Source organism: Pontibacter mucosus (genome assembly GCF_003054055.1).
Lineage (GTDB): Bacteria > Bacteroidota > Bacteroidia > Cytophagales > Hymenobacteraceae > Pontibacter > Pontibacter mucosus.
In genome coordinates this window covers 1-57671 of record NZ_QBKI01000013.1, presented here as the reverse complement: position 1 = coordinate 57671, position 57671 = coordinate 1, and the positions used below count along the sequence as shown (strand labels likewise).

Here is a 57671-nt window from a genome sequence, read left to right as displayed (position 1 = left end):
TGGATTTAAATCACTGAAACCCGTAAGTATTACTAAAGTCGTGGATCCACAATGAGAAATTTGTTGATGCCCGACTGATTAGATTGACTGCTTTAAAAACTCATAGGGAGTCCATGATTTTAAATGGTCTTCCGGCAAGTATGAGCCGCTTAAGGCCTGTTTTCCGTGAAGAAGATGATAAAGGTCATAGCATTTGATGCTGTATGTCATTTATTTGGAGATATGACTAACATAGTTTTACAATAGGGATTTATATATGCTACCATCTGCTTACAGGTTGGCGTGAGTAATGGTACTTTGTGAACCATCTATCAGAACAGTATATCAACATGAATTTATGATAGAGAATCTTGTTTCCTGGTCTATTCGCAACCGCTTCTTTGTATGGCTCGGCATAATACTAGTGGCGGTGGGCGGGTTTTATTCCATCAAAGAGACCCCGGTAGACGCCTTGCCCGACCTTTCCGAGAACCAGGTGATTATCTACACGGAGTACATGGGGCGGAACCCTAAGATCATGGAAGACCAGATCACCTACCCGTTGGTCTCCAACCTGCAGGGAATCCCCAAGATCAAGTCCATTCGTGCCGCTTCCATGTTCGGCATGAGTTTCATTTTTGTGGTATTTCTAGATGAGGTGGACGTGTACTGGGCCCGTACCCGCGTGCTGGAGCGCCTCAACTATGCCCAGCGCTTCCTGCCGCAGGGAGTCACCCCGACCCTGGGACCGGACGGGACAGGCCTGGGGCATGTGTTCTGGTACACGCTGGAGGGCGACGGTTATAACCTGGGAGAGTTGCGGGCCCTGCAGGACTGGTACGTGAAGTTTGCGTTGCAAAATGTGGAGGGCGTGAGCGAGGTCGCTTCGTTTGGAGGCTTTCAGAAACAGTACCAGGTAACCATTGATCCGCACAAGCTGGTGTATTACGACGTGCCTTTGATGGACGTTACCCGGGCGGTTGCTGCCAACAACCGCGATGTAGGGGGCAGTCTATTTGAAATGAACGCCACCAGCTACCTGGTCAGGGGGCTGGGTTACATCTCCAGCCTGGAAGATATACAGGAGATATCCATTGGCACCTATAAGTCTATCCCTGTACGCCTGAACGACGTGGCTGATGTGCAGATGAGCACTGATCTGCGCTTGGGCATCACGGAAGAGAACGGGGAAGGCGAAGTAGTTGGGGGCATTGTGGTGATGCGCTTCGGAGAGAACGCCCGGGATGTGATTGAACGGGCCAAGCTGAAGATGAAGGAAGTGGAGAAAGGGCTGCCGGCAGGGGTGAAGTTCAAGACAGCCTACGACCGCAGCGACCTTATCCTGGCCTCCATCAATACCCTGACGGAAGCGCTTTGGCAAATGATCCTGATCGTGTGCATTGTCGTGATCCTGTTCCTGTTCAGCTTTCGAAGCGGCATGGTGGCTATTATTTGTATCCTGCTCTCGGTGCTTATCGGCTTTATCCTGATGAGGCTGTTCGGGGTTACCTCCAACATCATGTCGCTGGGAGGCATTGCGCTGGCTATCGGGGATGTGGTGGATCCGGGGATTGTCATGGCAGAGAACGCCTACCGGTCTCTCACCAAACGGGTTCTGGGCACCGAAACAGGCAGTTAGTATGGCAGCATCCGAAGAAAAACGAGTGAAAGAGCGTATCGGCCACACAAACGAGATCCCGGAAGAGGAGCGCGTGTCCATTATCGAAAACTCTTCCCGTACCCTGGGGCGGTCCGTCTTCTTTTCGGTCCTGATCATGATTATCTCCTTTGCGCCCATTCTGTTCCTGACGGGCCAGGAAAGGAAGCTGTTTACGCCCCTGGTGCTTACCAAAACATTCTCGCTCATTGGTGCTGCCATGCTTGCCATCACGGTAGCCCCCATGCTCACGCGCACCCTGATGAAGTGTAAGCTCATACCGGAAAGCCGCAACCCTGTCTCCAATTTCTTTGTCAGGTTATACAGGCCTGTTGCCCGCTTTTGCCTGGAGTGGCGCAAAAGTGTGCTGGCTGCCTGCGTTGTCCTGTTGATGGGCAGTGTCCCCTTTGTGATCAACCTCGGCACGGAGTTCATGCCCCCGCTGGACGAAGGCTCCCTGTTGCTGATGCCCGTTACGTTGCCGGATGTTTCCAATTCGGAAGCCAAGCGCATCATGCAACTGCAAGACAAGATTATTAAAGGCTTTCCTGAGGTGGAAAACGTGCTGGGCAAGGCCGGGCGTGCCTACACGGCTACCGACAACGCACCCATCAGCATGATCGAGACCATTATCGTGCTGAAGCCAAAGAACCAGTGGCGGGATGGCCTTACCAAGGACATGCTCATCCGGGAGATGAACGAGAAGATCCAGATACCCGGGGTGGTGGTGGGGTGGACACAGCCCATCATCAACCGGGTAAACATGCTGTCTACCGGCATCCGCACCGATGTGGGCATCAAAATATATGGCAGCAACCTGGACAGTATTTATGCCATTTCCCGGCAGGTGGAGAGCACCATCAAAGGCATAGAAGGCCTGGAAGACCTGTACGTGGAGCAGCTTACCGGCGGGAAGTACCTAGACATACAGATCCGGCGCCCTGACATAGCCCGCTATGGGCTGAATGTGGATGACGTGAACATGGTAATCGAAAGTGCGCTGGGCGGCATGGTGCTCACCACTACCGTGGAAGGGAGGGAGCGTTTCAGCGTAAACCTGCGGCTGGCGCAGGAGTACCGCAACGACCTTGACGAGATCAGAAGGATTCCGGTGCAAACGATGGCCTATGGGGTAGTGCCGCTCTCCGCCGTCGCCGACGTTAAGGTTTCCGAGGGGCCGCCCATGATCAACTCCGAGAATGCCATGCTCAGGGGAACGGTGCTCTTCAACGTGCGGGGCAGGGATATGGGCAGCGTGGTGCATGAGGCGAAGAAAAAGATAGACGAAGCCTTTAAGAAAATGCCCCAGGGGTACTTTGTGGAGTGGAGCGGCCAATACGAGAACCAGGTGCGGGCACAGCAGCGCCTCAGCATCATTATTCCCATCGTGCTGCTGATCATTGCGTTTATACTTTACATCACCTTCCACTCCTTTAAATGGGTGCTGGTGGTGCTCATCAGCGTGCCGGTAGCGCTTGTCGGCGGGGTATACTCGCTATACTTCTACAATGTAAACTTCTCTGTGGCGGTGGCGGTGGGCTTTATCGCCCTGTTTGGCGTGGCTGTAGAGACAGGTGTGCTGATGATCGCCTACCTGAACGACACCATCCGGAAACTCGTGGCAGAAAGAGGCAATGGCCGGCAAAACATCAGCTTCCCCATACTTAAAGAAGCTGTTCTGTTTGGCGCCACCCAACGGGTACGGCCGCTGCTGATGACCGTGCTGGCGAACATTCTCGGACTGATACCGGTGCTAGCCTCCACCGGTACGGGCAGCGATGTCATGAAGCCCATTGCCATCCCTTTCGTGTTTGGGTTGATGTCCGCCACGCTCTTTGTCCTGATCCTGCTGCCGGTCATCTATAATCTGCTGATGGAGTGGGAACTGAAGAAGCGGGGGGCCTTGTCCGTGCTGGATATGGAGGAATAGCAAAAGATACGGGTATGAAAAGGATAAGCTTGTTGTTAATTGGCCTTTTGGTTGCCGTCGCCTCCCTTAGGGCGCAGGACACGGTGCGTCTTTCCTTGCCACAGGTCTTTGAACATATTGATGAAACGTACCCACAGTTGCGCCTCTACCAGAACAGGGTAAGAAGCGTCAGGGCCCTGGCCGAGGGGGCAAAAAGCTGGATGCCGCCCACTGTTTCGCTGGCCCTGGACCAGTTCCCGTACCGAAAGGAGATGGTGGAGACTATGCCGGTTAACCTAGCGGGCTATATGGTGTCAGTGCAGCAGATGATCCCCAACCCGGCTAAGCTCAATGCCCGGAAAAGCTATATCCTCTCGCAGGAGAATGTCTTGCGGCAAGAAGAGAAATGGGCAAAGAATGTGCTGCACTATACGGCACGTGTTTACTATTATCGCCGTTACACAGCCGAAAAAAAGTTAGTGGTAGTAAGCGAATACAGCGACCTGCTGAGGATGCTTATCAAAACAGCAAAGGACAGGTACGTCTATAATCAGGCTGACCTGCCCACGGTGTTCAAGGCAGAAGCACTGTTGAGCGAACTGAACAATATGGAGACTATGCTACGGTCGCAGGTGGCGGAGAGCAGTATTGGCCTTAACACGTTGATGAGCCGGGATGTGAACACTCCTTTTACAATCGATTCGGCCTTGCAGCCAACCAACTACCAAAGCGATTTTGCGTTATTGGCAGACTCCTCCTTCCTGAAGCGGAGCGATATTCTGGCCGTTGAGAACCGTATCCAGTCCATGCGCAGCAACCAGCGTTTGATGGCTACCGGCGCCAGGCCCGACTTTGGTATTCAGCTCAGTCACAGCCAGATGAAGGAAATGCCGAACTCGTTTTCTATTATGGGCATGGTAACAATACCAATTGCCCCCTGGTCATCGCGGATGTACAAGTCTGAAGTACGCTCTATGGAGTTTGAGATACAGGCCATGGAGAATGAAAAAGCCACCATGCAGCTGATGGCCAATCAAATGATCCGTGAGCGGATCACCATGCTCGCCTACGAAACCCGCCAGTTGCAGAATTACGAGACCGCCATTATACCGGCGTACCGCAGCAACCTGGAAAGCAACCTGCTGGCTTACAGGCAGAACACCGGTAATTTTTTTGTGCTGCTGGACGCCTGGAACATGCTGCTGATGAAAGAACTGGAACGCATCGATAAGCTGGGGCAGGTATTTAACCTGCAGGCTGAGTATGAATACCAACGGGAAATCAACTAGGGCCATGAGAAAAAGTACACAGCCTGAAACGAAACGACGCTTAGCGGCAATCTTCATGGCTTTCCTGTGGCTGGCAACGGCATCCTGTGATTCAGGGTCTGCTAATGAATCCCGACAAGGATATCCGGGGGACGCATCTCAGGATGGAGCCGGTATGGCGATGCCGCAGGAAGCGGGCCATGAAGACCATGGGCAGATGAGCAGGCAGGTGCCGGGCAAGCGGCAGCCGGCAGACAGCACGGATGAAACTTTCTGGAGTACCTTGCCTGCCAATCAAACGGTTATCTCCAGGCAGGCGGTGGTGCAGGCAGGCGACAGCAGCATGCGGTACAGCTTTTCCGGTAACGGCTATGTTGACTTTGACCAGCGGCGCAACCGGAAGTTTGCGGTACGTGTCGGGGGGCGCATCGAGAGGCTATATATAAAGTATAACTACCAGTATGTGCGCAAAGGCGAGAAACTGATGGAACTCTACAGCCCGGAACTGAACACGTTTGTAGAGGAATTTTTATTCGTCAGCCGCCAAAGCAAAGACCCGGTGCTGCGCGATATGGCAAGGCAAAAATTAAGGCTCCTGGGATTGACGGAGGCTCAGATAGATCAGTTTGCCCGCAATGGCCGGGCGCCTTATACTATTTCCGTTTTCAGCCCCTACGAAGGATACGTGTTGTTCAGCCCCTCCGGCTCCGGGGGCGGCATGGGCACCGGAGCAAGTACAGGAAGCGGGGGCATGGAGGGGATGGCAGCAGGCCGCTCCACCGGTGCACCCGGCACCGTCCTGCCCGATAACAGCATAAGAGAGGGCATGTACGTGAGCAAAGACCAGACGGTATTCTGGGTAAACGATTTTCTGGAAGCCTGGGGAATCGTCGCATTCCCCAGCGAAGCAGGGGCCGTTCTTGAACCGGGGCGGGAGACAGTGGTTACAAGCGAGCTGTTCCCGGATAAGCCTATTCGTGCGGTTATCGGCATGGTGGAGCCGGTGTACTCCAGCGGACAAAAATTCACGCAGGTGCGCCTGTACCTGCCCAACCCCAACCGGCAACTGAAGCAGAACTCTTTGCTCACGGCAACAGCCTTTGTTCACAGGAAGTCGCCTGTCGTGCCGGTCACCAGTGTTTATTACGTGGGCCGAACAGCCATCGTATGGGTACGGACAGGAGTAACAGGCAATGGCAGCAATATTTTTCAGGCAAGGGCTGTTCGTACCGGGCACCGCGGTAAGGAGGTGGTAGAGATAACAGAAGGCCTGAGGGCAGAAGACTGGATAGCCCGGGATGCCGCTTACCTGGTTGACAGTGAAACCATCATACAGTATTTAAGCCGGGGATCATGAAAACGAAATATGCAACCATAGGCAGGTGGGCACTTCTTGCGGGGATAGCGCTGATCGTTTCCTGCACTGGCGACAAAGAGCCGCATGCGGCACATGAGGCTGGCAGCGCTGCCGCGAACATGGATATGATCACACTGAACGAACGCGAGGAGCTGTATGCGAACATCACCCTCGACACGGCAAGGATCAAACCGATAAGTGAAACAACAACGCTGGTGGGCAAAACGGCCTTTGACGAAAGAAAGATAGTAGTGGTCACCTCCCGCATACGGGGCCGGATAGATCGGTTGTTCGTGCGCAACCCATTGGCGCCGGTAAGGCAGGGACAGCCGCTATACGCTTTGTACAGCGAGGAACTGCTTTCGCTTGAAAACGAGCTGCTGAATGCCCTGCGGCAGCAAGAAAAGTTCGGAGCCATGCAGGAGGCGATGAACCAACTGGTGGAAAGTGCACGTCAGCGCTTACTTCTATATGGGCTTACGGCGGCGCAGGTGCGGGAAATCGAGAGAAGCGGTGAAGCATCGTCCCTGATCACCTTTTACAGCCCGGTGTCCGGCTATCTGACGGAATTGCCAGTAAGTCAAGGCCAATATGTGGAGATGGGGGCCCCTTTGTTCCGGATTGCGGATGCCTCTGCCTTGTGGATTGAATCCCAGATGTACACCAGCGAACTGCACTGGCTAAGCAAGCAGCCCTCGGTTCTCGTTACGTTTGAGGCTTTCCCGGACGAGACGTATTCAGCGGTTCCGGTGTTTGATAACCCAACAGTGGAGCCCGGGCAGAAGATCAGCCTGGTGCGCTTCATGATAAAAAACCGGGAGCGCAAAATCAAGCCGGGCATGATGGCATACCTGAGCGTGCGCAGAAACGAGAAGCGTGCCCTGGTCATACCCAAATCCGCCATTTTGATCGGAAGCATGACAACGGCCTGGGTAAAAACAGCCGACGGCATGTACGAGAACCGGGCCATAGCTACAGGCATACAGAACAAGCAGGAAGTAGAAGTGCTCAGCGGGATCAAAGTGGGCGAAGCGGTGGTGGCTACCGGCGCCTATGCCCTTCAGAGCGCCCAGGTGCTGAAGAGCGGCACCGGCATGGGCGGCATGAAGATGTAGATTCGCAAGAGCTGATTTCTGACATTGGCTTTTATGAACTACTTGATCTGAGGAACATAGCAGTTCGTGTAAGGGTACTCAAGTGGGTTTTCGATAGGGATATCCTTGAGAATAAACTGCCTGTAAATGGTTGAGCAGCTTTGGCTGATATGGTCAGCAGAAAATTTCACTGGATTGTAGGAAGGTGCACCATACCGTGGATGTGGGCGGGGCATACTTATATCTTCCTTTTGCAGCATCATAAACACTACAGCACATGGTATCATGGCAAGCCATAGAAGGCTCCCCCTACCCACTGGGGGTAACTTACCTCCCAGAGGACGAGGCCTATAACTTTGCACTGTACTCTAAAAACGCCGCGCAGGTAAAGCTCCTGCTGTTTCAGGAGGATGTATACGAGAAGCCCGTGGCTACCTTTGACTTTGACCCGCTGGTGCATAAGTCGCAGCGGGTGTGGCACTGCCGGATCAGGCGTTCGGAGATGGCCGGCGCCAGGTTCTATGGTTTCAAGGTCCAGTGCTGCAATGACAGGCGCTGCTTACTTTGTAGGATTGACCCGGAGAAGCTCCTGATCGACCCCTATGCCAGGGAAGTCTTCTTTCCGCCCGGTTTCAGCCGGAGCGCCGCCGGTCGCCCGGGCTCCAACATCGGCAAGGCACCGCTGGGCTACATCCTGCCCGACCATACCGGCTTTGACTGGCAGGCAGACCACATCGTGCCTCATGGGCACGACCTGATCATATATGAGATGCATGTGCGGGGATTTACCCGTAACCCCAGTGGCGACGTAAGCAAGGAAAAACGAGGCACCTTTGCCGGCGTGGTAGAAAAGATACCTTACCTGAGAGAGTTGGGCGTGACAGCCGTAGAGCTGATGCCGGTGCACCAGTTTGACCCTCAGGCCGGCGACTACTGGGGCTATATGCCGCTCAACTTCTTCTCCCCGCACAAAAGCTACGCGGCCGATCAAAATCCCTCCGGTGCCATCACCGAGTTTAAGACCATGGTGCGCGAGCTGCACAAGGCTGGCATCGAGGTCATACTGGATGTGGCCTTTAACCACACCACGGAGGAAGGCATCAGCGGGCCAACCTATCACCTCAAAGGCATCGACCCCTCTACCTATTACCTGGTGCGGAACGACCCGAGCAACCCTTTCCTGGATTACAGCGGCACGGGCAATACCCTACGCACCGACCACCCGGCCGTGCAGCGCATGATCATGGATAGCCTGCGGTATTGGGTGAAGGAAATGCACGTGGACGGCTTCCGCTTCGACCTGGCCTCTGTCTTCACCCGCCGCTCGGACGGCTCCGTGGGCGAGGCGCCCATCTTCTCCGACATTGCCACTGACCCGGACTTGACCTATGTCCGGCTGATTGCCGAGCCCTGGGACGCACAGGGCCTCTACCAACTGGGGCGCGACTTCCCCGGAAGCACCTGGCTGCAGTGGAACGGTGGTTTCAGGGACGACGTGCGCCGGTTTGTGAAGGGAGACCCGGGGATGGTGGGGGCCCTGATGCAGCGGCTGTACGGCAGCGACCACCTTTTCCCGGACGACCTCCTGCATGCCTACCACCCTTACCAGAGCGTCAACTACGTCACCTGCCACGATGGTTTCACGCTCTATGACTTGGTTGCTTATAATGAAAAGCATAACGCAGCGAACGGGCACGACAACAGGGACGGTAGCCCGGTGAACTTTAGCTGGAACTGTGGCTGGGAAGGGGATGAGCATGTCCCGGCAGAGGTACTGGAGCTGCGAAAGCGGCAGGCAAAGAACCTGTTCCTCCTGCTTATGCTCTCCAACGGCACGCCCATGTTCGTGGCGGGCGATGAGTTCCTGCAGACGCAGGGAGGCAACAACAACCCCTACAACCAGGACAACCAGACCACCTGGCTGGACTGGAGCCGCCAGGAGCTCATGCAGGAGCACTTCGGGTTTGTCAAGAAAGCCATCGCCTTCCGTAAGCGCCACCCCAGCCTGGGGCGCAGCCGCTTCTGGCGCGGCGATGTAAGGTGGTACGGCCCCAACGGAGCCGTAGACTTCAACCCGGACTCGCACAGCCTGGCCTTTTTCCTTTCGGGAAAGCTGCTGGGGGACCTGGACCTGTATGTGATGATCAACTCGCATTGGGAGAGCAGGGATTTCCGGTTCATGGAGCCGGGGCCCTGGTATCGTGTAGCGGACACCACCCTGAAGCCGCCACAGGACTTTGCGGCCGAGGCCCGGGAGGAAGAGGTTCATTCCCCGCATTATGCTGTCGGCCCCCGCTCTGTTGCGGTTTTTGTGCGGTAGCAGGCTTAGCTGATATCCATACCGGCAGAGACCTTTAGCGGTAGCCCTGCAAAAGAGAGGCAAGATACAGGGGTGCCCTTGAGAGAAAGTACATGATGAAAATATAAATAGAAAGTAAGATATGCTTGTTCAACCACCATACACAAAAGACACTGCTGTCCTTGCAGCCGAGATGCACTCAGAGGTACAGCGCGGGCTATCCAGTGAAGACGCCGGCAAACTGCTACAGCAGCATGGGCAGAACATTATACAGTCTGAAAACCAAAGAAGTCTGCTAACAATGCTCTTGCAGCAGTTCGCAAGTCCCATGGTTTTACTGCTGCTGTTTGCTGCCGGACTGTCCTTCTTTTTTCAGGAATGGCTGGATGGGTCTGCTATCCTGATCGTGATTGTCATTAATGCATTGATTGGCTTTTATATGGAGCTCCAGGCCAATCGCTCCATGAATGCCCTCAAACACATGGTCTCTCTGTCAGCCAAGGTTATTCGCGATGGCAGCCTTCAGGAGGTTCCCTCTGAAAATGTGGTGCCAGGCGATGTGCTTTATATAGAAGCTGGGGACATGATTTTGGCGGATGCACGCATTTTTAACGCCACACAGCTGGAAGTTGATGAGTCGGCGCTAACCGGAGAGTCGCTTCCGGTGACAAAAGACGTGGGGGTGTTAGCAGGGGAGGTGCCACTGGCTGAGCGGGTTAACATGCTCTTTAAAGGAACCTTTGTGACCAAAGGAAACGCCTATTCTTTAGTGACTGGAACCGGCATGGACACAGAGCTTGGCAAGATAGCTTCACTGGTACAGCAGGCTGAGCAAGCCGCCACCCCTTTAGAGAAAAAACTGGAGCAACTCAGCAAAAAACTGATCTGGATAACCGTGGGGCTGGTAATCGTGATCTTCTTTGCAGGTCTGGCGCAAGGCGCTGAATGGGTGAAGGTACTGGAGGTGTCTATTGCACTGGCGGTGGCCGCCATTCCGGAAGGGCTGCCGATTGTGGCTACCTTAGCCTTGGCACAGGGTATGCTTCGGATGGCGAAACACAAAGTGATTGTTAAAAAGCTGGCTGCCGTAGAAACCCTCGGGGGCACCAATGTGATCTGTACCGACAAAACCGGAACCCTTACCCAGAATATAATATCAGTTAACACCATTCTCATACCCACCGGTAAAACGGAAGTAGAATACAGGGCTGATGGCACTGTAGCGATTCCTTTGGAAGTCCGAAATTCAGAAAACTATCAAAAGATAGTGGAAGCTGCTATTCTTTGTAATACGGCTAACCTGGAGGTGAAAAATAATGTTTTGCGAGAGGTGGGGGACCCGCTGGAAGTAGGTCTTTTGAAATTTTCTGCCACTGAGGGTAAAGACGTACATCAGGTAAGAGAGAAACTCCCGAAAACAAGAGAAGAGGCGTTTACCTCTGAGACAAAAATAATGGCTACGCTCCATGAAAATGGGAGTACTTCTATAGTGTTTGCTAAAGGAGCTGTAGAAGAACTGCTACAAAAATGCACCCAGATTCTGCAGGAAAGAGAACTGCAAAATTTTTCAGACAGCCAGAAAGCAGCCTGGATTGCACAGACTGAGCTATTGGCTTCGGAAGGCTTACGGCTGCTGGCCTTTGCTTATAAAGAGACATCCTCCTTACAAGGAAGCTTAACGCAGAATCTGGTTTTTACGGGCGTTCTTGGGCTTTTGGATCCTCCGCGGGTAGAAGTGTCAGCAGCGCTGGATGAATGTAGGTCCGCCGGTATCAAAGTCATCATGATAACCGGAGATCACCCGGCCACAGCAAGAAACATTGCTTTAAAACTGGGGCTCATGGACGATAAGGAGAATGCAATCATGCACGGCAAAGATATGAAGGAGTATGCCGATCTGACCAATCAAGATAAAAAAAGGTGGTTAGAAACTCTGGTTTTTGCCCGTGTTACGCCTAAACAGAAGATAGACTTAGTGACGCTCCTGCAGGAGAACAAATACATTGTCGGAATGACAGGGGATGGCGTCAATGACGCCCCGGCAATAAAGAAGGCCGACATCGGCATTGCGATGGGTCTGCGCGGCACCCAAGTGGCACAGGAAGTAGCGGATATGGTTTTAAAAGATGATTCTTTTACCTCTATCGTAGTAGCCATCAAACAAGGCAGGATTATCTTTGAGAACATTAAAAAGTTTGTTGCCTATCTACTTTCCTGCAACCTCAGCGAGCTGTTTGTGGTCGCTTTTTCCTCTATTTTGAACCTGCATTTTGCGTTGGTGCCGCTGCAGATCCTTTTTATCAACCTGATCACCGATGTGCTTCCGGCATTGGCCTTAGGTGTCACCGAAGGAAATGATTTAATCATGAAGAACAAGCCCCGGAACCCTGATACACCTATCATTGACAATCAGCAGTGGAGGGCCATTTTTACCTATGCAGCGGTTATAACACTCTGTGTGCTGGGTGCGGTGTTTGCCAGTCACTATTTGTACCACCAGACGGAGCTATGGAATCCTCAGCTGTGCAACAATATCCTGTTCTTCACGCTGGTGTTCTCTCAGTTGTGGCACGTGTTCAACATGTCCTCTGCAAAGGTATCTTTCTTTAAGAGTGAGGTAGTGAAGAACAAATACGTATGGTATGCGCTTGCTTTGTGCATTGTGCTAGTTTCTACTGTGTATTTCGCACAGCCACTTAGGGATATTTTATCAATTTATACTATGAGCACTGGAGATTGGATGATCAGCCTAGGCTTTAGTTTCATGTCCCTGATTATTATCCAGGTTTTAAAAAGAACCAGAATTGTGTTGTAGATAAAAGTCATAGAGGTATAAAGCTGCCTGGCTTTTCTTTAGGCTTCAGCCTCAGTTTATAAAGGCTGCGTTGGTGATGCTTGCGGCAGTCCTCATTAACCTAAGCCACCCTCTGGTTGATCCCATTGTTGATCCAGATAAACGTAACATAGGATGCTATCTGCTGCATAGCTATTGTATTATACCACTGTATTTACTGATGGTGTTCCTGCCAAAGCCAAGGTTAGTAAGAGCGGACCTGGTAATACACGTTATCCTGGACTGGTTGAAGTGCCTTTAAAAGCAATAGCTTCATCTGCAAATAAAGCCACCTATACAACTGGTAGCACAACTCGAGTTGTTTAAAGTAGACGCTTACAATAAACAAGCTAAAAACACAATAACGAACTTTAAGAAAAAGTTAGAAAGATATATAAATTATAACTTAAATTATATAAAACTGATTGTAACCAAGACTAGTATATTTATGAAAGCATTTATCAAACAGAGCTATCCATAATGTCATTTTCAGACGCCTGGAAAGTTCTGTAACTTTTGATGAATAAATAGCGACAATTTTAAGTTTCCATTTGCCATCAAGTGCTCGCCATATGTTATGATGGATTAAGGTTTTCAGCATGAACTCTCCACATGAGACATCCCCCTGTCTAAAGTCGCACTTACTTCTACTTGTGCATTACCCTGGTTTGCTTATGATTTGAAAACGTTCTGTGTGTCGTAGAAATATATGAAAGTAGCCCTTTACAGTAGCCATAAATTTGAGAAAGACTTTCTAGAGATGGCCAACGGCGGCAAGCATAGCCTTGTTTTTCTGGGACCCAACCTCTCTCTTTCCACTGTTAGGCTGGCTCAAGGTTGCGATGCTGTCTCTATTTTTGTTAATGACGATGCTTCGCAACCTGTTTTAGAAGAACTGCATGAAATTGGGATACGGTATGTAGCTTTGCGTTCTACTGGTTACAATCATGTAAATTTAAGAACCGCCTCCGCTTTACAGATGCGGGTTGCCCGCGTCCAAACGTACTCTCCGTATGCTGTAGCCGAGCATAGCGTGGCTTTAATGCTGGCCTTGAACCGAAAGCTTATAAAGGCACATGCCCGCGTTCAGCAACTAAATTTCTCACTCGATGGTCTGGTTGGGTTTGACATGCACCGTAAGGCGGCTGGCATTATTGGCCTAGGGAAGATAGGAAAGGTTGTTGCCCAAATTCTACATGGCTTTGGATGTAAAATCCTTGCTTATGATCCGGCACCTGACCGACACTTTGCCAGCCGGTTCCACATCAGACTCACGGATATAGACACCCTTTGTACTCAGTCAGAAATTGTCACACTACATGTTCCCTTAAGTGAGCAAACGAAATACCTGATAAATGCTGAACGGATAGAAAAAATGAAAAAAGGGACTATGCTGATCAATACCAGCCGGGGTGCCCTCATTCATACAAAAGCAGTAATACAGGGACTAAAGTCCGGTAAGCTCGGTAGTTTGGGAATCGATGTATACGAAGAAGAACAAGGTCTTTTTTTTGAGGACCATTCCGAGGAAATCCTGCAGGATGATGTGATTGCCCGGCTAATGACCTTTCAAAATGTGTTGATTACAAGCCATCAAGCCTTTTTGACGGATACTGCTTTGCAGCATATCGCCCAAACCACTATTTATAACCTGGACTGTTTCGTTCAAGGGGTGGTGGGTATAAATGAACTGACTTACACCAGTTGAACAATGATTTTGGTATCTGTGCCATCCGTTTTTATATCATACTCTCATTTATTAATAGGGATAAACATTCAGTAATGGCAGTAAAAATGTACATCCGGAAAGCTTCGGGAGAAGAAGTTCCCTTCTCTGAGACTAAACTACGAAAGTCCCTGGTAAAGGCAGGGGCAGATGCGAAGCTGGCTAAGGAGATCGTTCACCAGATAGAGAAAAACCTGGTTCCGGGCATAACAACGCAAAGGATCTATGAGGATGCCCTTGCCCTCTTAACCAATAGTTCCAGGCCTACCGCTGGAAAATATAAGCTAAAGACTGCCATCATGGAGTTAGGTCCATCCGGGTTTCCCTTTGAAAAGTTTGTTGGAGCAATCCTGAAGGCCCAGGGATTTGAGGTGCAGGTAGGACAGATAGTACAAGGGTATTGTGTCTCGCACGAGGTGGATGTCATCGCCTTGAAGGGAGATCAGCACTATATGGTAGAGTGTAAGTTTCATAACAGGCCCGGGTACCGTTGTGATGTAAAGATTCCACTCTACATACAATCCCGTTTTAAAGATGTGGAACAACAGTGGCTAAAATTACCTGGGCATAGTTTCAAATTTCATCAGGGCTGGGTCATTACCAACACCAGGTTTACGAGTGACGCTATCCAGTATGGCACGTGTGCAGGGTTACATTTGGTTGGCTGGAATTACCCTCCGAAGCAGAGCTTGAACGAAATGATAGATGCTGCCGGTTTATATCCGATCACCAGTCTTACAACACTTACCCGTTTGGAAAAAGAGCAGTTGCTGCAGAGTGGAATTGTGCTTTGCCAGGAGCTGTGTGAAGATGAAGTGCCTCTCAGTAAACTAGGGATTAGTGCTGAAAGAATCCATGTCATTCAAAAAGAAGGATTGGAACTTTGCCACAATCCTGCATTCCCAAATATCTAAAATAAAAAAGCTATGGATCCTCAGGTAAGTATACAGTTTTTGGGTGCCGCAGGTACTGTAACTGGTTCTAAGTATCTGGTCAAAGCTGCTGATAAGCAAATCTTAGTTGATTGTGGTTTATTCCAGGGGCTAAAAGAACTCCGGTTATTAAACTGGGAGTACCTGCCTTTGCAGGTCCCGGAAATTGACCTGGTGCTACTGACGCATGCTCACCTCGACCACACAGGTTACCTGCCCCGCTTGGTAAGTATGGGGTTTAAGGGAAAAATTTTAGGAACTGCGCCAACCCTGGATATATCAGAAATTATTCTGAGAGACAGTGCCAAGATTCAGGAAGAAGATGCTGCCCGTGCCAATAAACAAGGGTATTCGAGGCATAAGCCGGCAAAGCCGCTCTACGACCTGGTGGATGTAGAGCGAACGATTCCATACTTCTACCCACAGCCTTTAGGGGAATGGGTTGATTTGGGCGGGAATATCAAAGTCCGCTTTAACTATAATGGGCACATCATTGGAGCTACCTTTATTGAATTAAAAGTAGCAGAGAAAACCATCGTTTTTTCAGGGGATATAGGTCGGGAAAACGATATATTGCTTTACCCACCCCATCAGCCTCAAAAGGCAGATGTTCTGGTGATAGAAAGTACTTATGGTAACCGGCTTCACCCTGCTGTAGATGCTGAACAGGAACTGAAAAATGTAATTTGGGAGGCATGGGATAAAGGAGGCCCTCTCCTTATTCCCAGCTTTGCTGTAGAACGCACACAAAGCATGCTGTTTCTTTTATGGAAGATGCAGCAAGCAAACAGCCTTCCTGACATTCCCATCATTATGGATAGCCCCATGGGCCGATCTGTGTTAAATATTTTTCATCACGCTCCGGAGTGGCATAAGTTATCTTCGGAAGAATGTGCTGAAATGTGCAAGAAAATCAAGGTAGTCAAAAGTGTAGCAGAAAGCCTAAGCTCTATCAGAACTGCCGGGCCTAAAATAGTTATTGCCGGAAGCGGTATGGTTACGGGCGGAAGAGTATTAGGGTATCTGGAAAAATATGTGGGAGATCCCTCCGCGACCATTCTGCTGATTGGCTACCAGGCAGAAGGAACACGAGGTAGGCAACTGCAAGAGGGGGTGCAGGAAATAAAGATGTACGGCCGGTATTTTCCTGTCCGGGCCGCTGTCAGAAATGTAGAGGGGCTATCAGGGCATGCCGACCAGGGAGAACTTATAAGATGGATGGGGAAGTTGCCGAATGCACCTGAGAAATTATTTATAGTTCACGGGGAGTTACCAGCATCCGAAGGCCTCCGCGCAAAAATAAAGGAGGTGTATGGTTGGGAGGCTGAAATTCCCGAACAGTACAGCATGCATAACATTTAGGTCTATGGAGCATAATGAGTTAAAATTCAGGAACCTTGGAATCGACACACAGCAAGAGCATGTGGCATACATGCGGTCTGATTGCCACGTTTGCAAATCAGAGGGCTTTGCAGCATTAACCCGTATCAGGGTATCGGATCATCAAAAACACATTGTCGCCAGCCTCAACGTCATTGAATCAGAGCTGTTATCCCCTGGTGAAATCAGCTTGTCCAAAGGAGCCTGGAAGGCGCTACAGGTGAAGGACGGAGATTCTGTCACAGTCTCTCATTTAACCCCGGTTGAATCCATGAGGTATGTCCGGTCCAAGATCTATGGCAACAAGCTTCCCGCAGAAGCTTATCATCTCATCATACAGGACATAGTGCAGGGAAATTTTTCCAATGTAGATATAGCCGCCTTTGTCACAGGTTGTGCCATGAAAATGAGCGAGGAAGAAGTTATCAGTCTTACCGAAGCTATGATTGAGGTGGGTGAAAAGATGGTATGGGGTGTTCCTTTAGTTGTTGACAAACATAGCGTAGGCGGCTTACCGGGGAACAGAACTACTCCCATCGTGGTCTCTATTATTGCCGCCTGTGGGCTGATCATACCCAAAACTTCTTCCCGGGCTATTACCTCCCCAGCCGGAACAGCCGATACATTGGAAACAATTACCCGCGTAAGCCTTTCTTCAGAAGAAATAAAGCAGGTCGTCAGCAAGGAGGGTGGCTGTTTTGCCTGGGGAGGCTCAGTAAAGTTAAGCCCGGCGGACGATATCATCATCCGGGTGGAACGGGCGCTGGATATTGACAGTGAAGGCCAGCTTATTGCATCTGTACTGTCTAAAAAGAAATCAGCCGGTGCTACCCATGTGGTCATAGACATACCCGTGGGCGAGACCGCCAAAGTGAGAGACGTTGAAGCTGGTGAGAAGCTGAGGAGACAAGTGGAACAGGTTGCTCTTGCCATTGGGCTGCAAATAAAGGTATTACTTTCGGACGGTTCTCAACCAGTAGGGCGGGGTATAGGCCCCGTTTTGGAAGCGTTGGATGTACTTGCTGTGCTTGAAAATGAAATGACAGCTCCCCAGGACCTGAAGGAGAGAGCTTTGGTTCTAGCTGGTAATCTATTGGAATTGGCCGGAAAAGTACCGGATGGGAAAGGCGTTAGGGTGGCGCAGGATATAGTAGAGTCAGGAGAAGCCTATAGGAAGTTTAAAGCCATATGCCTGGCACAAGGAGGTTTTACCAGACCCGAATTAGCCCCTTACCATTATGAGGTGAAAGCAGAGAAAGCCGGTACAGTCCAGCGTGTCGATAACCGCCGCCTTGCAAAGGTTGCCAAGCTTGCCGGTGCGCCGGATGATCCTGCGGCTGGCGTACTATTCGCTGCGCCGTTAGGAAAGAAAGTAGCGCTTGACGAAGTGCTATACACCATTTTTGCAGAGTCGGAGGGGGAACTGTTATATGCCCTGGAATACGTCTCCAACGAAAAAAATATTATAACTATCATCTAATATTATAACTATCATCTAATATTATAACTATCATTTAATATTATAACTATCATCTAAAGTATACCTATGGACTGGTTAATTTTTGGGTTCCCCGGCAATGAAAACCTGGCAGGACAACTCTCTGAACAGTTGCAGATTCCTTGTGGTAGTGCTATTATCAGGCACTTTCCGGATGGGGAAAGCTATATTCGGATTCTCTCTGACGTGCAGAATAAAAATGTGCTGCTGGTACTGACGTTGGATCATCCGGATGATAAACTTTTACCCTTATATTTTTTCACCCTTGCTGCCCGAGAACTGGGCGCCAAAAAGATTGGATTGGTTGCCCCTTACCTTGCCTATATGCGACAGGACAAACAGTTTCTTCCCGGAGAGGCAGTTACTTCAGGTTACTTTGCACACTTACTTTCTCAACTGACCGACTGGATCGTTACCATAGATCCACACCTCCATCGACGCGGCAGTATGAGCGAGATTTATACAGTTCCGGTCACTGTGCTGCATGCAGCTCCCCTGATTTCAAAGTGGATTAAAGATAATGTGAAGAACGCCCTTATTGTGGGGCCTGATAGTGAGAGTGATCAATGGGTAAAGGAAGTGGCTCAGGAAGCAGGAGTACCCTATATAGTGTTGGAGAAAGTCAGGAAAGGGGACCGCCAGATAGAAATAAAAATCCCGGATGTGTCCGCCTGGATACACCGCCAGCCGGTTTTAGTAGACGATATTATTTCAACGGCCAAAACAATGATAATCACCACGCAACACCTGGTTCGGGAAGGTTTTCAGAATCCCATTTGCATTGGAGTGCATGCTATTTTTGCTGACAATGCTTTCGAAGAACTACAAGCTGCAGGAGCTGAACAAATAATCACCTGCGATACCATTCCACATTCTTCCAATAACATATCAGTTGCAACACTGATTTTGCCAGATCTTTTATCCATCACAAAAGAAAAGGAATAGAGTACGCGGAGGTGCAAAGAAGATTAAGGTAGGATAATGAACCAATACTGTTAAGATTCAACTAGCAGATAGATGATAAGGCCAATTAATACCACCAGGCACGTCCAGGCCGAATACCAGAGAACTTTAACCGCTTTACTTGAACTTGCTGTATTTTTCATCTGAGTTAAATACATACCACCTAGGTGCAGAAGAGCTCCTGCCAGGATGATGAATACAGCATAATCAGAAGCAATATATCCCCATTTGGCACCGATACCAAACCCAAGTATACCTGCCCCTAGTGCTGAAGCAGACTGGGCAAATAGCTGTTTTTCTTCTCTGTTCTGCATGAATGAGACGTTTATTCCAACTCATGTTATTTCCTTAGCAAGGAAAGTATTTACATTTAATATTAACGGCAAGATAAATTTAATGAATTAGGTAATATAAGCATTAGAAATTGTTCAGTAAGCCATTATTAAAATTGTAAAGGTAAATGGTAGAAAATGAACAACTTAGCAGTTGCAGAACAATGTTTAACAAAGCAAATCACATGGTACAATATTAAGATACTGTGTTGTTTATAAAACCTGAACTTTATCTGACCAGGTGAGTCTGTAATAGTCTGTTGAGTAATTAATATTATATTGCCTTATGAAGCTAAAAAGTAAGCACTATTACATCCGAAAATCCCATCGATATTTAGGGATAATACTTGGTATTCAATTTCTTTTCTGGACCCTTGGTGGGCTTTATTTCAGTTGGAACGATATTGATGAAGTCCATGGGGATCATCTTCGGAAGGAGAAACGACATTTCTCAGCCTCTATGAAAATGGCATCCCCACAAGCTGTGCTTGATGCCATCAAAGCGAAAAGCCAGGTTGATTCAGTGCTATCTGTTCAGCTTATCGAAATAGCAGGTGTTCCGGCTTACCAGATTCGTTATTTCTCAGGGGATATGGACCATAAGGGGCATGAAACTGCCGGACATGGCGGGGGTAGCCATGCTTCTAACGTGAGGGTGCAGCTGGCAAATGCAGAAACAGGGCAGTTTATTTCGCCTTTATCCGAATCTGAGGCTATCACTGTTGCCAGCAACCAAGTCACTTCTCCCATAAAAGTAGAGAAAGTGGAGTATTTAACAGAGGTAGGCTCACATCACGAATACCGCGAAAAGCCCTTACCGGCCTGGGCTATTACTTTTAGCCAACCTGACAACTGCACTGTTTACGTTTCAGCTGAACTAGGCACTTTTCAGGCTATTCGACACAACCAATGGCGTGTATTTGATTTCTTCTGGATGCTGCATACTATGGATTATGAAGGGAGAGATAATTTTGGAAACATTCTTTTAAGAGCATTCTCCATTTTGGGCTTATTTACCGTGCTTTCCGGTTTTGTATTATACTTTATCTCTTCTCCTTCTGTGAAAAAAGTAAAAAGTAAAGTTCGAACTCCTAAGCCTACACATGCTGCTTGAGTGTAACCTTCCACCTGTTGTTCTGTTAAAGTCAGTTATCCATGCGGTATGGCGGAGTTAAATGTGTTTAACGCATTGCTACCCCGTCAAACTCTCTATCACCGCTGGTTAATTAAAGACTGATTTTATGATTATTGGTTTTCTCTGGCACCTTTTTCTGCATTTAGCAGTACCGGTGGCAGTTGCCTGGTTGTTTTACAAGCCTAACTTTAAGAAGGCTGCTTTAATTATGTTTGCGGCTATTTTCATAGTTTTGGATCACTTGCTAGCTGATCCTATCGTTGATCCGAATAGGTGCAGTGTGGGCTCCCATCTGCTACACAGCTACTGGATACATCCGCTATATTTACTGCTGGCTTTTATTCCGAAGTCAGGGCTCATTGGATTGGGCCTTGTCATACACATTGTGCTTGATTGGCTGGAGTGTATCTGAAAGATGCTCATCTGTAAGAGGCGCTGGACTTAAGGCAGAGATTGTACGGGTATTGGGTATCAATGGCCATGATATTAAATTGGTGAGGCAACCGATCCAGCTTTGGTAGGGTTATCTCAATAAGACGGGGCTTTAGACAACTTTGTTTGTAAAAGTTAATTATTCCTCATTTGTACACTTCCTTCCAGGACCATCCGTCCATTTCTAAAAGCGAAGTTAGCAGTCTCCGGCGGTCCTTCAGGTTCTGTTTAAAAGTTTGTTCTACTTCTTCCCTGTTTTTAATTGGAACTCCTTTCTCCTCCATTTTCCCTATATCAGGTATAGGAGCAGCTTCCTGGGGAGAAGTGTTTTTCAGGAAACTTCCTTTCACCATCTCCAGATACGAATCCAGTGCCGTTTGTAGCATTGTCATTTTAACTTCGCTCTTTATAACATCCTGTAATACGGCTTGCTTCAGGAGCTGATGTGCTTCTTCCAGCAGTGCAACAGCGGGTGCGACAGACAACTTTGGTTGACAGTTATGAAAGTAATGAATCACAGGAAAGGAATGGTGGTTAACAGTATGCTGCATGAGCATCTGGCAAATATCTGACACATTATCAAAAAAGGAGGAGAAGCCTTTCCCGTCCCAGCTGTTAACCAGAATCTGCTGCGGCGATTTACCCATGCTATTGATATAAAGGCTGAGCTTGCTCTGCAAACCTACGGCAGATAGTACCTGTACAAAATAGGTGAGGGAGGCAGTGATGAAAGCTAAGCCTGAGAAAGCTGTGACACTCGTAATAATCCGCCACACATCATTCGATGCCACATAGTCTCCCACTCCCAAAGTGGAAAGTGTAAAGCCGGCATAGTAGAGCTTCTCCAAAGGGCTGGCACTGGATAAGGTAGTGCTGTTTATAACAGAGTCTGGATCAGAGAGCAGCAGCAGGAACAGTCCTGCCCATAGCCCAAGGACCCAGGTCAGAAGCGTGCAGGTAAGGATAGATGGTCCCGCATACTCAAGCAATTTTGATTTCCCCTCTTTACCTGAGACAGAGAAGAAAGTCTTCCACACCGCCCTAGACACTAATTCCGTAATCCGACCGCCTCCGCTAGAAGAAAAGGTGGTCTTAATGATATCCAGTGCAATTAAGGTAAAAATAAGAGCTCCCAAGAAGAGATACAGCAAATTCATAAAGTACATCGCATCGTTAGCACGTTCTTCTAAACGCAATAACAGGTAGGGAGTTAAACAGCATAGAGGTGACAGACCCTGGCAAATGTAAGCTTGCAGCCACTGCTAGGGCTGATTTTACCTGTTTTAAAGAGCACCTAAGGTAGTACCGCCACCAAAAATATATAATTATAGTTCAAGAATATATAAAACGGAAGGGGCTTCGGATGGGTATAACCAAGCATATGTTTCATTAAAATCCAGATAATTATGAATAAAGACTTAATAACCGCATTAGCTGAGTGTGCAGCAGCCTGTAACTACTGTGCAGTTTCCTGCCTGCAGGAAGATGATGTGAAAATGATGGAACGCTGCATCCGACTTGACTTGGATTGCGCTGCAATCTGTAAAATGGCACTGGACTATGTATCACGGGATTCTACCTTCTCCAGAGAAGTGCTGGATCTGTGTGCCAGAGTGTGTAGAGAATGTGGTGCAGAGTGTGAAAAACACTCGCATATGGAACACTGCCGCATGTGCGCTGAAGCTTGCCGCCGCTGTGAACAGGCCTGTCAGCAGGCGTAGCAAACTGTATATGTTAAAGAGTGTAATCTTTTAATAAAATCACCCTGATCGCTCTATAGCTTGCAAGAGCGGTCAGGGTATTTTGTTTGGCTACAGCCTGATAAACTGTCCAGAGCAAGCGATTTATTGCATATTCTTAACACTTAATTTAATATTTATGAAAACAAAATTTATCGGTTTCAAGAGCTTTTCCCTTATGGTGATTGCTGTGTTTGTACTCAGCAGCTGCGAAAAAGAGCAAGATGTTGTTACTCCGTTAAGCGCAACCGGAGAACAAGCGGCAAAAGGTGCTTATTGGGAGGACGACAAAGCCTTTGACAAGGAGATGCAGCAGGTGATCAACTCGATGATGAAGATGATGAACCAGATTGAGATGACCTGCGATCCGGACATTGATTTTGCTAACATGATGATCATGCACCACGAGATGGGTATAAAGATGGCGGACATTGAATTGAAGTATGGTCATGAGCCGGAAGCTAAAGAGTTGGCTGTAAAAACGAAAGAGGGCAATCAGGCCAGCAAGGAAAGGCTACAGGCGTTTCTAGCGGCTCACCCTACACCTGAACCACTTTCGAAAGCGCAGTGCAAGCTGTTTATGATGGAGATGAAGAGGGATATGCAGCAAATGATGCAGTGCATGCGGCAAGTTCGTGATACACCGGATCCGGATGTGGATTTTGCGAACCTAATGATCTGCCACCATCAGGGAGCTATTGCTATGTCAAACACAGAATTGAAATGGGGAGATGATGAAATGGCGTTAGAGGAAGCCAAATTGATTATTGAAGAGCAGTCTCAGGAGATCATTGAGCTGTCTGAGTTTGTCAATGAGCATGGCGTGCCAACCAATAAAGGTAAGAACATGTAAATGTTTTTCAGGTTGTCTGTCTTTTAAAGGAAACAGGGCTGCATGCTGCGCAGCTCTGTTTTCATTTACCTAATAGGCACTGCAGTGCAGCAGGCGCCAGTTTTTCAAGCCACTTCTGTACTATACTGTCCCACATAATTGGCAAAAAGTTATACTATGGAAAATTCGATTGATGTTTTATTTGCGTATAAACCTCATCCCCTAAAGGCGCAAGAAATAACTAGAGTTGGGCTAACCCCTGTAGGTACCCAAGCAGACGGGATTCCCCTTGAACTGGAAGAGGTGCACACCAAAGACATTCACCTGATCATTGTATCAGAGGATCTTTCTTTCTTTGCCCATGAGCACCCTGAGAAGACAGGCAAGGAATATACCGTTGATTTCTCGTTTCCCTTCGGTGGCAAGTTCCTCCTCTACTGCGACATAAAGCCCCTGAACGGCTCACCGGTTGTTATCAGAAAAACGGTGGATGTTGCCGGTGATAAACGGGACGTACAACTCTACCAACAGAATGTGCTCAGTAAGGCTGTGGATGGTGTTAGCGTGCAACTGGATGTACAGGACCTTAACTCCATTCGCGTTTCTGTTAAACAGGCGGAGGCTGCCATACCGGCCTCTTCACTAGGTGATTTTCTGGGTGCTAAGGCCCATGTGGTCATGATTAATGTGGATACAAAGGAATATCTTCATGTACATCCCATGGTGCACGATGACGTGCTGGTGCTGCACTCAGCATTCACTGCCACGGGATTATACCGGGTATGGATTCAGTTCCTGCTGAATGGGCTACTTTATACTTTGGACTATGTAGTGCAAGTAGCTGAGCTTCCGGGGCAGGGACATCATGGGCACTACCACTAAAAGCAGCACACCGCAATATTACCAATGGAAGCTAATAAAGAGCATGTAGAAACACCGGTTACTACCACTATTCCCGACAAAATGAAGATTGTCCTGCTTCTTGCGTTTCCCGCAGTAGTAGAGAACTTCTTTCAGACATTTATTGGCTTTATGGATGTCTATTTTGTGTCAAAGATTGGTTTGGCTGAGGTTTCCGCTATAGGGGCCACCAACGCCATATTGGCTATTTACTTTGCCGTTTTTATGGCAATCGGGGTAGCAGCAAACGTAAGGGTGGCAAATGCCTTGGGAGCAAAGCAAGTAGAAAGAGCCCGGCATATAGCACAGCAGGCTATTATACTCTCCATCCTGTTCGGGATACTGACAGGTATCGTAACGCTGTTTTTTGCACGCCCCCTGCTCACACTCATGGGACTGGAAGAGCAGGTGCTGGAAATAGGGGAGACCTATTTCCGGGTTGTGGGTATTCCTTCCGTTTTTATGTCGCTCATGTTTGCGCTCAGTGCCAATTTACGCGGTTCAGGAGACACTCGGGCACCCATGAAAGTCAGTATTATCATCAATGTTTTCCATGCGCTCCTGGGGTATGCTCTTATTTTCGGGTTCTGGATCTTTCCCGAAATGGGTGTAACGGGTGCTGCGCTGGCTACAGTTGCCTCCCGCATACTTGGGACCCTACTGCTCATTTACTACATCCAGCGTTCGGAGGTGCTGGCCTTCCGGAAAGACTTCTGGTCGGTTGACTGGGGCCATCAGAGGGAACTGGCTACTTTAGGCAGTCCTGCAGCCGGTGAAGTGCTCATCATGCGGGCAGGGCAGATCGTCTATTTCGGATTTATCGTTTCGCTCGGCACCAACGTCTTTGCCGCCCATCAGATTGCTGGTAACGTGGAGGTAGTGTCTTATATGGCAGGTTATGGCTTTGCCACAGCGGTTACGATACTGGCCGGACAGCAAATAGGTGCAGGAAGGATAGAGGAGGCGGTTTCCTTTACGAAGATAGGAGCCTGGATGGCTGTTGGCATCATGGGTGTTTTGGGTTTACTGCTCTTCTTCCTGGGGGAGTGGGCTGGCAGCCTGTTCTCTCAAGACCCGGAAGTGATCTCTAAAATAGGAAACGCCCTGAAGGTTTCTGGTGCGTTTCAGCCTTTTCTGGCGGCTCTTTTAACCCTTACAGGCGCATACCAGGCTGCCAATAATACTAGGTTCCCCATGTACCTGACGGCGGCCGGTATGTGGGCCATCCGCACTGTTCTGGTATATTATTTGGGAATTACCCTGGGGTGGGGTCTTACAGGTGTCTGGATTGCCATTGGTGTAGACATTGTAACCCGTGCAGGAGTACTGGCCTATAAATTTGCAAAGGGTACCTGGATGAACTTGGAAAAGGAGGCAGAGGTGGAGTCACAGTGTCACCCACAATCAACTAAAGAGACTATGTCTGACTGCGTTAACAATTACTAATTAGTTGCCATGATATGTTAGAAGAGGGGAGTTTAGCTAAATCTGCTGGTCAGGTCATCACCATTTTATACAGGTATAAAAGAGGCAAACTTAATCTATTATTCGTGTAAAAGAGAGCTATAAAACTGTAGTCGCACCAGCTTAGACTCGGACAAAGGCCCTTTAAGCATTGCGTGTCGCAGGTAAACAATAAAACGCTTTTCATTTCTTTATCAGCTTAAAATGTACAAACTATTAATACTCGTGTTATTGCTCGGCTTAGGGCAGTACACATACGCGCAGCATGAACAGCATAAGCCTAACCAGCAACAGACCGAAATTTATACTTGTCCTATGCACCCCGAAGTGCAAAGTACTAAGCCTGGTAAATGCCCCAAGTGCGGCATGACGCTGGTAAAGCAAAAGCCCAAAGCTCCGGCTAAGCAACAGCAGCAGGTTCCCAAAAAAGAACCGGCCAAAGCCAAACCTGCTGCCCCTCCAAAGCAACCCGTGCAGCAGAAACAAACACAGCCTGCTCATAAACATGCACAACCTACTCCGAAAAAAACTGAAACACCTGTTCAAAACCCAGAGGAAAAAGAGAAGCCAGTCCATAAGGCAGGGCACAAACCGGAGAGCCCGGGCCAAACTTACAAACCCCGCACCGTTCGATATGACCTCTATGTACGGGATACCCTGGTAAACTTTACCGGTAGAACCAGAAGAGCAGTGGCCATAAATGGCAGTATTCCGGCGCCTGCCTTAACCTTTACCCAGGGCGACACGGCCGAGATTTATGTGCATAATGAGATGGACGTGGAAACCTCCATTCACTGGCACGGTGTGTTTCTGCCTAACAGGTTCGATGGCGTGCCCTGGCTTACCCAGAAACCGATCAAGCCCCATTCCACTTACCTGTACAAATTTCCGATCATTCAGAACGGTACTTACTGGTACCACAGCCACAGCGCCTTTCAGGAACAAAGCGGCATGTACGGTGCCCTGATTTTTAACAAAGTGAATGAACCGGATATGCCGGCTATACCGATCGTGCTCAGCGACTGGACCGATATGAACCCCAAAGAGGTGTACCGGTCACTGCGTAGTGCCAACGATTGGTTCTCGATACAGAAAGGTGCGACACAGGGCTATGCGGAGGCCATCCGGAAAGGCTACTTTGGCACCAAGCTGAAAAATGAATGGAAGCGGATGGAAGCCATGGATGTGAGTGACGTAGCATATGAAAAGTTCCTGACCAATGGGCAGGATATAGCGGAGCAGACGCATTTCACGGCCGGGGATGTGGTGAAGCTCAGGGTCGTGAATGGCGGTGCCTCCACCTACTTCTGGCTAACGTACTCCGGCAGTAAGATTACGGTGGTGGGAAACGATGGCAACGATGTGGAGCCTGTAGAAGTGGACCGCCTGATTATTGCTCCTGCAGAGACCTACGACCTGCTGGTTACCATACCGGAGAACATGCAGTACGAGTTTTTAGCGACTGCCGAAGACCGCACTAATTCCACATCGTTGTGGCTGGGCAGGGGCATGAAAATGCCGGCACAGCGCTTGGGCAAACTCAAGTACTTTGAGGGCATGAAGATGATGAACGACATGATGAAAATGAGTGGCGACATGCAGCCGATGGATATGCAAATGAGCAACCAGCAGATGGACATGAACAGCGTGATGTACCCGGAAATTTCAGGGCAGGACCACACCATACATGGGGGTGATGAGATGAAACCCGCTACTGACACCAGTATGCATATGAAGCAGCAGGCTGACACTACCGCACACCAAGGCCATCATATGCAGGGGCACGACATGAACAACATGAGCACTAGTGGCAGCAATGGCGAGATGGTTACCTTGAACTATGGCATGCTGCGTGCAACTGAGAAGACAACCCTTAAACCCGGGCCGGAAAAAGTACTGCGTTTTGAGCTCACCGGCAACATGAACCGCTATGTGTGGACCATGGACAATAAAACTGTTTCAGAGTCTGACAGAATCCTGATAAAAAAGGGGGAGAATGTGAAGATCATCATGTTCAACAACTCCATGATGCGACACCCCATGCACCTGCACGGGCACGATTTCCGGGTGATCAACAAGCAGGGTGAGTACGCGCCTATGAAAAATGTGCTCGATATACTGCCCATGGAAACCGACACAATTGAGTTTGCAGCCTCCGAGAGCGGCGACTGGTTCTTCCACTGCCACATACTCTACCACATGATTGCCGGCATGGGCCGCGTGTTCACCTATCAGAACTCACCCCCAAACCCGGAGCTTCCGAATCCTGAAAAGGCCCGTAAAATGTTTAATCGCGAAGACAAGGTTTTCCTACCATCTGCGCAGATAGGGTTGGAAAGCAACGGCAGCGATGGAGAGTTTATACTGGGCAGCTCCCGTTACCAGATCTCCACCGAATGGCGTATTGGTTTTAAGAAGGAGTACGGCATAGAAAGTGAAACCTACTTTGGCCGTTATATTGGGAAAATGCAGTGGCTGTTCCCCTTCATCGGTTTTGACTATCACTACAACAGTACTGTGAATGAGCCTGAGAACAATATGTTTGGGCAGTTAAGCAACCAGAATAACCGGAAAGCCTTTGTAGCCGGTGTGCAGTACACGTTGCCTATGCTGATCGTGTCGGAAATGAGGGTAGACACTGAGGGGAAACTGCGCTTCCAGTTGCGGCGCGATGATGTGCCACTGACCAGCCGCCTGCGCCTGAACTTGATGGGCAACACCGACAAAGAATACATGGTTGGCCTGCGCTACATTGTAACCAAGTATACATCCCTATCAACGCATTACGACAGCGACATGAAGTATGGCGCTGGCCTCACGTTTGTGTATTGAAGCAACTGAGTTCGTAGATACTTGAAGTTGACCTTCTGGTATCTAATGAAGAAGAGCGGCTCCTTATAATCTATAAAGTGTAGTGGTTCTATAGATCCGCTACAGTTTTAGGCCTGCCAGAATTTAGATATTTCTAATTTTTGGCAGGTTTTCTTTTTTCTTGAATTTGTTGAGCTTTCTCTCCCAACCGAAGTTCTGCTCACGAATTGGTTCTTTGGACGGATCGTACTTTGCCTCTATGTCTTCCCAAAGCGGCGTCAGGGCTGACTTTTCAGTTACCACATCCATGGGCGTTTTGCCCTTCAGAGAGCTATGGGAGCGATACCAGTTATAGTGGAACTGCCATTCCTCCAACTGGTCGTTAAGCTGGGGATCCTTCAGGTTTGCCGTCACGTAGAACTCCTGCAGGTCCGTCTGCTGGCTTCGCTCCACCTTCCCGTTCAGGTGAGGAGAACGCGGCTTAACGGGCCGGAACTTGATGCCGTACTCCCGCAGCTTTTCCTGGAAGGCAAGGCCGAAGAACTCCCGTCCCCTGTCCGTCTGCACGCGCTGCACCGGGAAAGGCATCTGTTCGACCACCCGCTCCAGAAACTGAGCAGAGTTTTTAGCAGTCCTCCTGGAATAGGTATAAAGCACCCGGTAACGGCTGCAGTCATCGATGGCCGTGTATTGGTAGATACCGGTGTCAATCTTACATACATCCATCTGTACCCTTTCCCCCGGTATGTCTTTAGAGTAGCGCTTAAAGTCCTTCTTTTTGCGGTAGCGTTTAAGCAGCTTCATGTTGTACTTCTCCAGCACCCGGGCTACCGTAGAAGGGGAAACTTTGATCTGGTAATGATGCAGCAGGTGAGAGCAGATCCTGATCTTGCCGTAGCGGTGAGTGTCTCGGATGTCCAGGATAAGGTTAACCACCTCGTCGTCCCACTTCTGCCTGGCCAGCCGGTGAGGTCTTCTGGAACGGTCAGCTAGTCCCTCTTCGGGCAGGCGTCTAATCCACCGCTGCAGCGTGGAGCGGGCAATGCCGCAGCGGCGGGCAGCCTTGCTGATGGCCCCCAACTGCTGGTAAACCTTGATCCAGTCTGCTCTGGCTTTCTGCTTCTGTTCCTGCTTTTTCATGGCGATACAGGCAAAAAAATAGCTGTGGATTTATGGATAACTCTGTCGAGTTACCCACAAGTCCACAGCTTCAATAGTAGTAATATTACAAGATTAAATCAATACCCCTAACTGTAGCGCATCTTTTGAACCTTCACATATAAAGGGAGCCGCTCTTCTGCCTGCTAAACTTATAGTTTCTTAACTGTAGGATCTTATAATGGTGATTTTCTTTCAGGAACTTACCTTATGAACTTACACCTTCTATGTACACAGGTTGTCCCTTGTAATAACCTACCACATACAATGCTTAGACTGAGCCTGGGAAAATAGGGGCGCCCACTGTTACATGAGTTAAGGATGCTGCCGCAGACGATGTTGTAATACGGCAAAGGCCACCGCTCTAGAATTACGGTGGCCATCCTTATTCCCTAAGTAATTCTAGAGTTAAAAATTACTGCTTGTTCTGATCAAGCCAATTTCTAAATTCTTGTATTTCTTTTTCCTGTTCATCGATGGTCTTCTGAGCCATTTGTTTCATTTCTTGTGTTTTACCTTGCTTCAGAAATGCTCTTGCCATCTCGTTACCCATTTCGTGGTGGTGTATCATCATTTGGGCAAAGCTGTGATCTGTGTTTGCTCCGCCCATATTGCCCATGTTCTGGTGCATATCGTCCATCATTTTGCTCATTGGCTGCATCATCTGCATGGTAGTGGCAGTGTCTCCTTTGGTGGGTTTGTGTGTTTTCGTAAAGTCCTGAAGCTTCTGGATATCTTCTTTATTCGTTTTCATTGTCTTTTGTGCCATCTCCTTCATTTTGGCGTCAGTGCCATTGGCTATTTCGTCTTCTGCCATGCGGACGGCTCCTTGGTGGTGCATGGTCATCATCTGAGCAAAGTCATAGTCAGGATCTCCTGTCATTTTTGCTTTCATGCCATGCATTTCCTCCATATTCTGGTGCATGTGTCCCATCATACCGCTCATCTCGCCGGTATTCATGTTGTGCTGGGAATGGTCTTCCATTGTCTCTGTGGCTGTAGTTTCGCTCGAAGTCTCTGCCTCATCACTAGCATTGGTACTGCCTTGATTACAGGAGATAGTGAAGAATACTGTCGCTAAAAAGAATATAAATATCTTGAGTTTAGACTCAAGAAGTAAGGTGCAATTATTAGGCTTTTTCATACTCAAATTATTTGGTTAAACATCTTATTGTTACGGCGGCAAAGTAAAGGCGTTGTTGAGGAGGTGGAGGGGTACTAAATATATAACTTTCAACTCATAAAGTATAAAATGGTCAAACCCCTATATCATTACTTATCTATAAGGCAGAATTTTAATTATAATTCCACTTATGTAACAGGTCAGGCTGGGAAGTATCATTAGCTACAGAAGAGGAAGCCATCCAACGTGAATAAGAGGCACCATGGGCATGTCGTCAGTGTAAACCCATTGCTCTACTGCCAGTGCCCAATTATAAAAATACACAGTAATCACACCGCTTGCAAAGCTTAACAGCCCATACTGCCTCAGCTTAACGTATAAAGGCCGGTATGGGCTATGGTTAGACATTGCAAACAGATTGTACAGGAGTAGAAGTACCAGCGCATCTACTATGGACGCAATAAAGCAAATTGAAAAATGCCCAAAGAATCCACTATACTCCTGGTAAAGAGGAGCCTGTGCCTTCTCCCAAATCAAGTTCAGTAAAAATCCTATCATCAGCACAGCACCAGATGGCAAGAGGAGGCTCTTCATGTCGCTCTGATGCTTCCTTTTCATGTGTAGTCTTTCTGCGATGGAATAAGACTACTTTATCTGTCGGCGCAGCAGCTGTGCGTTGATGGCCACGATCACCGTGCTCAAACTCATGAGGGCTGCTCCCACGGCAGGCGACACCATAATGCCCTGGTTGTAGAGCACCCCTGCTGCCAGGGGCAGTGCAATGACGTTATAGCCGGTAGCCCAGATCAGGTTCTGGATCATTTTACGGTACGTGGCTTTGCCGAAAAGGATGAGCGAGGCAATGTCCTGCGGGTTGCTGTTCACCAGAATGATATCGGCAGTTTCGGCGGCGACGTCGGTGCCGGAGCCCACGGCAATCCCCACATCGGCCTGGGCGAGAGCAGGGGCATCGTTCACACCGTCGCCGGTCATGGCCACGAACTCCCCTTGGTTTTGCAACTCCTTTACCTTCTCCTGTTTCTGGTGCGGCAGTACGTTGGCCAGGTAGCCGTCCATCTTCAGTTTGTCGCTTACGCTTTTGGCCACCCGCTCGTTGTCGCCGGTGAGCAGCAGGTTTTTAATACCGTTCTCCTTCAGCACCCGTATGGCCCCGGCCGACTCTTCGCGAATCTGATCGCGCATGGTGATGTAGCCAATCGGCTGGCCCTCCACTAAGGTGTAGACCACCGTTTCTACCCCTTCTTCTGCTTCGCTGGATGGTACGGGTATGTTGAATTCTTTGATGTAGTTTGGCCCCACCACTTTCACGTCACGGCCCTCGACTATACCTTCCAGCCCTTTGCCGGGCAGGTAGTTAAAGGACTGGGAGGGAGGCACGGCTATACCTGCTTCTTTTACTCTCCGGAGTATGCTCTGCGAGATGAAGTGCTCAGAGTTCTGCTCCACGCCAGCCGCCAGCCGCAGCATTTCCCGCTCGTCCATCATATTATCAAATGTTACCACTGAGGCGATTTCGTGGGAGCCCCGGGTGAGGGTGCCGGTCTTGTCGAAGATGATGGTGGTGATAAGGCGGGAGTTTTCAAAGGCGGTGCGGTTGCGGATAAGCAGGCCGTTATTGGCCGAGACAGCCGTGGAGATGGCTACCACCAGCGGCACAGCCAGCCCCAGCGCATGCGGACAGGAAATCACCATCACCGTCACCATCCGCTCTAGGGCAAAGGCAAACTCCTGCCCCAGCAGCAGCCATACCGCCAGCGTGCCAAAGCCGGCAAAGAGGGCAATATAGGTGAGCCACCTGGCGGCGCGGTCAGCCAGACGCTGTGTTTCGGATTTGGTCTTCTGCGCATCCTGCACCAGCTTGATTACCTTGTTGAGATAGCTTTCTTTGCCGGTAAATTCCACCCGCACCCGCAACGCCCCATTGCCGTTAATGGAGCCACCGATCACTTTCTCGCCTTTGGCTTTCTTTACGGGTTTGCTCTCGCCGGTAAGCATACTTTCGTTCAGGTGGCTTTCTCCCTCTTCCACCACGCCATCGGCTGGCACTTTCTCGCCGGGTTTCACCAGTATAAGGTCGCCTTTCTGCAGGTCTTCTATCCGAACCTTAACCGTATCTCCGTCTCGTATCAGCATGGCTTCGGCGGGCATCATGCTCACAAGCAGTTCCAGCGCTTTGGAGGCACCCAGCACCGAGCGCATCTCGATCCAGTGGCCCAGCAGCATGATGACGATCAGGGTGGCCAGCTCCCAGAAAAAATCCATGCCCTCCAGCCCGAAAACGATGGCGGTGCTGTACAGGTAAGCGACTGTGATAGCTACACCGATTAGGGTCATCATACCCGGGGAGCCTTTCTTTACCTCTTCAGTCAGCCCCGTCAGGAAAGGCCAGCCGCCATAAAAGTAGATGATGGAAGAAAGCACAAAAGCGATGTACATGCCATAGGGCACCTCCAGTGTGAAGCCCAGGATGTGCTGCACCATGGGGCTCAGGAGAATGACAGGTACAGAAAGCGCGAGCGAGATCCAGAACCGCTTTTTGAAATCTTCAATCATCATGCGGTGGTGGTCGTGGCCGTGCTCACCGTGCGGTGGGTGACCGGAGGTGTCCTGGTGCATGGCATGCTCGTGCCCGTGCAACGTCTTTTCCTCCAGCCCTTCTGTTATCTGGTCTTTCTGCTGCCGGGCTCCCTTGCGATCAGGTGTGCTGTGGTGCGTGTGATTATGGTGGTTCTGCCTGTTACTATGATTAGCGTGAGGGTCGAGGTTCATAATGATAAGTGACTTTTGTTTAATGAGAATATGCGGTTAAGGCTTGCATTTTAATTTATACTCGTATTAGTGATACTCCGTTTTCAAAGGCTGTCCTATGGCTCAATTTATTTATTATGGTCGACCAAGCAGCATGTAAAGACGCATTAGCGTTTCAAGTAGGTCTTTCGTGATAGTCGCACTGGAGCAGTGGTAGGCCTGTCACTTTTTTAAGCATAGCTGTACACTTCGGTAGTCGGCCTGCTGGCTAATTCAATAATTTAGGTTTGGGGTTTTCGCAAATATGGACAAGCCTGCCACTCATAACAATATGAATGAAGCACGACCGCTAAACTAACTGTTGAAAGTGCCTTTCTATTCTGCACCACAGCAAGAAAGACTAAAGTAGAGGATTGATGGAAATTGAAGATAGATTTAGGCTTTAGAATGAACTTTTGAAAGGTAAAAAAGCCTACATATAATTCTGGTACTTTAACTGCTTACACACCGTTATTACCACACAACTAATGGACTCGTATTTCAGCTTGTCTTGCTTTTGCTGATGTCTGTGGCAGTTGCCCTGCTGCTCTTCCAACCCCAATTGAAGAAGGCAGTTTGGATAGTAGTTTCTACAATACTGACAGGCACAGACCATCTTTAGCCAATACTATAGCGGATTCAGACAGGTGTGGGATAGGCCTTCACATGCTGCACGGCTACTGGGTAACCCCACTGCGGATGGCCTTTCTACCGTACCCAGTACAAATTAGAACTTAATACACTTATCACACCTGGCTGATGGCTTGCCTTTGATCGCCTTTTTACTGAGCCAGTATTTACAGTGGTGCTTAGAAGAATACACCAGAACTCCTTAACGCGAGCAAGTGCACTGGCTCACATAATTCAGAATAAGGAGTTCCTTGCTGCAGATGCAGTTACTTCAAGTGATTTATCCAAACCGCTTTCTCAGCTGGACTACTCTTTAAACTTACTTCTGGTGTGGAAGAAATGAAATAAGTCCCTGCTGTGGTACAGGGACTTATACAATGGAAGAAAGCTATTCGTGTTCGTAACGGAAATGCGCGCACTCAATTATCTTTACTAATTTATAACAAACTACCTAGCCTTCTTGAAGGCCTCTTACTTTTGCTTTGTTTAAGCTAAACAACAGACACAATTACAACGCTTTTAAAATTATTTTGTGTTTCTTGAAGAGTTGTGCAAACTTACAATCTCCCATTTCCCATTGTTCTTTTTAAGCGTAGAGGTAGTCACTCCTTTCTTTTTGATGGTGCTTCCGTCTTTTGCCAACACAATAGTATACATATAAGTCTCCGTTGCAAAGGCATAGGCGCCATCTACTTGCACATCTACTTTGTAGTCACTGTAGGTAAAAGATTTGAATGCATTAAGTTCAGGTGCTAGGTGGTGGTCCAGGTAGTGCGAATAAGTCCCCTCCACGCTGCCTGACTCAAATATTTTAGAGTCCTTTGCGAAGAGATTAGCAGTGTTACAAGCCTCTAAGGCCTCAATGGCTTCTTTGTAAGAACTAAGCACATTTTTTACCTGTTCGGCTTCAGGGCCGTCTGTGATTTGGGCAAATGATTGTTGAAAAAATAGTACCATTACAAGTGCCAAAAGTAGGATAGAAGTTTTACCTCTCATAATTTGAATGTTAAGGTTAAAAAATAGAAAGTTGTTAAATTACATGTTGCCACTGTTGCATTTGTATAAACTACAGTGCAGTGTCAGCTCAAAAAGTTACTATAGCGGGTAACAAGCTGTAAGAGGAACTCTTCTGAGGCGATTTTTTCTTGACACATGGCGGCAATCACAAAAAATTGTTGAGTTAGCGGGAAAAATAAAAAGACTAGGAACTAAGTCTACCTCTGCCGTCACGACGTGTCAAGAAGCAAGAGGCGTCTTAAAGCTTTTAAAGCATTACTTAAGAAGCCTCTTGCTTATGTTGCAGATTAAGCTACGCACTTTTCAAGCCAGCACACTAATGATGATGCTCTTCCAGGTACCTGCCTTGTGGGCCTACGCCCTCAATGTGCACGAGCTGCGCTCCATAGTGCCCTGCCATGGATACGGCATACGCCGATCCAGTTAAAACTAGTGCAGCCACAGCCACACTCCATCGCTTACCCTTAAAAAGGAAGTGGCTCAGAAGCTGCACCACTACGCCGACAGCACCTAAGTACACGGTCCACTCAGCGTACAGATCGTGCTGATCCAGCACCAGTTGGGCATGTGCTGTCAGCCCACTTGTATGGGGATGGTTATAGTTAGCAGCCAGATAAGCAGTGCCAAACCCTATCAAGGTAGCAATGGTGGCAACCCAATTTAGCTCTTTACTCAGGAAACGGATGTTGACAAGCAGTACTGCTGCGGCCACCATAAGCAGCATAATAGGGAAATGCACAATCAGCGGGTGCGTGTTCGGAAAGTCACTGAGTGAGGCATGAACTTCGCTGGGAGTATGCTCATGCGCCTCAGTGTGCTCGGTTGCAGCTGGTGCATGTAGTGGAGCCTCTGCAGTATCTTGTGCTGATTGAGGTGACTGAGCTGTATCAGCAGTTTCTGCCTTTACAACAGTGGCTTCGCTTTTTTTCTTTTCGTGTTTTTCGCCTCCATGTGCATAGGAGATTCTGACAGTGATTACACAGAAAAGCAACATCAATAGAACTAATAAATAGGTGTTTTTCATTATAAAGTATTAGTTAAGGGTTATACAGTAATGAACTGGTACATTTCCACGACACCTAACAACTATACCTATTCTTAAAACCTGCTGCCTACATTGTGTGCAACAAACTTTTAAACACATGTAGATTATCTAATGCGCAACTAAAGTAGTTTTATAGAATTCTGGTGCAGAATTATGCATCAGTGGAGTACTACCGGTTTAATATAGATTGTCAATGGGGTGGCGGTCAGCACCACCTTGGTTTTTGTATTTGTTAAGGGTTGTGCCTGTGACTTCCTTGAACTGCCTTGACAAGTGTTGCAGGCTCTTGTATCCTAGTTTGGTTGCAATCGCACTGAGAGGGAGTTCATCGTAAGTAAGCAATTCCTTGACGCGTTCTACTTTCTGTAACACAATGTACCTGTTTAAGGCCACTCCTTCACATGCTTTGAAAGCGGTACTGATTGTAGAATAGTCTTTACCCAACTTCTCTGCCAGATATGTAGACAAATTAGAGGTAAGGGATGAGATTTCGTCGCTGTAGATTAAGTTTATGACAGCTACTTTGGTACTTTCTACAAGCTCTTCTAGCTTATCGTGTAGCAGCTCAAAACCTTTGCTTGTTATGGCTGCATTTATAGCTGTTTCGTCTATTTCATTACTTTCAGCTATAACAGCCGTACCTAACTCTACCTCCAGTACATGCAGGCGCAACTTTTCCAGTTCCTCCCGCACAACCATAATGCAGCGCGGACACACCATGTTTTTGATGCGAAGCACCCGCTGGTGCTGATTCTCTTCACTCATTTTAAAAAAATAATGTAGGCAACAAGCTGCTTTACCGGCTAAGTATCACCCTACATGATGGACAAACACAACAAATCCGTTACATACTTAAAGAGGCCACAAAAGGCGACTTTAGCAGTAGGCATAGAAGCCCGTCGCATCAAAACAGGAAAAGCGTAGTTCTTCCTGTTTTGATGCGTTCAAGAGCAGTTTGAGCATCAAATTATGAGAGAGTGCAGGAATATCCTGATGTCTGGTATTTTAGGGACAGGGGCATCGGGGGGAGCGTGCGACACCTCGGTAATGTGCCCTTTGTACAGTAGGCTTAGTACCGCTTGATACAAGCTACTTGTAAAGGCAACAGGTGACTTAGCCAGTGACGGCAGCTCTCCGGACGGGGAGGCCTTTACAAAAGGGGCAGATGCCTGCTCTGCGCAGCAACCAGCATCCTGTGTTGGAGAAGCAGGATGCTTTTCCTCGTGGTGTGTGTGCTCATCACCGTGGCTCTTGGATAAAGAGGGGCCGCCATGCGTATGGCTGTGCTCACCATGCCCTGTGCCGTGATGGTGTGCCGCAGTGGAAGTGACAGGTTGAAGCCGCTGCGCTAGGTGCGGCAGGTCGCAAACCAGCTGAACGAGATACAGGTTCACGAAGACTGTCAGGAGCAACAATCCTAGTAAACTTATTTTCTTGTTATGTCTGGTTCTTATCATGAAACAAAACCGCTGTATTACAGTGCTTTATATTAATAATAGCACAAATATATAAAAAAACAATAAAGTGCCGGTTTATCCTGTTGTTTAGGAAGAACAAGCCTCAGGTGAGGCTGACGACATCCCTCACCCGCCTACCCATAACTGACTAACGTCACAGTCAGGTAAGGGTGAGCAAATTGACAGATGAATTATTGCTTTAGGACTATACCGTTAGGCATCCTGCCGACTGCAACTTCCTTTACCTTCGTGTAGGTTGCAGCATCCAGCACTGTTACCGTGTGAGCACCTTGATTGGTGACATAGGCCAAGCTTCTGTCTTTGTTGAAGGCAATGGCATGAGCATCGCTACCGGTTGGCACCTCCGCCTTCTTAGTCCAGGCACCTCCGCTGCGCTGGTAAATAACTACTTTACCGCTTGTCGCATTGCTCACCCACAGTTCACCCGATTTGTCCTGAAAGGCAACATAGCCTGGTTTAAAGCCAAGTGTAAGCGTCTCTGTTATTGAAGCACTGGACACATCTATAACGCTTACAGTCTGCGACGTCTCATTGTCCACGTACATCTTACCGTTTGTGGCAGGCCATGCTCCTACCGGATCCTCACCTACAGGTAGGGTCGCTGTAACAGACTTTGTAGTGGGTTCTATGACCGAGACCGTCGCTGCTCCTGTGTTGGCCACAAAAGCCGCAGCACCATCTACTGAGAAGGTGACCTCTGAGGGACTTTTACCTACAGCGATGGTGTTTTTTACAGCCCAATCAGCAGTATTATAAACAACTACTGTCCCAGAGTTATCATCCGATTGCCCAATCCACAGCTCAGTCCCATTCGCATTGAAGGCGGCATTGTGGGGCATCTTCGGCAAATCTAAAGTTCTAAGCGCCAAGCCTGTAATTGCATCAAGAATAACAACTTTAAAACTGCTGTTAGCTCCATGCCCAACACCGTGTCCACCGCTCAAGTCTGTGGAGGTAACAGCCACGGCCAGTTTGGTCTTGTCGGGGCTGAGCGAAACGTGATGGGGCGCAACAGCATCCTTGAGTTTTATAGTCTCCACTACTTGATTGTCCGCTAACTTAATAACAGATAGACTGTTGTCCTGCCCGTTCACCACAAAAGCCGCCGGGTAGTTTATATTGAGGGGCATTTCCATCTCATCATGGTCCATCTCCTTGTTGCAGGCCCCGAGCCCGGCAACAAGTGCCAAACCCCAAATAAATAAATTACAGGCTTTCATAAGAGTATCGGTCTTTATAAACATATTTAATTTATTGATTCTTCTGTGCTGCCGCACTTGAGCATCTGCTCGCCAAAATAGGGGTTTCGGATCTCCTGATTGGAGCTCATCCAGTAAGCACCCTGGTCGTTGTTGGCCATCGGGCAGTACTGGTAGTACAACGTCTGACCAGAAGCACCGAATGCTTTCGTCAGGGCAAAAGTAGCTTCAGAAAGCAACTCCAATTGGCCACGCTGTGCAGCCAGGTCTGTAGATTCTGCCATTTTAGAAGCGCTTTGTTTTACCTCACCCAGTCTTTCTTCAGCAAAGGATTTCTGTTCACCCTGCAGTGCAGATACATCTACTTTATCAGCGGCTGCCAATACGGCTTTGGCGTCAGCCTGTGCTTTAGCAGCGTCAGAAGCAACCAGGTTATCTTTCAGTTTAAGATAGCTTTCTACTACTGCGGCAATTTGCTCTTTAACAGGGCCAGCTACCGAAGTATAATCTGGTACCTCCACGACTACTTTACCTTCAGCCCGCATGTTGTCGCCATGGGCCATACCTTCGTGGTGCTCGTGGTTTTCGGTTTCGGCAGTAGTTTCTTTCTTACCTTCTGAGCAGGAGGTAAACATGAATGCTGCCAGAGCAGCGGCTACAAGGGTTCTTTTCATCATTGGTTTCAATAGTTATAGGTTATAGTTTTAATTTGAATTCAATTGGTTGTAAAGCAGGATAGAAAAAATGGGTAAGACATTACACCTGCTCTGCGCTATACTTCCGCTTTATTACTGCTTGTACTTCTTATAGTTCTCTTCAGAAGCAAAGTATAATACATCGCCATTGGTGCTGCCCGGCTTCAGGGCGATAAAAGCCTTAGACTTATCTACTTCCTGGCCTGTTACCGGATCAGTTGCGTAACGTACCTGGCGTTCATTTTGGATTGTTTTAACACACATTTCGCAGCAGCCATAGTACATCTTGTCTTCAAAGGCTACCGGGAACTGCTTTTTGCCCATGTAGGCATTGTTCACCATGCACACCAGGTCTTTTGGAAGGCCGTCTTTGGTCATCAGGTCTGCAGGAGCTGCTGGTGTAGCGGTAGCAGCCACGTGGCTTCTGTGACCGCCAGCCGGTGCTTCTGCAGTAGTTTCAATGGCCCTACTTGCCTCTGCATGAGGTGCCTTTTCTGAAGTACAGGAGGCCAATGTAAAGGTGCCAAACACAACCATATAAAATAGGTTCTTTTTCATCACGTAGGATATTAATTTGTAATTTGTTCAAGTATAACAAATCCCAGTGCCAGCAGGATGACCAGGTACAGGATCCATTTTGACCATGTGTTTCTTTTTTTGGGCGGCTGTTCATCGCCGGTTCTGCAACATTCCTTCATCGTATACTTAGTGCTGATGTCCTGCCATCGGGTCAGCGCCCTTTTTAAGTACAAACTCGCTGTACAACAGGTAGGCTCCGCTCACCACAACCTTGTCGTTTTCCTGCAAGCCCGAAAGTATGGCCACGCTGTCGGCGCTCTCTACGCCCAGTTTTACCATTTGGGCTTTGAAGGTATCCTTTCCCGACTGCACCCACACATGGCTGCCTTTGCTGTCCCGGATCACCGCATCGGTTGGCAGCGTAAGGGCGCCGCCGCTCGGGTTGCGCAGGATAACGCTTGCCTGCATGCCCGGCAGGTACAGCTGGTTGGGGTTAGGCAGTTCGGCGCGAAGGACGGCCACCTGGCTGGCTGCCTTCAGCTCCGGACTGATGAAGGTCACGGTTGCGGTGACGGGCGATTGATTGAAGCCCTCGACCGCGACTTTCAGCGCGTCGCCTTCCTTTACCCGCTCAAGCTCCTGCGGATACAGCTCGGCTTCTACCCAGATTTTGTCGAGCTTGCCCAGGCGGTAAAGCACCCCGCCCTCTGCCACGTACTGGCCTTCGGCTGCGGCTACTTCGGTTACCACACCGCCAACGGGAGCTACAAAAGTGATACGCGGGCTCACCTGCCCCGAGCTGGCCAGACGCTGGATCTGTGCCTCTGTCAGGCCGTAAAGCAGGAGCTTCTTTTTGGCAGCCTCCAGAAAGGAAGCGAAGCGAGGCGCTTCTTTCCCCAGTTCCTGATTTTGCCGAAGCGCCAGCAGGTATTCGCGCTGCAGCGTCAGCAGCTCTTCCGAGTAAAGCTCGTACAAGGGCTGTCCCTTGCGGATGGGCTGGCCGCTTTCTTTCAGGTATAGTTTCTCAATTCGGCCGGCGGCACGGCTGCTCACCACATCGGTCTGCGTTTCGTCGAGCACCAGTTTGCCGGTAAGGATAGCGTTGCTTCCTACCGAACCGAACTTGACACGCTTGGTCTGGATGTTGCCCAGGGCAATCTGGCTTTGGCTCAGCATCAGTTCCCCATTTTCCTTACCCGTTTGTGACACTGGCACCAGGTCCATAAAGCAGATAGGGCAGGTGCCGGGCTTGTTCTGAACGATCTGCGGGTGCATCGGGCAGGTATAGGTTGCTGATTCGCCATCAGCATGCGTTTTTTCTTCCACCGAACAGGCAGCTACAAGTATAGCTGTCAGCAGGAAGAGTATGTTCAAATATCGTCTCATGGTTCTCTTTAATTATTAACCTTGATAAAGCTTTCGCTGTCAACCAGGAATTGTGCGTTGCTGGCAAGGGTGTCCGTCTGTTTCAGGCCGGATGTGATCTGGATCTCTTTGCCAGCACGAGCACCTGTGGTGACGGCTACCGGTTCGAACACACCGTTCATCTTCCGGAAGGCCACCGTCTTGGTGCCGATATCGAGTACGGCAGCCGCAGGCACCCACAGCGCTGGTTCTGTTTTATAGGTTGCCTCAGCGCTAACCAACTGGCCTACCATCACCTGCTTCCTGTCGCTTGGCAGGTACACCCGCACCTTGGCAAAGTTCTCCCCCTCGTCAAAGAAAGGCTGAAAGAAATCCACTTTGGCATCAAGCCTCTCGCCGGGTAATTGCGGGAACGAGATCTGTATTGGGGCTCCTTTTGACAATGCCTTCATCTCGCCTGCAGGCACATTAAATTCTGCCCAAAGCTGATCTGCATTTACCACACGCACGAGTGGCTGACCAACGGTTACGTACATGCCTTCACGTAATTGAATGGCTTGTCCGGCTGGGGGCGTGGGGGCTGTAGATGGAGCAGTTGCTGCGCTGCTTCCACCCATGGCGTCCATACCGCCACCGGAGCTAGCTGCCGGAGCAGGAGCCATACTTGCCGTAGCTTCAGGAGCAGCAGCGTTCAGATCGATTACATAACCATCGTATGGGCTGTAGAGTGCGAAAGTATAGCTCTCTTCGCCGCTACGGATAAGGCGGTTGATCTGCTCGTTGGTAGCGCCCAGGTACTGCAGTTTTTGTCTGGCAGAAGCAATCAATTGCTCGTCCTCCGGAGCGGACTTTACCAGATACAATAACTCGCGCTGCGCCGTGATCAGGTCCGGGCTGTAAACTTCCATCAGCTTCTGGCCCTTGCGGATCGGCTGGAAATTGTATTTGACAAACAGCTTCTCGATGCGTCCCCCCACACGAGCCGGCACTGAGTAAACACGACGCGGATCATAGGTAATAATACCGTCCATCTGCACGGCGGACTCTACCGATTTCTGCTCTGGTTTGGAGGTGGTGATGTTGGCTACCACGGTAGTATTGGTTGGTTTGAGCAGGAACGCCAGGTCTTCGGTTATTTCAATTCCCTCCCCGTGCACAGACTTTGGCACCAGGTCCATGCCGCAGATTGGGCATGCGCCAGGCTTATTTTGCACGATCTGCGGGTGCATGGGGCAGGTATACTCCGTTTCGCCCTCTGCATGTGTTTTTTCTTCCACCGAGCAGGCAGCCACAGCGATTGCCACCAACAGGAAGAGGATGTTCAGGTATCGTTTCATGTCTATTTTTGTATGAGTGATGGAGGTAGTGCGTGCCTAAGCTTTTTTAATTCACTCCTTCCCACTCGCGCATTTACCATTTATTTCTCTATTTCTTTCTCGTAACTCACCGTCATCTGGTAGAGCGACTGCAGCAGTTTGAGAGACTCCATCTGCGCCATGTTCAGGGCTTCCCAGGCGTCGATCACCAAGGGCAGCTCTTCACTGTTCTGCTCATAGGCCTGCAGGGTCACGTCATAGTTCTTCTTCAGCGCCGGGATGATCCTGCCGTTGTAATTTTCTACCTGCTCCCGCATTGTATTTAGCTCCAGGGCCATGTTTCGCGCCATGCCTTGCGCTTCGTTAAGCATGGCTTCCCGCTCACGCTGCATAGCCTGTATCTCCAGGTTCATGGCCTTGGTGTTGGCCTTGTACATCTTCGACGACCAGGGCGCGATCGGGATCGATATCATGCCCATGGCCGTGAACTGCTGCGGCATCATGTTGTCGCGCGGGTACATGTGGTCAAAACGAAGGATAAAATCCGGCAGGCGTTCCTTCTTCTCCATCTCCACGTTCAGCTGCATGGATTGAATGGTTCTGTCGAGTTGGCGGATGTCGCTTCGGGCGCTGCTCAGGAAGGTCGTATCAACGGCAAGGACAGCGGGAGCAGGAGCAGCGACTGTGGTGTCAATCTTATAGCGCTGGTTCTTGGGCAGGTTCATCAGGATGTTGAGCTGCACGTTCTGCTGCTCGATCTGGGTTGCCGTCATCACCTGCATGTTCTGCACTTCATGCAGCCTGGCTTCGGCCTTGTAAACGCCCCCTAGCTTACCCTGATTGTAGGGATAGCGGATACGGGCCAGCTTCAGCATGTACTCCATGATCCGCTCGTTGTCTTTGAGCACAGCAAGCTGTTTTTCCAGCACCACCCAATTGTAGTAGGCCGTTTTGGCCTGCGCACGAAGTTCGTTAAAGGTCACGTCCCGGGCCGCCTGTTCAATGCCCGCTTTCGACTGCATATATTTTTCTTTGGCGCGTTGTTTTACCGGGTTCGGAATGTCCTGCTCTGCCGATATCATCCAAGCGCCTTTATCGCGTTCGTCCATGATCTCGGCACCTGGGTAGGGAGCCATGAACATACCGCCGCCAACCATGGGCGCCATCCAGCTCTTTGCGCCTTCAGCGTAGGCATCCATGGCTTTTGCGCGGTATCTATACTGTTGCAGCATCGGGTTATTGTCGCTGATGCGCTGCAGTACGCTGTCCAAGTTGATGGTATGTTGCTGCTGGGCCAGCACCGGGGTGCCAGCCAGCAACACAAACACAAACAACCAATTAATTTTTTTAATGCTTAACATCGTATATCTCTAGTTTACCGTGCTTCTTTAATTCATACTCTTTTGTCAATTCAAACACCACCGGGGTTACCAGCAGGATGTGGATGGAAGAGGTAAGGACGCCTCCGATCAGCGGCAGCACGATCGGAAGCATGACGTCAGTGCCCACACCGGTTGCCCAAAGCACCGGGATCAGGCCGAACAGCGATACCGACACGGTCATGATCTTGGGGCGAAGGCGCTTGACCGCTCCTTTAAACACGTAATCGCGGATGTCCTGCTTGGTGATCGTCTCGCTGCTGTTGCCTTTCAGTGCCACCAGCTCGTGCATGGCCTCGTTCAGGTACACCACCATCAGCATACCCGTTTCAATGGCCATACCAAACAAGGCGATAAAACCTACTGCCACCGCTACCGACAGGTTCACGCCGTAGAAGTAGACAATGAATACCCCGCCGATCAGGGCAAACGGGATGGTGATCAGGCTGAAGAAGGCTTCTTTTAAGGAGTTGAAGGAGAAGTACAGAATAAAGAAGATGATGAGGACCACCAGCGGAAGAATGATTTGCAGGGTCTGGTTGGCGCGCACCTGGTTTTCCCACTGGCCGCTCCATTCCAGGTAATAGCCGTTGGGCAGGCCGGTTACTTCGGCATTGATCTTTTCGATTGCCTCCTGCACGGTGCTGCCAAGGTCGCGGTCGCGCACGTTGAAAAGCACGGCCCCGCGCAGCTGCGCATTCTCGGAGTTGATCATCGGAGGCCCTTCGGTAAACCGCACCGTGGCAACAGAAGCAAGCGGGATAGTGCCTGCCGAAGCCGTCTGTATGGGAATGCGCTCAATCCGCTCCACGCTGTTGCGGTACTCCTGTGCCAGGCGCACGTTAATCGAGAAGCGCTGGCGCCCTTCGATGGTATTACCTATCGGCGTGCCGCCCAGGGCAGATTCCACGATCATGTTCACGTCGTCTACGGTCAGGCCATAGCGGCTGATGGCTTCCCGGTTGATGTCTATTTCCAGGTATTTACCACCTGTGATCGGCTCTACGAATAGGTCATTTACGCCTTCGACGTCACGCAAAGCAGTCCGCACTCTTTCTGACACCGACGCGATGGAATCCAGGTTCTGGCCATACACTTTCACGCCCACATCGGTACGGATGCCGGTAGCCAGCATGTTGATGCGGTTAATGATGGGCATAGTCCATCCGTTTACCACACCCGGGATCTGCAGCTTGGTGTCAAGTTCCCGGATGATGTCCTGTTTGGTGACGCCTTCGCGCCATTCCGACCGTGGTTTGAGCATGATGATCGTTTCGATCATGCTGATCGGGGAGTTGTCGGTGGCCGTGCTGGCGCGGCCAGCTTTGCCTAACACGCTCTCCACTTCGGGTACGGATTTGATGATCTTGTCCTGCACCTGCAGAATGCGCTTGGCCTCGGCGTTGGAAATATCGGGCAGCGTGACGGGCATGAACAGGATAGAGCCTTCGTCCAGCGGCGGCATAAATTCGGTGCCCAGGCTAAAGAGCATGGGGATGGAAACCAGCAAAGCCAGAATGTTGACCCCGATGGTGGTTTTTCGCCACTTCAGGCACCACTTCAGCACCGGTCCGTACACCCGTTCCAGCGCCCGGTTGATCGGGTTGGCGCTCTCATCTTTGAATTTCCCTTTGAGGAAAAAGGAGATGAGCACAGGCGTAAGCGTGATGGCCACGATGGCGTCCACGATAAGGATAAAGGTTTTTGTCCAGGCCAATGGGCCAAAAAGCTTTCCTTCCTGGCCCGTGAGCAGGAATACCGGCAGGAAAGAGGTGATGACGATCACGGTACTCCAGAACACGCTTGGCCCTACCTGCTTGGCAGCCTTCTCTATGATCCGGAGTCTATCTTCGTTTGATAATTTCATTTTCAATTTTGAATAATTGATTGAGTGAATGAGTGATTATTTTGTCATCTCGACGACAGGAGAGATCTAAATCAGTTTTCTCTCAGGTGCGCTGGCTCTCCTCGGCTCTCGCCTCAAGAGCATTCGAAATGACAGTTTGAGCTCATTTATTTTACTGTTCCTCCACCCACTCTTTCCCCTTCTGTGCGTCTGCCAGATGCCGGTAGGCGTTCTCTACCATCACAATGGCATCGTCCACTATCACACCGATAGATAGGGCGATGCCGGTAAGCGACATGATGTTGGAAGAGATACCGAAGGCGTTGAGCAGTATAAAGCCAATGGCAACCGAGAGCGGCAGCTGAATCAGGATGACAAGGGCGCTTCGCCAGTGGAAGAGGAACAGGAACACGATCACGGAGGCTACCAGCATTTCTTCGATCAGGGTCTTTTTGATGGAGTCTACCGATTCGTTGATCAGGCCGCTGCGGTCGTAAACGATGTTGAACTTCACGCCTTCGGGAAGGCCTTTGGCGACCTCTTCCATCTTCACCTTCACCAGGTCGATCACCTCGTCTGCATTTTCCCCGTAGCGCATCACCACAATGCCGCCCACTGCTTCGCCCTCACCGTTCACGTCGAAAATACCCAGGCGGCTTTCGCCCGTCATCTGCACCGATGCCACATCGCGTACCCGCACCGGTATGGAGTTGTTGGTGGCGATGGCAATGTTTTGAATCTCTTCTGTAGATTGTAAGTAGCCGGTAGTTTTGATGATATAGCCGATGTCGGATAGTTCGAATTTACGGCCACCGGCTTCGTTGTTATTGGCGCGGATGGCCTGGATAACCTGCGGTACCGAGAGTTTATAGTAGGTAAGCTTGTTGGGATCCAGCGTGATCTGGTACTGCTGCTGAAAGCCACCAAAGGAGGCTACTTCGCTGACGCCTTTCACGTTCTGAAGCGCAAACTTCACATACCAGTCCTGAACGGCGCGCTGCTCCCCCAGGTCCATGCCCGGGGCATCCAGGGTATACCACAGGATATGGCCCACGCCGGTACCGTCCGGGCCCAGGGTAGGGGTGACACCTTCCGGCAGCATGTTGCCGACAGAGTTAAGTCGTTCCAGCACACGGGTCCTCGCCCAGTACACGTCTGTTTCGTCTTCAAAGATGACGTAGATAAAGCTCATGCCGAACATGGAGCTGCCGCGCACATACTTTACCTGGGGCAAACCCTGCAGGTTGGTCACCAGCGGGTAAGTGACCTGATCTTCGATGATCTGGGGGCTGCGGCCCATCCATTCGGTAAAAACGATTACCTGGTTTTCAGACAAATCCGGGATGGCATCCACCTTATTTGTCTGCACGGAATACAAGCCCCATCCGAATAGTGCCGCTGAAATGAGCAGGACGATATACCGGTTACGGAGCGAAAGGGATATTAATTTCGCAATCATGAGAGTAAAAAATGAACCTTAACAGGAAATTGAGCAGCCACAGGCTTGTGGCAAATAGAAGGTGATGCCAGAGCATATAGGAAGACCAGCCTTTTTCTTCAGGAGAAGACACAGCTACGCCAGCCATACCATGGCATCAGGTTCATATAAGGCTATAGCAGGAAAGATTGCACAAGCACCGGAATATCGCGGGCCAGTGGGGGAGACTTGTAGAGTGCGTAGGTTGGTTTAAGATCAGTCTCCGAAGCGAAGAACTGAAGGATGATAGCCTGGAAAGCGACTACAAATTTGATGTCTAAGGCCTTAGCAAGAAACTGGGCATTGCTGTGTGTAGAGGCATCTTCGTACTGAAAAACCAGGGTATGGTCGTCACAGCAATCGGAACCAGCGTCATCAGAGGCAGGAAGGTTATGGCAGGCCGGCAGTTTTTCTTTTTGCTGCTCCATGGGGCAATCTGCCGCAGTGCCTAAGGAAGAAAGATCGCGTAACTCACCGCCGCACAAATGCATGGCCACTGAGATGCCAGTCGAGGAGACGAGCACCAGCAGCGTAAGCGTTAGCAGTATAGTCCGGTGAAGAGCTTTCATAATTTCGGTTGCTGCAAAGGTACAATAGAAGTACATGACATCTTTTACAAAATTTGCAATATTTTTTATATATTCTTTGTAGCCATCTATCCAATGGAGGGCTCATCAGAATCATGGAAACACGCCTGTACAGCCAAATGAAGGATGGGACACATTCATAGAAGGTAAATAAATAATATGATTTCCCTTTACTACACGTTACAAAAATAGCCTGACTTCCCGGTCCAAAAAGTAGCGTGGCTGAAAACGGCAGGCAGCAGTAGAGGGGCTACAGTTCATTATCAAAACCATTTACAGCCCGGTAGGCGCCCAACACATTCTAAGGAAATCTGTAACAGTTTATTATAATTATGTAACAGCTAAGGCTGGTTCAAGCTATACCTTTGTATTAAAATATGAGTGGAATATGGGAAAAAATTTACATGCTCCAGAAAAGAGTACGAGCAAAACTGCCTCCAAATTACATAAAGCGTCTTTACCGGTTACAGGCATGAGCTGTGCCTCCTGTGCCCTTAGTGTGGAATCCATGTTGAGTTCACAGCCAGGCGTATCGCAAGCGGCGGTGAATTTCGCATCCCAGACACTGCAAGTCACATATGACCCTGACCAGATTGCTCTTACCAATATACAGAAGAATGTGCAGGAAATAGGCTTTGACTTGATCATTGATCAGGAAAATGCCCAGGAAAAGCAGGAGCAGCAGCAGCATACCTATTACCAAGCGCTTAAGAAGAGAACGATTGCAGCGGCAATTCTTACCCTGCCGGTGTTTCTGATCGGAATGTTCTTTATGGACATGCCTTACGGTAACTGGATCATGATGGTGCTTAGTGCGCCGGTAGTGTTTTACTTTGGCCGAAACTTCTATATAAATGCTTTCAAGCAGGCTAAAAACGGGAAGGCGAACATGGACACGCTGGTGTCATTAAGCACAGGCATTGCGTTCCTCTTCAGCGTGTTTAATACCTTCTTTCCTGAATTTTGGCATGCACGCGGGCTGCACCCGCACGTGTACTTCGAAGCTGCGGCCGTGGTGATCGTGTTCATCATGTTGGGCAAGCTGCTGGAGGAAAGGGCCAAGTCCAATACCTCCACCGCCATTAAGAAGCTGATTGGCCTGCAGCCCAAAACTGTTTGGTTGGTAGAGGGCGACCAAGAGCGGGAGGTGCCGGTTTCTGAAGTGCAGAAAGGAGACCTGCTGCTGGTACGCGCCGGAGAGAAGATACCTGTGGACGGAGAAGTGGCGAGGGGTACTTCCTATGTAGACGAATCAATGATTTCAGGGGAACCCGTACCGGTTGCCAAGCAGCAAGGAGCCAAAGTGTATGCGGGAACCATCAATCAGAAAGGGAGCTTTCAGTTTGTGGCTGAGCGCGTGGGAAGTGAGACCATGTTGGCTCAGATCATCAGGATGGTTCAGGAAGCACAAGGCTCTAAGGCACCCGTACAAAAACTGGTTGATAAGATCGCTGGTATATTTGTACCGGTAGTGCTGGTGATAGCGCTGGTTAGCTTTACCGCTTGGTTTATACTCGGCGGCGACAATGCGCTGACTCAGGCCCTACTGGCTCTGGTGACTGTCCTTGTTATTGCCTGCCCATGTGCTCTGGGCTTGGCAACACCAACTGCTATTATGGTGGGCGTAGGCAAAGGTGCTGAAAACGGCATTCTGATAAAGGATGCGGAAAGCCTGGAGCAAGCACATAAAGTAAATGCTGTCGTTCTCGATAAGACAGGCACCATCACAGAGGGCAAACCGGTGGTGACGGATGTGGTGTGGGCTGATGAAGCGAGTGCCCGCAAACAGAACCTACAAACCGTGCTATTGTCGTTGGAAATGCAGTCAGAGCACCCGCTTGCTGAGGCAGTGGTGCGGCATCTGAGAAACCTGGAGGTAAAGTCACTAGAACTGGATGCGTTTGATAGTGTAACAGGGCGCGGAGTTAAAGCCTCCCTACACGGCACCCAATATTTAGCGGGTAACCACAAGCTCTTAGAAGAAGAAGGGGTACATGTTGAACCTAAGTTGGTACAGCTCGCAGATGCTTTGAGGGCTGAAGCCAAAACGGTTATCTTCTTTACAGAGAGTCAGAATGCTGTAGCTTTGATAGCCATTGCAGACCAAGTTAAGCCAAGTTCAACGGCTGCCATACAGGCATTGCAGGCGCAAGGGGTTGAGGTGTACATGCTTACTGGTGATAACCAGCAAACAGCCGCCAGTGTAGCAGCGCAGGTAGGTGTAAAGAATTACAAAGCCGAAGTTTTGCCATCTGATAAAGCGGCTTTTGTAAAAGAGTTGCAAGCGCAAGGCAAGATCGTAGCTATGGTAGGGGATGGTATCAATGATTCACACGCCCTGGCACAGGCTGATGTAAGTGTTGCCATGGGCAAGGGATCAGACATAGCCATTGATGTGGCTAAGATGACTTTGATTTCCTCAGACCTGCAGCAGGTTCCTAAAGCACTAAAGCTGTCAAAGCAAACGGTACGGGCAATCAAACAGAATTTATTCTGGGCCTTTATCTACAACCTGATTGGTATCCCGATCGCGGCAGGTGTGCTGTACCCGCTGTACGGCTTCCTGCTGGATCCAATGATCGCAGGCGCGGCCATGGCCTTAAGCTCTGTGTCGGTTGTAACAAACAGCTTAAGGCTGAAAGCACAGAAGCTGTAACATGCTTCAATAAATATGTAATAGATAAGGAACATTATGTAACAAGTGCGGCTTTGAGCGCGCGTATTTTTGTAATGTTCAATTTAAGTAGTGTAACTAAAAATAGAGTGATTATGAAAGACCTAAAGTTTAAAACCAATATAAACTGTGGAGGCTGTGTTTCTAAAGTAACTCCAGTACTTAATGCCGCCGAAGGTGTTTGCGAGTGGATGGTGGATACAGCCAACAAAGACAAAGTTCTAACCGTGAAAACAGAATCCCTCTCTGCCAGTGAGGTTATCGCCACGGTAGAGAGAGCTGGCTTTAAAGCACAGCCTATTTAACATATCTGTAGCGAAATAGTTAGCTTGTAAGTAAGGGGAGGCACTTTTAAATGAGGTGCCTCCCCTTTTTGAAGTAATTTTAGATGTATAAAACAGAGCATGTGCTTTCTCTAGTAGTACCTGTACCAGAATCGTCCAATGGTATTGTTGCTTCTTTTTACAAAGGTGCGTTTGTAAAAGGTTATAAGTACACAAATATGTAAACCGCCTCTGCTCGACGAGAGATTTTAAAAAATTAACAGGGCAGCAGGAGGAACGGTAGTCTAAGGAACCACCTATACGGTAGCGGGGGAGGTACCTGTCTGCCGTTACAGTTTACAGACTGGATGTGGCAAAGTCACTAAGATGCATTAACAGCATTTCCGGATAACACAGTTTGCCTCTTATATACCCATACTAGGTCTTTCTGGTACACATCAGCCTTCTTATGTACCAAGAACTGGCATTCTTGGTACATACCTTTCACTATATGTACCAGAAAACAGTACTCTTGGTACATACTAAGATCCTTGTGTACCTATAACTGGAGTAGTGGATGTATACTGCTCTTTGGCATTCACAAAAACCTCGATCAGGGGAAGGTTTAGGTAGTAGTTGCTCGTGCCTATCTTTTCTTTTTGTAGCAGTCCTATATCAGCAAGTGCGTTCAAGTATCTAGCAGCGGCTTTCCGCTCCAGCATGAGGTCCTTCATGACAAACTCGATTTTAGTGTAAGGATGCTTGAACAGGTTATTGAGCAGATCCTGACTATATATTTTTGGCAGGTCCGTACGAATCCTCTTTTTGTACTGCTGCATGAGGAGGTTAATGCTTTTCACCATCTCGATGGTCTGCTTGGCAGTTTCTTCCACTCCTTTAAGCATGAACAGGAGCCATGCCTCCCAATTACCTGTATCGCGTACCTGCTGTAGTAGGCGGTAATAGTCTGCCTTATTTTCCACCACGTAGCGACTTAGGTATAGCACAGGCAGTTGCAGCAAATCTTTGCATACCAGGTACAGGATGTTGATAATACGTCCGGTGCGGCCATTCCCGTCATAGAAAGGATGGATGCTCTCAAACTGGTGGTGGATGATGGCCATCTTGATCAGCGGGTCGACATCCGACACCTCGTCATCATTAATATACTGGACGAGGTTATGCATTAGGTGTTCTATCTGGTCCGGGTGCTGCGGCGGTGTGTAAACCGTTTCACCTGTTTTGGCATTTTTCAACGCCGTGCCTGGCAACTTACGCAGGCCAGCGTTGTTCTGCTCAAGTTCCTGTTGAATCCTAAGAATATGGCTTAAGCTTAGAATTTTATTTTTGCGCACTGCCTCAAAGCCTTCACGTAGAGCAGTGGCATAGTTCTGCACCTCCTTAGTAGCGGTACTGAGGGCATAGCCTGCCTGCAGTTCGGCTTTAAAGAGCTCATCCTGTGTGGTGATGATGTTCTCGATGGCCGAACTGTCCCGCGCTTCCTGTAGAGTAAGCGTGCTGATTAGTATCTGTTCGTTGGGAATAGTCGCAGCGACTCCCTTCAGCTCGGCCAGATAACGATGTGCTGTTGTTGCCTGCTTCAATACAGCTTTTGTCTCTACTTCAATAGTAACAGGTAAATCAGTTGGCTGCCACATGGCTAAAATTATATCAGACTTGTTAAAAGCTATCGGGGAGTGTATTTACGTATAGGCGCTCCCTAATAGCAAATGAGGTGTGAAATCTAACGGAATCAATACCATTTATATTCTCAATATCAAGTAAGAGCCTTAGAAATTCTATAATATCTAGATTCAAGTGCATCACGACCTCCCTCCATCACATCACACACTGCTAATCTTACCTCATGCTTTTGCAGGGCACCGCTGCACTTCTTTCGAATTTGGCCAGAACTGAATTCTAGCTCAACAATTTTTTCTGAGCTAGCGTTGACTGCGATATTAGGATTGTGAGTAACTACAATTACTTGGCGATGGGGCTTTAATCGTTTAAAATTTTCTACAATCAGCTCCGTGACCATTCGAGTGTCCAAGTCGTCTTCGGGCTGATCAATAATTAATGGTACATTATCTATCGCTAATAGTAATGACAGTATACCTGCTGTCTTTTGACCTGCAGAACCGCTTTCAATATCTTCTTCTTTTCCACCTTGTCTTTTTAATTTTAGTACTATCCTATCTTCAGGAACCCATAGCCATAATCTATCAATGTCTTCGGGTGTAGTTTCCTTTAGCTTTTGAAAGTGCCTAATGAATTTTATCCCAAGGTTCTTAGGATCAGCTTCACTTGCAGTTATAATGTTTTGTTTTATTTCTTGCAACAGCCCCCATCGGCTTTGCATGTCTTGCTCTTGTAAAATTTTAGAAATGAAGCCTCCTGTAGGATTCCCATCATCATCAAGAGTTAAAAGTTCACTAGCAAATTCGCTACCTGGCCTTCGTATCAGATCTCTAAAACTGATTTCTGAATTTACAAAGTCACCTAGTTCATTCAGATAAACAGCTAAGGTACCGCCTTGTGTATTTTTACTCCATTTATGAATAACTTCATTTCTAAGAGTCCTAAGCTGCTGATGATGTTGAATAATTAATTGGTACTGATCTTTAATATTTTGAGTGATGGCATCATATTCATCCTTAAGTCCCTTATATTGGTTAAGCTTCTCTTCTAGCCCTTGCTTCTGAGCTAACAAAGCACCGTAATCTAAATTGACATCTGGATTAGACTCTTTTAGAGAATTTATAAATTTATCATACTCTATTTTAGTCCCTTGTGATTTTGTGTACCATTCTGAGGATTCATAATTAGTATCAAATGCTATTACAATTTGCCGTAAGTTCTCTATTGACTTGCTAATGCTAACTATTTGAGCTTTTACTTCTTCATCAAATGATGAAACACTAGTTTTTAACTCATCACCCATCTTAGAATCATAGATAGAAGTAATTGACTGAGACTCGATTATTTTTTGTAAGTTATCAGTAAGCCCTTTGACGCTATTGATTCCAGATTTAATCAGTCTATTAGACTGCTGCTCTTCTTTAAATTTAGTTAAAAGCTCGTTACCATAAGCTTCAAAAATTTTGATTTTGCCTTCAACAGATTTATAAAGTTCTTTGGTTTCTGGTTCACCCGCCATTCTATTAGCTAGCTCTCTTTGGTTACGCCTGCTAGCATACCAAATAGCTTCTAACCTCTCTAACTCTTGAGACCAAGCGTTCTTATCAAACTGGGAATCGATGAGGTTTAGAAGGTGGTTTGGACTTTCTGTTAATTCATAAAGTTGCTTTTGATTGAATATTCTCATAGGAAACATCTTTCCAAGAGCACTCATAGGACCAATTAAATCCCAGTCACCTTGTTCATTCATCTCGGAAAGGATGCAGTTGTCTGTTTGATTCCAAGTCACCTTCAATAACCTAGTATCTTTTTGAATCAAAACCTCTATTTCTGTAGAGGCTTTTAGCATTCCAACACCCCCTCTAGAACCAACTTTTTTAAAATTCTCAAAATCGGCTTTTATCTTATCTGGGATACCATCACATTTATCTAAAGCTATTCTTAGATAGTTAATAATACTAGACTTTCCTGATCCCCGTCCTCCAATTAAGGTTGTCTGCCATGGACTAAATTCAACCACAAGTGGTTGCCCATTACCTGCTTTGTAGCCGTCTTTGACAACTAATTTCCTTATGTAATATCTCTCTGCAATTTGATTGGGCTGGGAGTGTGGGCTTTCATGTCTAATAATACCGTCAACACCATCGTGAAAAGCTAATTTGAGGGCTTCTATACTTGGCTCTTCCATTTTTACCCAGGTATAGGCTGTTCCTGCCTGCTCTGGTAAATGACTGTCAGACCCTACAATTTCAGCTAAGTTTAGTCTCTTTCTGTGCTGCTTGTATGTGTCTGGTAATACGCTTTCTTTATTAATAAGCTCAATAGCTAGTAAACATTCTCTAAGAAGTAGATTCCTTACAGTAACATTACCTCCATATACTTCAAATAAGCCAGTAGGCTTGTCAACGTGAGCTGGAATAGCTATACCACCAGCATCAATAATACTATCAATTACTTCATCAATTGACTCTTTAGATGTATACTCACTTTTCCCAACATGTTCTAACGGGAATCCAACTGCGCCTAATAGTCCGTTAATGTCTTTCGTGCCTTTAGATGGATCGAAAAGAGCAACTATGTGTATACCTCCATTGACACTAACCTCAACTCCAGGAAAAACAACTATGGCCCTATAGCCTTCCGGCTGCTCGGCTTCCATTAACTCCAATTCTATCTTCAGGATGTCTATCCATTCTCCACTATTATGGTCCGTTACTCCAACGCAGTCAATTTCTGCCTTCATGTAATCAAGCAGCCACTCCCTAGGGCTTCTTTTAAGGAGAACAGCTTGATTTGGTCCTTTACCATAATCAGTTGACGCAGGAGTATGGTTATGGAAGTCGCACTTCCACCACTTACTTCCGGCTATGGAGAATGGATTCATAGTATTGTTATATTTAAAGGATTGTTTTGCACATTATAAATCAAAACTGATAAACTGAATGTATAAGGCTTTTTTCAAAAGCCTGCTTCAGAAATACTCTGCGAAAGTTTTTCAGCTTGTTGTAAGCTTATTTTTATTGTTTCTTCTACTATATCACAAGCATTTAAGTGATTATCTGCTTCTTAAACAGCTTGATATTACTCCTCTATTAGTATGGGAGGAATGAAAACCTTCACTCTTATTTAAGGTTTTTTAGTTACTTCCTGATCCAACTCGTCTGTGGTCTTCATCTTTCAACCCTAAGAAGCAAGGTAACCCAATACACCTTATAAGTTGGTGACTGACAACAAGAAGAAGCTTTATATCATCGCTTAGATATTTATACAACAGATGCAATATATATAACTTTTATTTATATTGGGATGAAATCACGCTCATACTATTTCTAAAAGTTATACAACAGATGAAGGTCTTTATAAATGCTGTCCGTTGGTTTTTTGGGGTTGTTTGGTGTCTTGGCGCCTTGGTCGGTTTTATAAGCGGTGAATATTTTGGAGGGGCAATCAACCTGTTACTAGGCTTAGTAGTCCTGCCCCCGACATATAGGGCTATCTTCAAGAGAAACAGTAATAAGAGAGTGGCTGAAGTAAAGTCAACCTCTACCCATAGTAGACCTGAAAGCGTGCAGGATCGGGACCCAGTGCGCAAATTGGAAAATGGAGTAAAGGTTAGACAAGCAGAGGGCGCGTCTATTACCCCTGTAACTAACATAACGCATAGTATCGGTTCAGCACTCAACATAAAGGCTACAGTACCACAAAAGCCATCCGATGCACCGGTGATAACTACACATGACGGAAAACAGCAGCATACAACGACTGAGAAGCGCTTCCCCCTACATCCAACCCCTCTAAGTAAAGAACAGCAAGTAAATCAGGACAAGGCAGTCGATACCCACAATAGACAGGAAGAAAGCTCCGGTACAGGGCAAGCCCAAGCAACATCAGGTAGGATGGAAGACGAAACAAAAGCTACTCCTGTAGAAGATGATGCTATCATCGACGTAACGGGTAGCACGTACAGGATTGATGCACCGGTCACCACAAAGGATAGGCTAGCGCAAAAACCATCGTATGCTTCCTTGGTGAATACATACCACGGACAGCAGCAAGCAGTGACGGAAAGACAACCTGCCTCTTATGCAGCTTTCCAAAACATAGAACAGCAAGTTGACAAAATCACTTCTTTTGAAACGGCACTCTCTTATGACGCCGATCAGTGGAAACTAGGAAAGCGCCTGAAGCAGAAGCTTGGCCTTAACACCCAAGAGGTGGGTCTGCTTAATAAAGTCGCCTACTTCGACAATGCTTTTACCTCCATGGAAGGATGCTGCATGGCCACGGCAAAGCTGTACCTAAGCGTGATGAAGGAGCTTAAGAAGCAGCTCCAGCGAAAAGGCACCTCCATGACCAAGGAGATTCAGTTCATACAGGAGATGGCAATTGTTGTTTACAAGGCGCAAGACTCCTACTACTGGAGCAGTTATGACGACAGTTATACCCGCCAGCGTGTAGCCATAGACGTCTATGTCACGATTTTTAAGCGATGCGAGTACGCTGTCCGGGAGGCTTTCCTACACAAGCGTAAGATTTCCACCGCCTACACCGGAAACAATGATGAACTGGCATCAGAGTTTGACTCACGCATTGGGGAGATGGTTGATGCAGCTATCCCTAAACTGATATCCCAGGTGGAGCAGCCGGATGAGGCGACTGAGATAGAGCTGAACGCGCAAAACGTCACCCGCTGGAAGACGCAGTTGGAGCAGCTTTCCACTCAACTAGCCGATGGGAAAAAGGAGACCTTTATTGAGGGTGTTTACCGGCTAGGCAGACTCAACAAGAAGAACCCCTCGGTTGAGCACATTTTCTATGAGGCCTCAAAGCTCGTCTCGAAACACGACAGGGAAGAGGCGCTTCGCTTCTTCCTGCACTACCTGCACCATGACCTTAATTCCAACACAGTTG

At 48.5% G+C, this 57671-nt stretch carries 42 protein-coding genes and 1 pseudogene; 23 read left to right on the top strand and 20 right to left on the bottom strand.

Annotation, left to right across the window (positions count from 1 at the left end):
- Nucleotides 1-337: 337 nt before the first annotated feature.
- From C8N40_RS23350 to C8N40_RS20225, 13 genes and pseudogenes are all read left to right on the top strand, one after another.
- A complete protein-coding gene (locus C8N40_RS23350) occupies nucleotides 338-1618 on the top strand; it encodes an efflux RND transporter permease subunit (RefSeq protein ID WP_108213648.1) in 1281 nt (426 codons plus the stop codon).
- 1 nt (nucleotide 1619) lies between these two features.
- A complete protein-coding gene (locus tag C8N40_RS23345; RefSeq protein WP_108213647.1) occupies nucleotides 1620-3566 on the top strand; it encodes an efflux RND transporter permease subunit in 1947 nt (648 codons plus the stop codon).
- 14 nt (nucleotides 3567-3580) lie between these two features.
- Nucleotides 3581-4834, top strand: coding sequence for a TolC family protein (locus tag C8N40_RS20275; RefSeq protein ID WP_108213646.1), 1254 nt, complete (start codon nucleotides 3581-3583; stop codon nucleotides 4832-4834).
- 4 nt (nucleotides 4835-4838) lie between these two features.
- The gene (locus C8N40_RS20270; protein WP_170114170.1) at nucleotides 4839-6170 is read left to right on the top strand and encodes an efflux RND transporter periplasmic adaptor subunit; all 1332 of its coding nucleotides are present in this window, start codon (nucleotides 4839-4841) and stop codon (nucleotides 6168-6170) included.
- A complete protein-coding gene (locus C8N40_RS20265; RefSeq protein ID WP_108213644.1) occupies nucleotides 6167-7285 on the top strand; it encodes a permuted SH3 domain-containing protein in 1119 nt (372 codons plus the stop codon). The genes C8N40_RS20270 and C8N40_RS20265 overlap by 4 nt, the downstream gene beginning before the upstream one ends.
- 256 nt (nucleotides 7286-7541) lie before the next feature.
- A complete protein-coding gene (locus C8N40_RS20260; RefSeq protein ID WP_108213643.1) occupies nucleotides 7542-9584 on the top strand; it encodes a glycogen debranching protein in 2043 nt (680 codons plus the stop codon).
- A gap of 121 nt (nucleotides 9585-9705) precedes the next feature.
- Nucleotides 9706-12378, top strand: a complete 2673-nt coding sequence (locus tag C8N40_RS20255; protein ID WP_108213642.1) for a cation-translocating P-type ATPase — start codon at nucleotides 9706-9708, stop codon at nucleotides 12376-12378.
- Between the two features lie 37 nt (nucleotides 12379-12415).
- A pseudogene (locus C8N40_RS23500) lies at nucleotides 12416-12658 on the top strand (DUF6122 family protein); the annotation flags it as partial.
- Between the two features lie 447 nt (nucleotides 12659-13105).
- Nucleotides 13106-14104 (top strand): 2-hydroxyacid dehydrogenase, encoded by a 999-nt coding sequence (locus C8N40_RS20245; protein WP_108213640.1) that lies wholly within the window; start codon nucleotides 13106-13108, stop codon nucleotides 14102-14104.
- Between the two features lie 74 nt (nucleotides 14105-14178).
- Nucleotides 14179-15036, top strand: a complete 858-nt coding sequence (locus C8N40_RS20240; protein WP_108213701.1) for an ATP cone domain-containing protein — start codon at nucleotides 14179-14181, stop codon at nucleotides 15034-15036.
- Between the two features lie 12 nt (nucleotides 15037-15048).
- The gene (locus C8N40_RS20235) at nucleotides 15049-16416 is read left to right on the top strand and encodes an MBL fold metallo-hydrolase RNA specificity domain-containing protein (RefSeq protein WP_108213639.1); all 1368 of its coding nucleotides are present in this window, start codon (nucleotides 15049-15051) and stop codon (nucleotides 16414-16416) included.
- Nucleotides 16417-16420: 4 nt separating this feature from the next.
- Nucleotides 16421-17914 carry a thymidine phosphorylase family protein gene (locus C8N40_RS20230; RefSeq protein WP_108213638.1) on the top strand — a complete coding sequence of 498 codons (1494 nt, stop codon included), beginning with the start codon at nucleotides 16421-16423 and terminating at the stop codon, nucleotides 17912-17914.
- A 66-nt stretch (nucleotides 17915-17980) separates the two neighbouring features.
- Nucleotides 17981-18877, top strand: coding sequence for a ribose-phosphate pyrophosphokinase (locus C8N40_RS20225; protein WP_108213637.1), 897 nt, complete (start codon nucleotides 17981-17983; stop codon nucleotides 18875-18877).
- A gap of 50 nt (nucleotides 18878-18927) precedes the next feature.
- Here C8N40_RS20225 and C8N40_RS20220 read toward each other — a convergent pair whose 3' ends face one another.
- Nucleotides 18928-19209 (bottom strand): hypothetical protein, encoded by a 282-nt coding sequence (locus tag C8N40_RS20220; RefSeq protein ID WP_108213636.1) that lies wholly within the window; start codon nucleotides 19207-19209, stop codon nucleotides 18928-18930.
- Between the two features lie 304 nt (nucleotides 19210-19513).
- Between C8N40_RS20220 and C8N40_RS20215 the strand changes: the two genes are divergently transcribed.
- Entirely contained in the window at nucleotides 19514-20341 is an 828-nt protein-coding gene (locus tag C8N40_RS20215) for a PepSY domain-containing protein (RefSeq protein WP_108213635.1), read from the top strand.
- 127 nt (nucleotides 20342-20468) lie between these two features.
- Entirely contained in the window at nucleotides 20469-20774 is a 306-nt protein-coding gene (locus C8N40_RS23200) for a DUF6122 family protein (protein ID WP_108213634.1), read from the top strand.
- Nucleotides 20775-20940: 166 nt separating this feature from the next.
- On the opposite strand, the gene C8N40_RS20205 is transcribed toward C8N40_RS23200, so the two are convergent.
- A complete protein-coding gene (locus C8N40_RS20205; protein WP_245905203.1) occupies nucleotides 20941-21990 on the bottom strand; it encodes a potassium channel family protein in 1050 nt (349 codons plus the stop codon).
- Nucleotides 21991-22200: 210 nt separating this feature from the next.
- On the opposite strand from C8N40_RS20205, the gene C8N40_RS23515 reads away from it, so the two are divergent.
- The 5 genes from C8N40_RS23515 to C8N40_RS20180 all read left to right on the top strand — a co-directional run bounded on the left by C8N40_RS23515 (nucleotide 22201) and on the right by C8N40_RS20180 (nucleotide 28561).
- On the top strand, nucleotides 22201-22515 hold the full coding sequence (locus C8N40_RS23515) for a four-helix bundle copper-binding protein (protein ID WP_108213632.1): 315 nt from the start codon (nucleotides 22201-22203) through the stop codon (nucleotides 22513-22515).
- 157 nt (nucleotides 22516-22672) lie between these two features.
- Nucleotides 22673-23386 (top strand): DUF305 domain-containing protein, encoded by a 714-nt coding sequence (locus C8N40_RS20195; protein WP_108213631.1) that lies wholly within the window; start codon nucleotides 22673-22675, stop codon nucleotides 23384-23386.
- Nucleotides 23387-23542: 156 nt separating this feature from the next.
- The gene (locus C8N40_RS20190) at nucleotides 23543-24247 is read left to right on the top strand and encodes a hypothetical protein (RefSeq protein WP_108213630.1); all 705 of its coding nucleotides are present in this window, start codon (nucleotides 23543-23545) and stop codon (nucleotides 24245-24247) included.
- A gap of 24 nt (nucleotides 24248-24271) precedes the next feature.
- A complete protein-coding gene (locus tag C8N40_RS20185) occupies nucleotides 24272-25711 on the top strand; it encodes an MATE family efflux transporter (RefSeq protein ID WP_108213629.1) in 1440 nt (479 codons plus the stop codon).
- Nucleotides 25712-26044: 333 nt separating this feature from the next.
- Nucleotides 26045-28561: a multicopper oxidase domain-containing protein gene (locus C8N40_RS20180; protein ID WP_211318158.1), complete on the top strand. Its 2517-nt coding sequence runs from the start codon at nucleotides 26045-26047 to the stop codon at nucleotides 28559-28561.
- Nucleotides 28562-28684: 123 nt separating this feature from the next.
- Here the strand turns inward: C8N40_RS20180 and C8N40_RS20175 are convergent, their stop codons facing one another.
- From C8N40_RS20175 to C8N40_RS20095, 16 genes are all read right to left on the bottom strand, one after another.
- Entirely contained in the window at nucleotides 28685-29680 is a 996-nt protein-coding gene (locus tag C8N40_RS20175) for an IS481 family transposase (RefSeq protein ID WP_108213627.1), read from the bottom strand.
- Between the two features lie 433 nt (nucleotides 29681-30113).
- The gene (locus tag C8N40_RS20170) at nucleotides 30114-30842 is read right to left on the bottom strand and encodes a DUF305 domain-containing protein (RefSeq protein ID WP_108213626.1); all 729 of its coding nucleotides are present in this window, start codon (nucleotides 30840-30842) and stop codon (nucleotides 30114-30116) included.
- 201 nt (nucleotides 30843-31043) lie between these two features.
- Nucleotides 31044-31439, bottom strand: a complete 396-nt coding sequence (locus C8N40_RS20165; RefSeq protein WP_108213625.1) for a hypothetical protein — start codon at nucleotides 31437-31439, stop codon at nucleotides 31044-31046.
- Between the two features lie 27 nt (nucleotides 31440-31466).
- Nucleotides 31467-33611 (bottom strand): copper-translocating P-type ATPase, encoded by a 2145-nt coding sequence (locus C8N40_RS20160; RefSeq protein WP_108213624.1) that lies wholly within the window; start codon nucleotides 33609-33611, stop codon nucleotides 31467-31469.
- 1173 nt (nucleotides 33612-34784) lie between these two features.
- Nucleotides 34785-35255, bottom strand: coding sequence for a nuclear transport factor 2 family protein (locus C8N40_RS20155; RefSeq protein WP_108213623.1), 471 nt, complete (start codon nucleotides 35253-35255; stop codon nucleotides 34785-34787).
- Nucleotides 35256-35592: 337 nt separating this feature from the next.
- Nucleotides 35593-36300, bottom strand: a complete 708-nt coding sequence (locus tag C8N40_RS20150; RefSeq protein ID WP_108213622.1) for a DUF2231 domain-containing protein — start codon at nucleotides 36298-36300, stop codon at nucleotides 35593-35595.
- A 198-nt stretch (nucleotides 36301-36498) separates the two neighbouring features.
- On the bottom strand, nucleotides 36499-37086 hold the full coding sequence (locus C8N40_RS20145) for a helix-turn-helix domain-containing protein (RefSeq protein ID WP_108213621.1): 588 nt from the start codon (nucleotides 37084-37086) through the stop codon (nucleotides 36499-36501).
- An 883-nt stretch (nucleotides 37087-37969) separates the two neighbouring features.
- Nucleotides 37970-39043 (bottom strand): YncE family protein, encoded by a 1074-nt coding sequence (locus tag C8N40_RS20135; RefSeq protein ID WP_245905202.1) that lies wholly within the window; start codon nucleotides 39041-39043, stop codon nucleotides 37970-37972.
- 2 nt (nucleotides 39044-39045) lie between these two features.
- Nucleotides 39046-39675 carry a DUF3347 domain-containing protein gene (locus C8N40_RS20130; protein ID WP_108213618.1) on the bottom strand — a complete coding sequence of 210 codons (630 nt, stop codon included), beginning with the start codon at nucleotides 39673-39675 and terminating at the stop codon, nucleotides 39046-39048.
- A gap of 111 nt (nucleotides 39676-39786) precedes the next feature.
- Nucleotides 39787-40251: a hypothetical protein gene (locus tag C8N40_RS20125; RefSeq protein ID WP_108213617.1), complete on the bottom strand. Its 465-nt coding sequence runs from the start codon at nucleotides 40249-40251 to the stop codon at nucleotides 39787-39789.
- Between the two features lie 147 nt (nucleotides 40252-40398).
- Nucleotides 40399-41598: an efflux RND transporter periplasmic adaptor subunit gene (locus tag C8N40_RS20120; protein WP_108213616.1), complete on the bottom strand. Its 1200-nt coding sequence runs from the start codon at nucleotides 41596-41598 to the stop codon at nucleotides 40399-40401.
- Nucleotides 41599-41606: 8 nt separating this feature from the next.
- The gene (locus C8N40_RS20115; protein ID WP_108213615.1) at nucleotides 41607-42914 is read right to left on the bottom strand and encodes a heavy metal-binding domain-containing protein; all 1308 of its coding nucleotides are present in this window, start codon (nucleotides 42912-42914) and stop codon (nucleotides 41607-41609) included.
- 80 nt (nucleotides 42915-42994) lie between these two features.
- A complete protein-coding gene (locus tag C8N40_RS20110; RefSeq protein ID WP_108213614.1) occupies nucleotides 42995-44254 on the bottom strand; it encodes a TolC family protein in 1260 nt (419 codons plus the stop codon).
- A complete protein-coding gene (locus tag C8N40_RS20105; protein ID WP_108213613.1) occupies nucleotides 44241-46139 on the bottom strand; it encodes an efflux RND transporter permease subunit in 1899 nt (632 codons plus the stop codon). Before C8N40_RS20105 ends, C8N40_RS20110 begins: the two co-directional genes overlap by 14 nt.
- A 151-nt stretch (nucleotides 46140-46290) precedes the next feature.
- Nucleotides 46291-47577, bottom strand: a complete 1287-nt coding sequence (locus tag C8N40_RS20100) for an efflux RND transporter permease subunit (RefSeq protein WP_108213612.1) — start codon at nucleotides 47575-47577, stop codon at nucleotides 46291-46293.
- Nucleotides 47578-47729: 152 nt separating this feature from the next.
- The gene (locus C8N40_RS20095) at nucleotides 47730-48164 is read right to left on the bottom strand and encodes an HYC_CC_PP family protein (protein ID WP_146173613.1); all 435 of its coding nucleotides are present in this window, start codon (nucleotides 48162-48164) and stop codon (nucleotides 47730-47732) included.
- A 406-nt stretch (nucleotides 48165-48570) separates the two neighbouring features.
- Between C8N40_RS20095 and C8N40_RS20090 the strand changes: the two genes are divergently transcribed.
- Entirely contained in the window at nucleotides 48571-50838 is a 2268-nt protein-coding gene (locus C8N40_RS20090; protein ID WP_170114169.1) for a heavy metal translocating P-type ATPase, read from the top strand.
- Nucleotides 50839-50951: 113 nt separating this feature from the next.
- Nucleotides 50952-51161 carry a heavy-metal-associated domain-containing protein gene (locus C8N40_RS20085; RefSeq protein WP_108213609.1) on the top strand — a complete coding sequence of 70 codons (210 nt, stop codon included), beginning with the start codon at nucleotides 50952-50954 and terminating at the stop codon, nucleotides 51159-51161.
- Nucleotides 51162-51661: 500 nt separating this feature from the next.
- Here C8N40_RS20085 and C8N40_RS20080 read toward each other — a convergent pair whose 3' ends face one another.
- Both C8N40_RS20080 and C8N40_RS20075 read right to left on the bottom strand, forming a co-directional pair.
- A complete protein-coding gene (locus tag C8N40_RS20080; RefSeq protein ID WP_108213608.1) occupies nucleotides 51662-52777 on the bottom strand; it encodes a Fic family protein in 1116 nt (371 codons plus the stop codon).
- A gap of 119 nt (nucleotides 52778-52896) precedes the next feature.
- On the bottom strand, nucleotides 52897-55644 hold the full coding sequence (locus C8N40_RS20075) for a TrlF family AAA-like ATPase (RefSeq protein ID WP_108213607.1): 2748 nt from the start codon (nucleotides 55642-55644) through the stop codon (nucleotides 52897-52899).
- A 1012-nt stretch (nucleotides 55645-56656) separates the two neighbouring features.
- On the opposite strand from C8N40_RS20075, the gene C8N40_RS22495 reads away from it, so the two are divergent.
- Nucleotides 56657-57671: hypothetical protein (locus C8N40_RS22495; RefSeq protein WP_211318157.1), on the top strand; the 1015-nt coding region annotated here is incomplete at its 3' end.

Excerpts from the sequence above, each read along its gene's own strand:
- C8N40_RS20135 (WP_245905202.1), bottom strand. The coding sequence starts at position 39,043 with ATGTTTATAAAGACCGATACTCTTATGAAAGCCTGTAATTTATTTATT.
- C8N40_RS20180 (WP_211318158.1), top strand. The coding sequence starts at position 26,045 with ATGCACCCCGAAGTGCAAAGTACTAAGCCTGGTAAATGCCCCAAGTGC.
- C8N40_RS23515 (WP_108213632.1), top strand. The coding sequence starts at position 22,201 with ATGAATAAAGACTTAATAACCGCATTAGCTGAGTGTGCAGCAGCCTGT.
- C8N40_RS20090 (WP_170114169.1), top strand. The coding sequence starts at position 48,571 with ATGGGAAAAAATTTACATGCTCCAGAAAAGAGTACGAGCAAAACTGCC.
- C8N40_RS20245 (WP_108213640.1), top strand. The coding sequence starts at position 13,106 with ATGAAAGTAGCCCTTTACAGTAGCCATAAATTTGAGAAAGACTTTCTA.
- C8N40_RS20260 (WP_108213643.1), top strand. The coding sequence starts at position 7,542 with ATGGTATCATGGCAAGCCATAGAAGGCTCCCCCTACCCACTGGGGGTA.
- C8N40_RS20150 (WP_108213622.1), bottom strand. The coding sequence starts at position 36,300 with ATGAAAAACACCTATTTATTAGTTCTATTGATGTTGCTTTTCTGTGTA.
- C8N40_RS20265 (WP_108213644.1), top strand. The coding sequence starts at position 6,167 with ATGAAAACGAAATATGCAACCATAGGCAGGTGGGCACTTCTTGCGGGG.
- C8N40_RS20155 (WP_108213623.1), bottom strand. The coding sequence starts at position 35,255 with ATGAGAGGTAAAACTTCTATCCTACTTTTGGCACTTGTAATGGTACTA.
- C8N40_RS23350 (WP_108213648.1), top strand. The coding sequence starts at position 338 with ATGATAGAGAATCTTGTTTCCTGGTCTATTCGCAACCGCTTCTTTGTA.
- C8N40_RS20230 (WP_108213638.1), top strand. The coding sequence starts at position 16,421 with ATGGAGCATAATGAGTTAAAATTCAGGAACCTTGGAATCGACACACAG.
- C8N40_RS20225 (WP_108213637.1), top strand. The coding sequence starts at position 17,981 with ATGGACTGGTTAATTTTTGGGTTCCCCGGCAATGAAAACCTGGCAGGA.
- C8N40_RS20145 (WP_108213621.1), bottom strand. The coding sequence starts at position 37,086 with ATGAGTGAAGAGAATCAGCACCAGCGGGTGCTTCGCATCAAAAACATG.
- C8N40_RS20120 (WP_108213616.1), bottom strand. The coding sequence starts at position 41,598 with ATGAGACGATATTTGAACATACTCTTCCTGCTGACAGCTATACTTGTA.
- C8N40_RS20240 (WP_108213701.1), top strand. The coding sequence starts at position 14,179 with ATGGCAGTAAAAATGTACATCCGGAAAGCTTCGGGAGAAGAAGTTCCC.
- C8N40_RS20170 (WP_108213626.1), bottom strand. The coding sequence starts at position 30,842 with ATGAAAAAGCCTAATAATTGCACCTTACTTCTTGAGTCTAAACTCAAG.
- C8N40_RS20255 (WP_108213642.1), top strand. The coding sequence starts at position 9,706 with ATGCTTGTTCAACCACCATACACAAAAGACACTGCTGTCCTTGCAGCC.
- C8N40_RS20100 (WP_108213612.1), bottom strand. The coding sequence starts at position 47,577 with ATGATTGCGAAATTAATATCCCTTTCGCTCCGTAACCGGTATATCGTC.
- C8N40_RS20080 (WP_108213608.1), bottom strand. The coding sequence starts at position 52,777 with ATGTGGCAGCCAACTGATTTACCTGTTACTATTGAAGTAGAGACAAAA.
- C8N40_RS20175 (WP_108213627.1), bottom strand. The coding sequence starts at position 29,680 with ATGAAAAAGCAGGAACAGAAGCAGAAAGCCAGAGCAGACTGGATCAAG.
- C8N40_RS20215 (WP_108213635.1), top strand. The coding sequence starts at position 19,514 with ATGAAGCTAAAAAGTAAGCACTATTACATCCGAAAATCCCATCGATAT.
- C8N40_RS20270 (WP_170114170.1), top strand. The coding sequence starts at position 4,839 with ATGAGAAAAAGTACACAGCCTGAAACGAAACGACGCTTAGCGGCAATC.
- C8N40_RS20130 (WP_108213618.1), bottom strand. The coding sequence starts at position 39,675 with ATGATGAAAAGAACCCTTGTAGCCGCTGCTCTGGCAGCATTCATGTTT.
- C8N40_RS20190 (WP_108213630.1), top strand. The coding sequence starts at position 23,543 with ATGGAAAATTCGATTGATGTTTTATTTGCGTATAAACCTCATCCCCTA.
- C8N40_RS20115 (WP_108213615.1), bottom strand. The coding sequence starts at position 42,914 with ATGAAACGATACCTGAACATCCTCTTCCTGTTGGTGGCAATCGCTGTG.
- C8N40_RS20220 (WP_108213636.1), bottom strand. The coding sequence starts at position 19,209 with ATGCAGAACAGAGAAGAAAAACAGCTATTTGCCCAGTCTGCTTCAGCA.
- C8N40_RS20075 (WP_108213607.1), bottom strand. The coding sequence starts at position 55,644 with ATGAATCCATTCTCCATAGCCGGAAGTAAGTGGTGGAAGTGCGACTTC.
- C8N40_RS20185 (WP_108213629.1), top strand. The coding sequence starts at position 24,272 with ATGGAAGCTAATAAAGAGCATGTAGAAACACCGGTTACTACCACTATT.
- C8N40_RS20110 (WP_108213614.1), bottom strand. The coding sequence starts at position 44,254 with ATGTTAAGCATTAAAAAAATTAATTGGTTGTTTGTGTTTGTGTTGCTG.
- C8N40_RS20195 (WP_108213631.1), top strand. The coding sequence starts at position 22,673 with ATGAAAACAAAATTTATCGGTTTCAAGAGCTTTTCCCTTATGGTGATT.
- C8N40_RS20165 (WP_108213625.1), bottom strand. The coding sequence starts at position 31,439 with ATGAAAAGGAAGCATCAGAGCGACATGAAGAGCCTCCTCTTGCCATCT.
- C8N40_RS20275 (WP_108213646.1), top strand. The coding sequence starts at position 3,581 with ATGAAAAGGATAAGCTTGTTGTTAATTGGCCTTTTGGTTGCCGTCGCC.
- C8N40_RS20085 (WP_108213609.1), top strand. The coding sequence starts at position 50,952 with ATGAAAGACCTAAAGTTTAAAACCAATATAAACTGTGGAGGCTGTGTT.
- C8N40_RS20125 (WP_108213617.1), bottom strand. The coding sequence starts at position 40,251 with ATGAAAAAGAACCTATTTTATATGGTTGTGTTTGGCACCTTTACATTG.
- C8N40_RS23345 (WP_108213647.1), top strand. The coding sequence starts at position 1,620 with ATGGCAGCATCCGAAGAAAAACGAGTGAAAGAGCGTATCGGCCACACA.
- C8N40_RS20105 (WP_108213613.1), bottom strand. The coding sequence starts at position 46,139 with ATGAAATTATCAAACGAAGATAGACTCCGGATCATAGAGAAGGCTGCC.
- C8N40_RS20160 (WP_108213624.1), bottom strand. The coding sequence starts at position 33,611 with ATGAACCTCGACCCTCACGCTAATCATAGTAACAGGCAGAACCACCAT.
- C8N40_RS20235 (WP_108213639.1), top strand. The coding sequence starts at position 15,049 with ATGGATCCTCAGGTAAGTATACAGTTTTTGGGTGCCGCAGGTACTGTA.
- C8N40_RS20095 (WP_146173613.1), bottom strand. The coding sequence starts at position 48,164 with ATGAAAGCTCTTCACCGGACTATACTGCTAACGCTTACGCTGCTGGTG.
- C8N40_RS23200 (WP_108213634.1), top strand. The coding sequence starts at position 20,469 with ATGATTATTGGTTTTCTCTGGCACCTTTTTCTGCATTTAGCAGTACCG.